Source organism: Enterobacter sp. Acro-832, assembly GCF_011752745.1.
Taxonomy (GTDB): Bacteria; Pseudomonadota; Gammaproteobacteria; order Enterobacterales; family Enterobacteriaceae; genus Enterobacter; species Enterobacter quasiroggenkampii.
Map to the genome: position 1 here is coordinate 1 of NZ_VWWX01000004.1, position 57,671 is coordinate 57,671.

51 protein-coding genes (1 of these 51 running past the window's edge) are annotated in these 57,671 nt (G+C 55.7%); 16 read left to right on the forward strand and 35 right to left on the reverse strand.

The features are described 5' to 3' along the window. Positions 1 to 347: 347 nt before the first annotated feature. Positions 348 to 914 (reverse strand): D-glycero-beta-D-manno-heptose 1,7-bisphosphate 7-phosphatase, encoded by a 567-nt coding sequence (gmhB, locus tag F3J31_RS14855; RefSeq protein ID WP_167213918.1) that lies wholly within the window; start codon positions 912 to 914, stop codon positions 348 to 350. Between the two features lie 188 nt (positions 915 to 1,102). Between gmhB and metN the strand changes: the two genes are divergently transcribed. The 6 genes from metN (at position 1,103) to proS (ending at position 6,682) form a co-directional block, all read left to right on the forward strand. Continuing rightward, positions 1,103 to 2,134, forward strand: coding sequence for a methionine ABC transporter ATP-binding protein MetN (metN, locus tag F3J31_RS14860; protein ID WP_023310475.1), 1,032 nt, complete (start codon positions 1,103 to 1,105; stop codon positions 2,132 to 2,134). After that, positions 2,127 to 2,780, forward strand: a complete 654-nt coding sequence (locus F3J31_RS14865) for a methionine ABC transporter permease MetI (RefSeq protein ID WP_003856130.1) — start codon at positions 2,127 to 2,129, stop codon at positions 2,778 to 2,780. The genes metN and F3J31_RS14865 overlap by 8 nt, the downstream gene beginning before the upstream one ends. A gap of 40 nt (positions 2,781 to 2,820) precedes the next feature. Further along, a complete protein-coding gene (gene metQ, locus F3J31_RS14870) occupies positions 2,821 to 3,636 on the forward strand; it encodes a methionine ABC transporter substrate-binding lipoprotein MetQ (RefSeq protein ID WP_014168729.1) in 816 nt (271 codons plus the stop codon). A gap of 106 nt (positions 3,637 to 3,742) precedes the next feature. Further along, the gene (gene rcsF / locus F3J31_RS14875) at positions 3,743 to 4,147 is read left to right on the forward strand and encodes an Rcs stress response system protein RcsF (protein ID WP_008501883.1); all 405 of its coding nucleotides are present in this window, start codon (positions 3,743 to 3,745) and stop codon (positions 4,145 to 4,147) included. After that, positions 4,144 to 4,851, forward strand: a complete 708-nt coding sequence (gene tsaA / locus F3J31_RS14880) for a tRNA (N6-threonylcarbamoyladenosine(37)-N6)-methyltransferase TrmO (protein WP_167213921.1) — start codon at positions 4,144 to 4,146, stop codon at positions 4,849 to 4,851. Before rcsF ends, tsaA begins: the two co-directional genes overlap by 4 nt. Positions 4,852 to 4,963: 112 nt before the next feature. Further along, the gene (gene proS, locus F3J31_RS14885; protein ID WP_048028425.1) at positions 4,964 to 6,682 is read left to right on the forward strand and encodes a proline--tRNA ligase; all 1,719 of its coding nucleotides are present in this window, start codon (positions 4,964 to 4,966) and stop codon (positions 6,680 to 6,682) included. 48 nt (positions 6,683 to 6,730) lie between these two features. On the opposite strand, the gene nlpE is transcribed toward proS, so the two are convergent. From nlpE to F3J31_RS14900, 3 genes are read right to left on the reverse strand one after another with little or no spacing between them, the layout of a single operon-like run. Next, positions 6,731 to 7,429 carry an envelope stress response activation lipoprotein NlpE gene (gene nlpE, locus F3J31_RS14890; RefSeq protein WP_048028427.1) on the reverse strand — a complete coding sequence of 233 codons (699 nt, stop codon included), beginning with the start codon at positions 7,427 to 7,429 and terminating at the stop codon, positions 6,731 to 6,733. Positions 7,430 to 7,463: 34 nt separating this feature from the next. Then, entirely contained in the window at positions 7,464 to 7,886 is a 423-nt protein-coding gene (gene arfB, locus F3J31_RS14895; RefSeq protein WP_028018285.1) for an alternative ribosome rescue aminoacyl-tRNA hydrolase ArfB, read from the reverse strand. After that, positions 7,883 to 8,428 carry a YaeQ family protein gene (locus F3J31_RS14900; protein ID WP_021240481.1) on the reverse strand — a complete coding sequence of 182 codons (546 nt, stop codon included), beginning with the start codon at positions 8,426 to 8,428 and terminating at the stop codon, positions 7,883 to 7,885. Before F3J31_RS14900 ends, arfB begins: the two co-directional genes overlap by 4 nt. 196 nt (positions 8,429 to 8,624) lie before the next feature. Here F3J31_RS14900 and F3J31_RS14905 point away from each other — a divergent pair, with 196 nt between their 5' ends. Both F3J31_RS14905 and rof read left to right on the forward strand, forming a co-directional pair. After that, entirely contained in the window at positions 8,625 to 8,825 is a 201-nt protein-coding gene (locus tag F3J31_RS14905; RefSeq protein ID WP_008501889.1) for a YaeP family protein, read from the forward strand. After that, entirely contained in the window at positions 8,812 to 9,072 is a 261-nt protein-coding gene (rof, locus tag F3J31_RS14910; RefSeq protein ID WP_024907532.1) for a Rho-binding antiterminator, read from the forward strand. The genes F3J31_RS14905 and rof overlap by 14 nt, the downstream gene beginning before the upstream one ends. A 28-nt stretch (positions 9,073 to 9,100) precedes the next feature. On the opposite strand, the gene tilS is transcribed toward rof, so the two are convergent. The 20 genes from tilS to rpsB form a co-directional block, all read right to left on the reverse strand. After that, the gene (tilS, locus tag F3J31_RS14915) at positions 9,101 to 10,390 is read right to left on the reverse strand and encodes a tRNA lysidine(34) synthetase TilS (protein WP_167213925.1); all 1,290 of its coding nucleotides are present in this window, start codon (positions 10,388 to 10,390) and stop codon (positions 9,101 to 9,103) included. 58 nt (positions 10,391 to 10,448) lie between these two features. Next, positions 10,449 to 10,838 carry a VOC family protein gene (locus F3J31_RS14920; RefSeq protein WP_023293230.1) on the reverse strand — a complete coding sequence of 130 codons (390 nt, stop codon included), beginning with the start codon at positions 10,836 to 10,838 and terminating at the stop codon, positions 10,449 to 10,451. A gap of 65 nt (positions 10,839 to 10,903) precedes the next feature. Next, a complete protein-coding gene (locus F3J31_RS14925; RefSeq protein ID WP_167213928.1) occupies positions 10,904 to 13,036 on the reverse strand; it encodes a lysine decarboxylase LdcC in 2,133 nt (710 codons plus the stop codon). Positions 13,037 to 13,136: 100 nt separating this feature from the next. After that, positions 13,137 to 14,096: an acetyl-CoA carboxylase carboxyl transferase subunit alpha gene (gene accA / locus F3J31_RS14930; protein WP_008501895.1), complete on the reverse strand. Its 960-nt coding sequence runs from the start codon at positions 14,094 to 14,096 to the stop codon at positions 13,137 to 13,139. A gap of 12 nt (positions 14,097 to 14,108) precedes the next feature. Continuing rightward, positions 14,109 to 17,591, reverse strand: coding sequence for a DNA polymerase III subunit alpha (dnaE, locus tag F3J31_RS14935; RefSeq protein WP_045355195.1), 3,483 nt, complete (start codon positions 17,589 to 17,591; stop codon positions 14,109 to 14,111). Positions 17,592 to 17,629: 38 nt separating this feature from the next. After that, positions 17,630 to 18,226, reverse strand: coding sequence for a ribonuclease HII (rnhB, locus tag F3J31_RS14940; protein WP_045907841.1), 597 nt, complete (start codon positions 18,224 to 18,226; stop codon positions 17,630 to 17,632). Continuing rightward, positions 18,223 to 19,371, reverse strand: a complete 1,149-nt coding sequence (gene lpxB, locus F3J31_RS14945; protein WP_045907840.1) for a lipid-A-disaccharide synthase — start codon at positions 19,369 to 19,371, stop codon at positions 18,223 to 18,225. Before lpxB ends, rnhB begins: the two co-directional genes overlap by 4 nt. Then, a complete protein-coding gene (gene lpxA, locus F3J31_RS14950; RefSeq protein ID WP_167213931.1) occupies positions 19,371 to 20,159 on the reverse strand; it encodes an acyl-ACP--UDP-N-acetylglucosamine O-acyltransferase in 789 nt (262 codons plus the stop codon). Before lpxA ends, lpxB begins: the two co-directional genes overlap by 1 nt. 3 nt (positions 20,160 to 20,162) lie before the next feature. Next, a complete protein-coding gene (gene fabZ / locus F3J31_RS14955; protein ID WP_010426706.1) occupies positions 20,163 to 20,618 on the reverse strand; it encodes a 3-hydroxyacyl-ACP dehydratase FabZ in 456 nt (151 codons plus the stop codon). Between the two features lie 102 nt (positions 20,619 to 20,720). Then, positions 20,721 to 21,746: a UDP-3-O-(3-hydroxymyristoyl)glucosamine N-acyltransferase gene (lpxD, locus tag F3J31_RS14960; RefSeq protein ID WP_023345460.1), complete on the reverse strand. Its 1,026-nt coding sequence runs from the start codon at positions 21,744 to 21,746 to the stop codon at positions 20,721 to 20,723. 3 nt (positions 21,747 to 21,749) lie between these two features. Then, a complete protein-coding gene (gene skp / locus F3J31_RS14965; RefSeq protein WP_045907838.1) occupies positions 21,750 to 22,244 on the reverse strand; it encodes a molecular chaperone Skp in 495 nt (164 codons plus the stop codon). A 122-nt stretch (positions 22,245 to 22,366) separates the two neighbouring features. Continuing rightward, positions 22,367 to 24,784, reverse strand: a complete 2,418-nt coding sequence (gene bamA, locus F3J31_RS14970; RefSeq protein WP_032644134.1) for an outer membrane protein assembly factor BamA — start codon at positions 24,782 to 24,784, stop codon at positions 22,367 to 22,369. A gap of 31 nt (positions 24,785 to 24,815) precedes the next feature. Continuing rightward, complete coding sequence (rseP, locus tag F3J31_RS14975) at positions 24,816 to 26,168, reverse strand: sigma E protease regulator RseP (protein ID WP_167213934.1); 1,353 nt, start codon at positions 26,166 to 26,168, stop codon at positions 24,816 to 24,818. 11 nt (positions 26,169 to 26,179) lie between these two features. After that, positions 26,180 to 27,037, reverse strand: coding sequence for a phosphatidate cytidylyltransferase (cdsA, locus tag F3J31_RS14980; protein ID WP_063620841.1), 858 nt, complete (start codon positions 27,035 to 27,037; stop codon positions 26,180 to 26,182). A gap of 12 nt (positions 27,038 to 27,049) precedes the next feature. After that, positions 27,050 to 27,808, reverse strand: coding sequence for a (2E,6E)-farnesyl-diphosphate-specific ditrans,polycis-undecaprenyl-diphosphate synthase (ispU, locus tag F3J31_RS14985; protein ID WP_045907835.1), 759 nt, complete (start codon positions 27,806 to 27,808; stop codon positions 27,050 to 27,052). Positions 27,809 to 27,994: 186 nt separating this feature from the next. After that, the gene (gene ispC, locus F3J31_RS14990; protein WP_167213938.1) at positions 27,995 to 29,194 is read right to left on the reverse strand and encodes a 1-deoxy-D-xylulose-5-phosphate reductoisomerase; all 1,200 of its coding nucleotides are present in this window, start codon (positions 29,192 to 29,194) and stop codon (positions 27,995 to 27,997) included. Positions 29,195 to 29,287: 93 nt separating this feature from the next. Continuing rightward, positions 29,288 to 29,845 (reverse strand): ribosome recycling factor, encoded by a 558-nt coding sequence (gene frr, locus F3J31_RS14995; protein ID WP_008501909.1) that lies wholly within the window; start codon positions 29,843 to 29,845, stop codon positions 29,288 to 29,290. 167 nt (positions 29,846 to 30,012) lie between these two features. After that, a complete protein-coding gene (gene pyrH, locus F3J31_RS15000; RefSeq protein WP_008501910.1) occupies positions 30,013 to 30,738 on the reverse strand; it encodes a UMP kinase in 726 nt (241 codons plus the stop codon). A 150-nt stretch (positions 30,739 to 30,888) separates the two neighbouring features. Beyond that, on the reverse strand, positions 30,889 to 31,740 hold the full coding sequence (gene tsf / locus F3J31_RS15005) for a translation elongation factor Ts (RefSeq protein ID WP_014830708.1): 852 nt from the start codon (positions 31,738 to 31,740) through the stop codon (positions 30,889 to 30,891). A 117-nt stretch (positions 31,741 to 31,857) separates the two neighbouring features. Further along, positions 31,858 to 32,583 (reverse strand): 30S ribosomal protein S2, encoded by a 726-nt coding sequence (rpsB, locus tag F3J31_RS15010; RefSeq protein WP_013095653.1) that lies wholly within the window; start codon positions 32,581 to 32,583, stop codon positions 31,858 to 31,860. A 321-nt stretch (positions 32,584 to 32,904) separates the two neighbouring features. Here rpsB and map point away from each other — a divergent pair, with 321 nt between their 5' ends. The 4 genes from map (at position 32,905) to F3J31_RS15030 (ending at position 37,793) form a co-directional block, all read left to right on the forward strand. After that, on the forward strand, positions 32,905 to 33,699 hold the full coding sequence (gene map / locus F3J31_RS15015; protein WP_045415354.1) for a type I methionyl aminopeptidase: 795 nt from the start codon (positions 32,905 to 32,907) through the stop codon (positions 33,697 to 33,699). Between the two features lie 63 nt (positions 33,700 to 33,762). Next, positions 33,763 to 36,438 (forward strand): bifunctional uridylyltransferase/uridylyl-removing protein GlnD, encoded by a 2,676-nt coding sequence (gene glnD / locus F3J31_RS15020; RefSeq protein WP_053077067.1) that lies wholly within the window; start codon positions 33,763 to 33,765, stop codon positions 36,436 to 36,438. Between the two features lie 32 nt (positions 36,439 to 36,470). Beyond that, on the forward strand, positions 36,471 to 37,295 hold the full coding sequence (gene dapD, locus F3J31_RS15025) for a 2,3,4,5-tetrahydropyridine-2,6-dicarboxylate N-succinyltransferase (RefSeq protein ID WP_008501915.1): 825 nt from the start codon (positions 36,471 to 36,473) through the stop codon (positions 37,293 to 37,295). Between the two features lie 111 nt (positions 37,296 to 37,406). Then, entirely contained in the window at positions 37,407 to 37,793 is a 387-nt protein-coding gene (locus F3J31_RS15030) for a DUF3461 family protein (protein WP_014168696.1), read from the forward strand. 92 nt (positions 37,794 to 37,885) lie between these two features. On the opposite strand, the gene cdaR is transcribed toward F3J31_RS15030, so the two are convergent. The 3 genes from cdaR to dgt form a co-directional block, all read right to left on the reverse strand. After that, positions 37,886 to 39,043, reverse strand: coding sequence for a DNA-binding transcriptional regulator CdaR (cdaR, locus tag F3J31_RS15035; protein ID WP_045907831.1), 1,158 nt, complete (start codon positions 39,041 to 39,043; stop codon positions 37,886 to 37,888). A 146-nt stretch (positions 39,044 to 39,189) separates the two neighbouring features. Beyond that, positions 39,190 to 40,626 carry a serine endoprotease DegP gene (gene degP, locus F3J31_RS15040; protein ID WP_025756813.1) on the reverse strand — a complete coding sequence of 479 codons (1,437 nt, stop codon included), beginning with the start codon at positions 40,624 to 40,626 and terminating at the stop codon, positions 39,190 to 39,192. A gap of 131 nt (positions 40,627 to 40,757) precedes the next feature. Next, a complete protein-coding gene (gene dgt / locus F3J31_RS15045) occupies positions 40,758 to 42,272 on the reverse strand; it encodes a dGTPase (protein ID WP_167213941.1) in 1,515 nt (504 codons plus the stop codon). A gap of 82 nt (positions 42,273 to 42,354) precedes the next feature. Between dgt and mtnN the strand changes: the two genes are divergently transcribed. The 3 genes from mtnN to F3J31_RS15060 are packed head-to-tail and all read left to right on the forward strand — an operon-like array spanning position 42,355 to position 44,497. Next, entirely contained in the window at positions 42,355 to 43,053 is a 699-nt protein-coding gene (mtnN, locus tag F3J31_RS15050; RefSeq protein WP_008501920.1) for a 5'-methylthioadenosine/S-adenosylhomocysteine nucleosidase, read from the forward strand. Next, positions 43,046 to 43,846 (forward strand): vitamin B12 ABC transporter substrate-binding protein BtuF, encoded by an 801-nt coding sequence (gene btuF, locus F3J31_RS15055; RefSeq protein ID WP_167213944.1) that lies wholly within the window; start codon positions 43,046 to 43,048, stop codon positions 43,844 to 43,846. Before mtnN ends, btuF begins: the two co-directional genes overlap by 8 nt. Before the next feature lie 27 nt (positions 43,847 to 43,873). Further along, a complete protein-coding gene (locus tag F3J31_RS15060) occupies positions 43,874 to 44,497 on the forward strand; it encodes a TRIC cation channel family protein (protein ID WP_045907828.1) in 624 nt (207 codons plus the stop codon). A 58-nt stretch (positions 44,498 to 44,555) separates the two neighbouring features. Here F3J31_RS15060 and erpA read toward each other — a convergent pair whose 3' ends face one another. Further along, on the reverse strand, positions 44,556 to 44,900 hold the full coding sequence (gene erpA, locus F3J31_RS15065; protein ID WP_013095643.1) for an iron-sulfur cluster insertion protein ErpA: 345 nt from the start codon (positions 44,898 to 44,900) through the stop codon (positions 44,556 to 44,558). Between the two features lie 85 nt (positions 44,901 to 44,985). Beyond that, positions 44,986 to 46,386, reverse strand: coding sequence for a H(+)/Cl(-) exchange transporter ClcA (gene clcA, locus F3J31_RS15070; protein WP_045907827.1), 1,401 nt, complete (start codon positions 46,384 to 46,386; stop codon positions 44,986 to 44,988). 177 nt (positions 46,387 to 46,563) lie between these two features. On the opposite strand from clcA, the gene hemL reads away from it, so the two are divergent. Then, positions 46,564 to 47,844 (forward strand): glutamate-1-semialdehyde 2,1-aminomutase, encoded by a 1,281-nt coding sequence (gene hemL / locus F3J31_RS15075; protein ID WP_048225686.1) that lies wholly within the window; start codon positions 46,564 to 46,566, stop codon positions 47,842 to 47,844. An 84-nt stretch (positions 47,845 to 47,928) separates the two neighbouring features. On the opposite strand, the gene fhuB is transcribed toward hemL, so the two are convergent. From fhuB to hrpB, 6 genes are all read right to left on the reverse strand, one after another. Beyond that, positions 47,929 to 49,911 (reverse strand): Fe(3+)-hydroxamate ABC transporter permease FhuB, encoded by a 1,983-nt coding sequence (fhuB, locus tag F3J31_RS15080; RefSeq protein ID WP_167213947.1) that lies wholly within the window; start codon positions 49,909 to 49,911, stop codon positions 47,929 to 47,931. Beyond that, on the reverse strand, positions 49,908 to 50,798 hold the full coding sequence (fhuD, locus tag F3J31_RS15085; protein WP_167213950.1) for a Fe(3+)-hydroxamate ABC transporter substrate-binding protein FhuD: 891 nt from the start codon (positions 50,796 to 50,798) through the stop codon (positions 49,908 to 49,910). The genes fhuB and fhuD overlap by 4 nt, the downstream gene beginning before the upstream one ends. Next, on the reverse strand, positions 50,798 to 51,595 hold the full coding sequence (fhuC, locus tag F3J31_RS15090) for a Fe3+-hydroxamate ABC transporter ATP-binding protein FhuC (RefSeq protein ID WP_047346397.1): 798 nt from the start codon (positions 51,593 to 51,595) through the stop codon (positions 50,798 to 50,800). Before fhuC ends, fhuD begins: the two co-directional genes overlap by 1 nt. Positions 51,596 to 51,645: 50 nt before the next feature. Continuing rightward, positions 51,646 to 53,856, reverse strand: a complete 2,211-nt coding sequence (gene fhuA, locus F3J31_RS15095) for a ferrichrome porin FhuA (protein WP_167213953.1) — start codon at positions 53,854 to 53,856, stop codon at positions 51,646 to 51,648. A 234-nt stretch (positions 53,857 to 54,090) separates the two neighbouring features. Beyond that, positions 54,091 to 56,616, reverse strand: coding sequence for a bifunctional glycosyl transferase/transpeptidase (gene mrcB, locus F3J31_RS15100; RefSeq protein WP_045907821.1), 2,526 nt, complete (start codon positions 56,614 to 56,616; stop codon positions 54,091 to 54,093). A 142-nt stretch (positions 56,617 to 56,758) separates the two neighbouring features. Continuing rightward, positions 56,759 to 57,671, reverse strand: partial view of an ATP-dependent helicase HrpB gene (gene hrpB, locus F3J31_RS15105; protein WP_167213955.1) — the final stretch only. Its footprint extends 1,517 nt past the window's final position; the window shows 913 of its 2,430 coding nt (coding positions 1,518–2,430); its start codon lies off the right edge, out of view; it ends in the stop codon at positions 56,759 to 56,761.

A 57,671-nucleotide genomic window follows, 5' to 3' on the forward strand; every position in this document is an offset into this window, starting at 1 on the left:
AACTTCGTAATGAATTACGCATGTTCACTCAGAGACTTGGTATTCATTTATTGTCCGAAGACATTAAGAATCCATGTCACTTTGAGTGCCCACACAGATTGTCTGATAAATTGTTAAAGAGCAGTGCAACGCGGCTTTCGCTCACCGTTGCGAGGTGGCGTATATTACGCTTTCCTCTTTCAGAGTCAACCCGTTATTTCAGGATTTTTTCTCTTCAACCGACCGCGTTATCTGTGAAGTGATTCACATCCGCCGTGTCGATGGAGGCGCATTATAGGGGGCCGCCGAGGAATGACAAGCGGAAAAATGCATTTTTATTTCAACCGCTCATCTTTTCACCAGAAAGGCTATTTTTGGTGCTTTTTAATCTCTTTTGGCAGCTCGGCCAGACTATTAATTACCCAATCCGCCGCATTCTCAGCTTCTGCCGTCACAGGCTTCCCGGTGCGCACTAATATTTTGGTCCCTACACCTGCTGCTGCAGCTGCCTGCATATCTTCCAGTTTATCGCCCACCATATAAGAAGCCGCCATATCAATGTGCAGGAACTCCTGCGCAGAGATGAACATTCCCGGATGCGGCTTACGGCAATCACAGGTCTGACGATATTCTTCTACGGTTCCCTGTGGGTGATGCGGACAATAGTAGATGCCATCGAGATCCACACCGCGATCGGCCAGTGACCAGTCCATCCATTCCGTCAGCGTCTCAAACTGCGCTTCGGTAAATTTACCGCGTGCAATACCGGACTGGTTCGTCACCACCACCAGCGCATAGCCCATCTCTTTCAGCTGGCGCATGGCATCTATTACGCCCTCGATAAACTCGAACTCATCAATCTCATGGACATAACCGTGATCCACATTAATAGTGCCGTCACGATCGAGGAAAATTGCGGGTACTGATTTTGCCACCGGTTTGCTCCTGAAAAAGGCATGTTCGACTAGTATCTCATGAATCGCAGCGCAATAAAGTGCTCATCGTACAGAGTTGGATTGATTTAGACGTCTGGATGCCTTAACATCCGTTTTGTTTACGGTCATCACCCGTATCTGGCAGAAGAAAATGCCACGGCTAACTTACATACGATAAAAATAATCTAATGATTAAACTTTCCAATATCACCAAAGTGTTCCAGCAGGGGAACCGAACCATTCAGGCGCTGAACAACGTCAGCCTGCATGTTCCTGCTGGTCAAATTTATGGCGTCATTGGCGCATCGGGTGCAGGTAAAAGCACGCTGATCCGTTGTGTTAACCTGCTTGAGCGCCCAACCCAGGGCAGCGTAGAAGTTGGCGGCCAGGAACTTACCGCCCTTTCAGAGAAAGAACTCACCAAAGCGCGTCGTCAGATTGGCATGATTTTCCAGCACTTTAACCTGCTGGCCTCCCGCACCGTGTTCGGCAACGTTGCCTTACCGCTTGAGCTGGATAACACGCCGAAAGAAGAAGTGAAGCGTCGCGTCACCGAGCTGCTCGACCTCGTGGGTCTGGGCGATAAACATGATAGCTACCCGGCAAATCTGTCCGGTGGGCAAAAACAACGTGTGGCCATTGCCCGCGCGCTGGCAAGCAATCCTAAGGTACTGCTGTGCGATGAAGCCACCAGCGCACTGGATCCGGCAACCACGCGTTCTATTCTGGAACTGCTGAAGGACATTAATCGTCGCCTGGGCCTGACGATCCTTCTTATTACGCACGAGATGGACGTGGTGAAACGCATCTGTGACTGCGTGGCGGTCATCAGCAACGGTGAACTGATCGAGCAGGACACGGTAAGTGAAGTATTCTCGCATCCGAAAACCCCGCTGGCGCAGCAGTTCATCCAGTCCACGCTGCATCTGGATATTCCGGAAGACTATCTGGAGCGTTTGAAAACCGAACCCGCTGCTGACAGCGTCCCGATGCTGCGCATGGAGTTCACCGGTCAGTCCGTTGATGCCCCCCTGCTTTCCGAAACCGCACGTCGCTTTAACGTGAACAACAACATCATCAGCGCGCAGATGGATTACGCCGGTGGCGTTAAGTTCGGCATCATGCTGACAGAAATGCACGGCACACAAGAAGAAACCCAGGCAGCCATTGCCTGGCTGCAAGAACATCACGTAAAAGTAGAGGTACTGGGTTATGTCTGAGCCGATGATGTGGCTGCTGGTTCGCGGCGTTTGGGAAACGCTGGCAATGACCTTTGTCTCTGGCTTCTTTGGTTTTGTGATTGGCCTGCCGGTCGGCGTGTTGCTGTACGTAACGCGTCCGGGTCAAATCATTGAGAACGCGAAGCTGTACCGTACGCTCTCTGCGCTGGTGAACATCTTCCGTTCTATCCCCTTCATTATTCTGCTGGTGTGGATGATTCCGTTTACCCGCGTGATCGTCGGAACGTCTATCGGTCTGCAGGCAGCGATCGTTCCGCTGACCGTTGGCGCTGCGCCGTTTATCGCCCGTATGGTGGAAAACGCCCTGCTGGAAATCCCAACCGGTTTGATCGAAGCTTCCCGTGCGATGGGTGCCACACCGATGCAGATCGTCCGCAAGGTTCTGCTGCCGGAGGCACTGCCAGGGCTGGTGAATGCGGCAACCATTACGCTTATCACCCTGGTCGGTTATTCGGCGATGGGCGGTGCCGTAGGCGCGGGCGGTTTAGGTCAGATTGGTTACCAGTACGGCTATATTGGATATAACGCGACCGTGATGAATACCGTTCTGGTATTGCTGGTTGTTCTGGTTTACTTAATCCAGTTCTCTGGCGATCGCATCGTCCGGGCTGTTACGCATAAATAACGTTACACACAACACAAACTCTACGAGTTAAGGATAAAACATGGCGTTTAAATTAAAGACCTTCGCAGCAGTAGGCGCGCTGATCGGCTCTCTGGCACTGGTGGGTTGCGGTCAGGACGAAAAGGATCCAAACCACATTAAAGTGGGCGTTATCGTAGGTGCAGAACAGCAGGTTGCGGAAGTTGCTCAGAAAGTGGCAAAAGAGAAGTATGGCCTGGACGTGGAGCTGGTGACCTTCAACGATTACGTTCTGCCGAACGAAGCGCTGAGCAAAGGCGATATCGACGCGAACGCCTTCCAGCATAAGCCATACCTGGACCAGCAGATCAAAGATCGTGGTTATAAACTGGTGGGTGTCGGTAACACCTTCGTTTATCCGATTGCCGGTTACTCTAAGAAAATTAAATCACTGGACGAACTGCAGCCGGGCTCTCAGGTTGCCGTGCCTAACGACCCAACTAACCTTGGTCGTTCCCTGCTGCTGCTGCAGAAAGTGGGCCTGATCAAACTGAAAGACGGTGTTGGCCTGCTGCCAACCGTTCTGGACGTCACCGAGAACCCGAAAAATCTGAAAATCGTTGAACTGGAAGCACCGCAGCTGCCACGTTCTCTGGACGATGCGCAGATTGCTCTGGCCGTTATCAACACCACGTACGCAAGCCAGATTGGCCTGACGCCAGCCAAAGACGGTATCTTCGTTGAAGATAAAGACTCCCCGTACGTTAACCTGATCGTGACTCGCGAAGACAACAAGGACGCGGAAAACGTGAAGAAATTCGTTCAGGCCTATCAGTCAGACGAAGTTTACCAGGAAGCCAACAAAGTGTTTAACGGCGGCGCTGTTAAAGGCTGGTAATCTCACCTCAGTGTAATATCATCAGGACGGGCTTATGCCCGTCTTGTCATTTGTGCAGTCAACTGATTCAATATCTGACGTTTTGATTATCCATTGAGGAAATATTATGCGTGCTTTACCGATCTGTCTTTTAGCACTCATGCTGAGCGGCTGTTCTATGCTAAGCAGATCTCCCGTTGAACCTGTTCAAAGCACGGCAACCCCGCCAAAGACCGAGCCTGCGAAACCGAAAGTGGTTCGCCCTGCGCCGGTTCGCATTATCACGAAAGCGGACGAACTCGTCGGTAAACCGTTCCGTGAACTGGGCGAAGTGAGCGGCGAATCCTGTCAAGCGACCAATCAGGACTCACCACCGAATATTCCGACTGCGCGTAAACGCATGCAGATTAATGCCGCAAAAATGAAAGCTAACGCGGTCCTGCTGCACAGCTGTGAAGTCACCAGCGGCACGCCGGGCTGCTACCGTCAGGCGGTGTGCATCGGTTCTGCGCTGAACATCACGGCGAAATGAGTGCATTTCAGTTCGAGCAGATAGGCGTTATCCACTCTCCTTATAAAGAGAAGTTCGCCGTCCCCCGCCAGCCCGGTCTTGTCACCAGCGGACGCGGTGAGCTTCACCTGATTGCGCCTTACAATCAGGCCGATGCGGTACGCGGGCTCGAGGCGTTCAGCCATCTGTGGGTGGTGTTCGTGTTTCACCAGACGATGGAAGGCGGCTGGCGTCCTACCGTGCGTCCTCCTCGTCTTGGCGGCAATGCGAGAATGGGGGTGTTTGCGACGCGCTCGACCTTTCGTCCAAACCCGGTTGGCATGTCGCTGGTTGAACTGAAAGGCATACGCTGCCAGAAAGATCGGGTGATACTCGAGTTAGGTAGCCTGGACCTGGTCGACGGCACGCCGGTGATCGACATCAAACCCTATTTGCCCTTCGCCGAAGCCCTTCCGGACGCGCGTGCAAGCTATGCCCAGGACGCACCACAGGCGGATATGCCGGTGTATTTTACCCCTGAGCTCGCCTCGCTGCTCGGTCAACTGGAGAAACGCTATCCTCGCTTACGGGATTTCATCACCGAAGTGCTGGCACAGGACCCGCGTCCGGCCTACCGTAAAGAAGAGGAAGCGGGAAAAACGTACGCCGTCTGGCTGCTGGATTTTAACGTTCGCTGGCGCGTCACCGGGGCAGGTTTTGAAGTGTTTGCCCTGGAACCCAGGTAATTTTGTTCTCCTCTCTTTTGGCATCTTTGCCACACTGGTAAACTAAACCACTTTTTTTGTGTCAGGCTGGTGTTTCAGCCTGTTCCAATCGTCGAAATGGAACCGTAACAACATGCGTACTAGCCAATATCTGCTCTCCACTCTGAAGGAGACGCCTGCCGACGCCGAAGTGATCAGCCATCAGCTGATGCTGCGCGCCGGGATGATCCGCAAGCTGGCCTCCGGGTTATACACCTGGCTGCCGACCGGCGTGCGCGTCCTGAAAAAAGTCGAAAACATCGTGCGTGAAGAGATGAACAACGCCGGTGCTATCGAGGTGTCCATGCCTGTGGTTCAGCCCGCTGACCTGTGGCAGGAGAGTGGCCGTTGGGAACAATATGGCCCTGAACTGCTGCGCTTCGTCGATCGCGGCGAGCGTCCGTTCGTTCTCGGCCCAACGCATGAAGAAGTCATTACCGACCTGATTCGTAATGAGCTGAGCTCTTACAAACAGCTGCCGCTGAACTTCTTCCAGATCCAGACCAAGTTCCGTGACGAAGTTCGCCCACGTTTCGGCGTCATGCGCTCTCGCGAATTCCTGATGAAAGATGCCTACTCTTTCCATACCTCTCAGGAATCCCTGCAAGAGACGTACGACGCAATGTACGCGGCATACAGCAAAATCTTCTCCCGCATGGGTCTGGATTTCCGCGCGGTGCAGGCTGATACCGGCTCCATCGGCGGTAGCGCATCCCATGAGTTCCAGGTTCTGGCGCAGAGCGGTGAAGACGATGTGATCTTCTCTGACTCCTCTGATTACGCCGCGAACATCGAATTTGCAGAAGCGCTGGCACCAAAAGAACCGCGTGCTGCGGCAACGCAAGAGATGACGCTGGTTGATACGCCAAACGCGAAAACCATTGCCGAGCTGGTTGAGCAGTTCAATCTGCCGATCGAAAAAACCGTTAAGACCCTGCTGGTGAAATCCACCGAAGGGAGCGCTTACCCGCTGGTTGCCCTGCTGGTGCGTGGCGATCACGAGCTGAACGAAGTGAAAGCCGAGAAGCTGCCGCAGGTCGCCAGCCCGCTGACGTTCGCCACGGAAGCGGAAATCCGCGCCGTGGTCAATGCTGGGCCAGGTTCACTGGGTCCGGTGAATATGCCGGTGCCTGTTGTTATTGACCGCACGGTAGCCGCGATGAGCGACTTCTCCGCTGGTGCGAACATCGACGGTAAACACTACTTCGGCATCAACTGGGATCGCGACGTGGCGACGCCGGAAGTGGCTGACATCCGTAACGTGGTCGCAGGCGACCCAAGCCCGGACGGTCAGGGTACCCTGATGATCAAGCGCGGTATCGAAGTGGGTCACATCTTCCAGCTGGGCGATAAATACTCGCGCGCGCTGAACGCCGCCGTTCAGGGTGAAGATGGTCGTAACCAGATCCTGACCATGGGTTGCTACGGTATCGGGGTGACGCGCGTGGTAGCTGCGGCGATTGAGCAGAACTACGACGAGCGCGGCATCGTCTGGCCGGACAACATCGCACCGTTCCAGGTCGCTATTCTGCCAATGAACATGCACAAGTCTTACCGCGTGCAGGAGCTGGCCGAGAAGCTGTACGCCGAGCTGCGTGCGCAGGGTATCGAAGTGCTGATGGATGACCGTAAAGAACGTCCGGGCGTGATGTTTGCCGATATGGAACTGATCGGTATCCCACACACCGTCGTGATCGGCGACCGTAACCTCGATAGCGACGAGATTGAATACAAATACCGTCGTAGTGGCGAAAAACAGATGATCAAGACCGGCGACATTCTTGATTACCTGGTGAAAGCCATCAAAGGCTAAACAAAAAAACCCCGCTCAGGCGGGGTTTTTTAATGGCGCTACGTCAGCTTATTTGCTGTTACAGTCTTTGCCCGCAATAAATTTCGCGTCTTTATCCGCCACCAGCGTTTTCACCATCTCTCCGCTATCCGGGTTTGGCTCCAGCGTAAAGTGACCGTCCACCGTCAGCAATATCGGCTTGCTGTCATTGCCGCGCGCCACAGCGTAATCACGCTCAAGCTGGGCATTGTTTGCCACGCTGACCTTCTTGCCAGTTGCGCAGTCGGTAAAGATCGCCGCATCTGCCATATAGAAGTACATCCCGCGCATTGCCATCGGCGTCGCGGGCAGAGCCGCTTTCACCGGCGCCAGCGTGTAGTTGAACTGGGATTCAATAGGATTACCTTCGCGGTCGAGCATCTCCATGCTGTCACCTTTAGGGCGGAACCAGGTTTTCTCGCCGGAGGTATCGGTGAGGACAAGCTTCTCCGCCGTACGCGCCCATGTTCCATAAGTCGCAAAAGAAGAAGGCTCTTTCCCGCCCTGATAGCGCTGGTTCATCACCCAGGTGCCGTCTTTTTGCAGGAACAGGGACGTTTCAATGCCTTCACAGTCCGCGCAAGGCAATACGCCGCGCCAGCTCTGCTGCATTGGTTTTAATTCTTCCGTTTGCGTGGGTTGCAAAACCTGCGTTTCTGAACGGTTGTTACACCCGAAAAGCGCAAACAGCGTACTCACTGCCAGCGCTGACCATAATGCTTTTTTCACAATGAATTCCTTATGAAATTTGTGTTCCCTTTCGTCACTCTGTCGGGCGACGAACTTTACCGCGTAATGCTTTCACTGTGGATTTTTGGGCCTTCGAGGACAGCCGACGCTCTTTCGATGCGCGGGTTGGCCGCGTTGCCCGGCGGCTTTTTTGTACTGCCGTTAATTCTTTGATGACCGCCACCAGCCTGGCGATGGCCGCTTCCCGGTTGAGCTCCTGGCTGCGGTATTCCTGAGCTTTGATCACCATCACGCCATCGCTGGTGATGAGGTGATGGCTGGCAGCAAGCAGACTTTCTTTATAATACTCTGGCAGGCTTGAGGCCCGAATGTCAAAACGCAAATGGATAGCCGTTGAGGCCTTGTTGACGTGCTGTCCACCGGCCCCCTGAGCACGGATGGCGGTGATCTCCAGCTCGTTGTCCGGAATGCTGACGTTTCGGGACAAGACGATCATGAGGCCGGTTGCCACGCCGTTAAATGAATTTCCAGATTATTCTGAGAATCAGAAAGCCAGATTGCACCGTCCTGAATCGTCGCCTGCAACACCATGGTCCGGCTGGCAAAGTCGCTCAGCTGCGCCAGTTGCTCATCATCCAGATACCAGACGGTGAGATTTTTAAACTGTCCGCACTTGCTCTTGTTTTGCTGCCACCAAATCTCTGCAGCACGCTGATTATACGCGAATAAGGCCACTTCAGCGGACTGGGTGCAGGCCTTCTTAATTCTGCGCTCGTCCGGCAGTCCGAGTTCGATCCACAAATCGATACCCAGATGATCGTTGCGCAGCCAGGCTTCAGGCTCGTCTTCTGCGCTTAACCCACGGGTAAACTGCAGACGCTCGTCAGCGTATTTAATCCACGCCAGCAGGCGCAGCATCATGCGCTCCTGGGTTTCGGAGGGGTGGCGTGCCAGCGTCAGCGAGGCGTCCAGGAACTGGTTGCGATCAAGATCGGCCACATTGACCACTGCTTTATAGATTGTCGCTTTCAGCGCCATGAGAGAACTCCATTCGAATCAGGCGCACATTGTAGCGAAAACCGCGGCAAAAGGCTGTCACGGGGTAATAAATACACCGCTATCAAGGCGCTGATATTGCTTAAATGAGTATGGTATAGTCACCTTGCTAAACCGAGTTTATCTTCGTAGGCTTAATGATATCTCACAGTAAGTCAGTGCGCTGACGGGAGGGGATGTGAATAATTATTGTGAGTTAATTCGCAAACGGTATGCGGAAATCGCCAGCGGAGATCTGGGGTATGTCCCGGACGCGTTGGGCTGTGTATTGAAAGTGCTTAATGAAGTGGCCTCTGATGAGAGCCTTTCAGAGTCGGTCAGGGAAAAAGCAGCGTATGCTGCGGCGAATTTACTGGTGAGCGATTATGTCGATGAATGATACTTATCAACCCATCAATTGTGATGACTATGACAACCTCGAACTCGCCTGCCAGCATCATTTATTACTGACGCTGGAGCTAAAAGATGGCGAAGTGTTGAAGGCGAAAGCCAACGATCTGGTTTCACGTAAGAACGTGGAATACCTGATAGTGGAAGATGCCGGTGCGACGCGTGAGCTGCGTCTGGATAAAATAGCCAGCTTCAGCCACCCGCAAATCGGCACCGTCGTGGTGAGCGAATCCTGATGACACTAACGGGCAGCCAGGCTGCCCGTTACGCTTTCTGCCACTCAAACCTGACACCCTCTTCCGCCCATCCCGCTTCCGTGATGAAAACCCCTGCCGCAGCAATCAACGTTTCACCATAGAACAGCAGCGGCGTGGTGTCGCGCAGCCACGGCGGCACATTGCACTCCTGCCAGATTTTCTTCAGCTTGCGGCCCCCGTTGCGCCCGACAATATGCAGCATGCCGCCAGCCTTAAAGCGTACCGTTACCGGTTCACCGGGCTTCGGCGGCCGCACATGACCAGACGGTATGAGGGAGATACGTCCAGCCTCAGCGGGCAATATCAGCGGAAGCTCAGGAGAAAGCCAGTCGAGCACCACATCCGTCAGGCAGGGCGTTGATTTTACCCACCAGAGTTCCCCTTTATAGCGTCTTACGTCAAAACCGTTCAGATGGACGCGCGGGGAAGCATCATCCCGCGCCAGGGCAACCTCGTCCCAGATACGGCTCAGCATCGCCCGCGACGGCATCGCAGCGTGATGAGAGGCCAGCCAGCGTCGTAGCAGCGCGGCGCGACGTACCGGGCTCATCGCTGTCAGCGGTGCAATCGCCAGCGCACCGTCTTTAGAAATCAGTTCAGCCAGCTCGTCACTCAACAGCTCATCCAGCAGCGTTTCCTGTTCGGCGCACAGCATAGCGCTTCTTGCCGTCGCGTCGGCAAAATGCGGCCAGCGCTCGCTCAATAGCGGGAGTACGCGCAGACGCAGAAAGTTACGATCATACCCTTCATCCTGGTTACTCTCATCTTCAATCCAGCTCAGCTGATGTTCTCGCGCCCAGGCTTCAAGCGAGGCGCGCGTCTCGCCAAGCAGCGGACGCAATAACGTTGTGCCGGCAAATGCCGAACGCGCTGGCATGGCAGAAAGCCCCGCCGGTCCGCTTCCCCGCTTAAGCGCCAGCAGAAAGGTTTCACACTGATCGTCCAGATGCTGGGCCGTGACCAGCGCTTCTCCAGCATGTAATGCCCCGGCAAACGCGGCATAGCGGGCTTTACGCGCCTGCGCCTCGATGCCCAGCCCTTCCTCTACCAGCGTGACGCGCTCGACGAGGAGCGGGATCGCCCATGCCGCACACAAGGCTTCGCAGTGCGCCACCCACTCCTCTGCGTGAGGACTTAATCCGTGATGAATATGTATCGCCCGCAGCTGGACGTCAGGCTCCCGATCGCGCCAGCACTTAAGACGATGAAGCAGAACGGTGGAATCCAGGCCACCGCTAAACCCCACCAGCAGCTGGCGGTACGGTGAAACGGCGTGTGCGATAGCGGGTAAGGTCATAGGGAATTACACATAAAAAATGCCCGAACTGAGCGGGCATTATCACACAGGACGAAGATTACTGCTGATAAAGCTCCAGCGGCAGGCCGTCCGGGTCGTTGAAAAAGGTAAAGCGCTTGTCGGTGAACGGATCGACGCGGATCGCTTCACACGTCACGCCGTGCGCTTCCAGATGTTTTACTGCGCTATCCAGGTCATCGACGCTGAAGGCGAGATGGCGCAGGCCGCAGGCTTCCGGACGGGACGGACGCGCAGGCGGAAAAGGAAAAGAGAACAGTTCAATCACATACTGCCCGTTTAACGCCAGATCGCCCTTCCAGGAGTCGCGCTCCTCGCGGTACGCCTCGCTCAACAGCGTAAAGCCGAGAATGTCGCAGTAGAAGGCCTTACTCTTCGCGTAATCGGTCGCAATGATCGCAATATGATGAACCTGTTTTAAACCCAGCATAGCTTCTCCTTTTTATGATGCCTGAACGTTACAACCGAAAACCCGCACCTTGCAAGCGGTCACCTTTATTTTAGGACTCGCACCCAGTACACGCCCTGCTCATCGCGCTTCGCACCGTGGATATCGGTCTCAAAGCCCGGATAATGGCGTCCGACAGAGCAGAGCATCAACAAGAAATCGAGCACCGCCCGACTCTCTTCGGTAATCATCTCTCCTGGCATCAGGAGCGGTACGCCCGGCGGGTAAGGCAGGATCATGTTGGCCGATACGCGTCCAACCAGATTTTCCAGCTCGACGGTTTCGACCTCCCCCCTAACCTGGCGCTGCCACGCCTTGTGCGGGGTAAACTTCATCTCCGGCAACACATCAAACGCCTGAAGCATCAGACGCGGCAGATCGTGCTGACGGATCAGCCTGTGGATCCCCTGGGCCAGATCCTGAATGCGCATATTACGGTAGAAGTCGGGATCCTCCGCATAGAGATCCGGCAGCATGTTCTTTACCCGCAGGTTGAGATCGTAGGCGCGCTTGAACTCCATCAGACCGCGCAACAGCCCCATCGCCCGGGTTTTATCGATCCCGATACTGAACAGGAACAGCAGGTTATAGGGCCCGGTCTTCTCCACCACCACGCCACGTTCATCAAGGAATTTCGCGACCAGCGCGGCCGGAATACCTTCCTCGCTCATCTTTCCCTGCTCATCCATGCCTGGCGTCAGGATCGTCACTTTTACCGGGTCGAGGAACATATGGTCGCTATCGGCATCCCGGAAGCCATGCCAGTCTTCGCCGGGCGAGACGGGCCAGCACTCCGCCTCATCAATCTCTTCCGGCTGCCAGATATCAAAGAACCAGCCGTCGGCTTCCTCTTTCAGCCGCTGAACCTCTTTGCGGAAATGCAGCGCGCGCTCCACCGAACGGTTGATGAGACGTTTGCCCGGATTGCCACGCAGCATCGCCGCGGCCGTTTCGATAGACGCCACCAGCGGATAGCTCGGTGAGGTGGTGGTATGCATCATAAAGGCTTCGTTAAAGGTCTCTTCGTCGTACTCGCCTTTGATATGAATCAGCGAAGCCTGGGAAAACGCCGCCAGCATTTTGTGCGTCGACTGCGTTTCGAAGAACACTTTACCCGGCACGCGCTCACCGCTCATGCCGCTCTTACCCGCGTAAATCGGGTGGAAATTGGTGTACGGTACCCATGCGGAATCGAAGTGGATCGACGGCACGTCCAGCGTCTTTTTGATCCAGTTCGTGTTGTACAGCAGACCGTCATAGGTCGAGTTGGTGATCACCGCATGGACAGGCCAGCTTGCACCGGGCACTGCCGCGACCTTGCTTTCAATGGCTTCATGCATGAACTCCCGGCGCGGAATACCACCAAGAATACCGAGCGCGTTACGCGTGGGTGACAGCCAGAGCGGTACGACGTCGCTCATCATCAGCAGGTGCGCCAGCGATTTATGGCAGTTACGGTCAATCAGCAGGGTGCTGCCCGCAGGCGCGGCGTACATCCCGACGATTTTGTTCGAGGTCGAGGTGCCGTTGGTCACCATATAGCTCTGCTCGGCCCCAAAGGTGCGGGCGATATACTCTTCAGCTTCCAGATGCGGGCCGGTATGATCCAGCAGCGAGCCTAATTCGGTGACTGAAATGGACACGTCCGCTTTCAGCGTGTTGCCACCAAAGAAATCATAGAACAGGCAGCCGACCGGGCTTTTTTGGTAGGCCGTCCCCGCCATATGGCCCGGCGTACAGAAGGTATATTTCCCCTCTTTCACGTAGGTAAAGAGCGCCCGGGTAAACGGTGGCGTAATGTTATCGAGATATTCATTCGTGTATTGCTGAATTCGGGTCGCAATGTCTTCCGCCACGCCGAGTGAATATTCAAAGAACCACAGCGCCATACGCATATCATTGGCGCTGACGTCCATGGTTGAGTGGGTATTGATAAAGGCGTACAGCGGGAGATATTCGTTCAGCTTGTTGATATCGCTGCACAGTTCGAGGTCATATTCATCCCAGTCGAAGATCACGCCGCAGATACGCGGGTTATGCTCGATGAACTTCAGCAGATCGGCGCTGTTGTGCGGCCAGATTAGCTGATACCCGCGCGACTGCAGGGCTTGCTCCAGCTCCTTAATCGGCTCATCTTTATAAAAGACGCCGTGTGGCCCCATAACGGCAATGATATTCATGGGCTTCCTCCTTAAAAAACATTAGCTAAGCATAGTCCGGCTAAACCGCAGGTATAAAAAAAGCCGCAACATTGTGCGGCTTTTCAGATAATTGTGAAGCTTACGCGTAGCCGTAAGTCATCAGACGCTGGTAACGGCGGTTGAGCAGATCTTCTTTGCTCAGCACGTCCAGGTCTGCCAGATCGGCCAGCAGCTGCGCTTTCAGGGACGCGGCCATCACTTCCGGCTTACGATGTGCACCACCCAGCGGTTCCGGGATGATGGAATCGATCAGCTTAAGCTCTTTCAGACGTGGCGCAATGATGCCCATCGCTTCGGCAGCCAGAGGTGCTTTGTCGGCACTTTTCCACAGAATGGACGCACAGCCTTCCGGGGAGATAACGGAATAGGTGCTGTACTGCAGCATATTCACTTTATCGCCCACGCCAATCGCCAGCGCGCCACCGGAACCCCCTTCACCGATAACGGTACAGATGACCGGCACCTTCAGACGAGACATCTCGCGCAGGTTGCGCGCGATGGCTTCAGACTGGCCGCGCTCTTCCGCGCCCACGCCAGGGTAGGCACCCGGGGTGTCGATGAAGGTGATGATAGGCATATTAAAACGCTCAGCCATCTCCATCAGACGCAGGGCTTTACGGTAGCCTTCTGGGGCTGGCATACCGAAGTTACGACGGATTTTCTCTTTGGTTTCACGACCTTTCTGATGACCAATGATCATCACCGGGCGTCCGTCCAGACGCGCGATGCCGCCAACGATAGCTTTGTCGTCAGCGTATGCGCGATCGCCTGCCAGTTCGTCAAATTCGTCAAACGCCAGGCGGACATAATCCAGGGTGTACGGACGCTGTGGATGGCGAGCCAGCTGGGCCACCTGCCATGCGCCGAGATCGGCAAAGATTTTGCGCGTCAGCTCTACGCTTTTCTCGCGCAGACGATGCACTTCTTCGTCGATGTTAATATCCAGTTTTTCATCCTGACGGCTTACCGCTGTCAGAGAATCGATTTTCGCTTCCAGCTCAGCAATCGGCTGTTCGAAATCAAGGAAATTCAGACTCATAGTATTCCTGTATTAGTCAAACTCCAGTTCCACCTGCTCCGAACCAATGAGGCCACGGAGATCGTTCAGTAAACGATCGCTCGGAGAGACACGCCACGTTGCACCAAAGCGCAACCGCGCACGTGCATCCGCCCTCTGATAGTAGAGATGTACTGGAATTGTCCCCGAGCGGTGGGGTTCCAGAGACTGACGGAGTCGGTTTAAAAGCTGGTCATCAATTTGCCTGTCCGTCAGCGAGATAGCAAGCCCGCGAGCATATTTTTCCCGGGCTTCGTCAATGTCCATCACTTCGCGGGCGGTCATTTTAAGCCCCCCACTGAAGTCATCAAAGCTGACCTGTCCGCTGACGATAAGTATGCGGTCTTTTTCCAGCAATTGCTGGTATTTATCCAGCGCGTCGGTGAACAGCATCACCTCCAGACGCCCGGAACGGTCATCCAACGTACAGATGCCGATACGATTGCCGCGCTTGGTGACCATAACCCTTGCAGCAATCACGAGCCCCGCAGCCGTGGTGATTTTACCACGTTCTGTCGGATGCATGTCTTTTAGCCTGTGGCCGCCGACATAGCGCTCAATTTCTTTAATGTACTGGTTGATCGGGTGACCCGTCAGGTACAAGCCTAACGTTTCACGCTCGCCGTCCAGCACCACCTGTTCTGGCCACGGCTGGCAGTTGGAATACGACTGTTCAATCTGCTCCGGCTCTTCCGCCAGCACCCCGAACATATCCGCCTGGCCAATGGCTTCCGCTTTCGCGTGCTGATCCGCCGCTTTCAGGGCGTCGCCCAGCGAGTTCATTAGCGCGGCGCGGTGCGGCCCCAGCCTGTCGAACGCGCCGGACATGATCAGTTTTTCCAGCACGCGGCGGTTCAGTTTTTTGGTATCGGTACGGGCGCAAAGATCGAACAGTTCGCGGAAATAGCCGCCGTTGTTGCGCGCTTCGATGATCGCCTCGATCGGCCCCTCACCTACGCCCTTGATCGCGCCAATCCCGTAAACGATCTCCCCGTCGTCATTAACGTGGAAATGGTAAAGACCCGAGTTGATATCCGGCGGCAGGATCTTCAGCCCCATGCGCCAGCACTCATCCACCAGCCCCACCACCTTCTCGGTGTTGTCCATATCCGCGGTCATTACCGCAGCCATAAACTCAGCAGGATAGTGCGCCTTCAGCCACAGCGTTTGATACGACACCAAAGCATAGGCGGCGGAGTGGGATTTGTTAAATCCGTACCCGGCGAATTTCTCCACCAGGTCGAAAATTTTCATCGCCAGTTCGCCGTCAACGCCGTTTTTCTTCGCACCGTCTTCAAAGATGGAGCGCTGCTTGGCCATCTCTTCCGGCTTTTTCTTACCCATCGCACGACGCAGCATGTCCGCGCCGCCGAGGGTATAGCCGGAAAGCACCTGGGCGATCTGCATCACCTGTTCCTGGTACAGGATGATGCCGTAGGTGGGCTCCAGCACCGGCTTCAGGCTTTCGTGCTGCCACTGAACGTCCGGGTAGGAAATCTCTTCGCGCCCGTGCTTACGGTCGATAAAGTTATCTACCATCCCTGACTGCAGCGGGCCCGGACGGAACAGGGCAACCAGTGCGATCATATCTTCGAAGCAGTCGGGCTGCAGACGCTTAATCAGATCTTTCATGCCGCGGGATTCAAGCTGGAAGACGGCGGTAGTCTCCGAGCGCTGCAGCATATCGAAACTTTTCTTGTCATCCAGCGGGATGGCCGCGATATCCAATGGCGGCTCGCCATTCTTCTCGCGACGGGCGTTGATCATCTCCAGCGCCCAGTTAATGATGGTCAACGTACGCAGACCAAGGAAGTCGAACTTCACCAGCCCGGCGTATTCTACGTCGTTCTTGTCAAACTGGGTAACCGGGTGTTGGCCCGCTTCATCGCAGTAAAGTGGTGCAAAATCCGTAATTTTAGTCGGGGCGATAACCACGCCCCCTGCATGCTTACCGGCGTTACGCGTGACGCCTTCCAGCTTGCGCGCCATGTCGATCAGCGCTTTGACTTCTTCGTCCGCTTCGTAGATTTCCGGCAGCTGCGGTTCAGCCTCAAAAGCTTTTGCCAGCGTCATGCCCGGATCGGGCGGCACCAGTTTAGAGATGCGATCGACAAACCCGTACGGGTGGCCCAGCACGCGGCCCACGTCACGGATAACCGCTTTCGCCGCCATCGTACCGAAGGTAATGATCTGCGATACCGCGTCACGGCCGTACATATCGGCCACGTGCTCGATCACCTGATCGCGTTTCTCCATGCAGAAGTCGACGTCGAAGTCGGGCATCGAGACACGTTCCGGGTTGAGGAAACGTTCGAACAGCAGGTCGAATTCCAGCGGATCGAGGTCGGTGATTTTCAGCGCATACGCCACCAGCGAACCTGCACCGGAGCCACGCCCCGGCCCGACTGGAACACCGTTATCCTTCGACCACTGGATAAACTCCATAACGATCAGGAAGTAGCCCGGGAAGCCCATCTGGTTGATCACCTGGAGTTCAATATCCAGGCGTTCGTCATACTCAGGGCGACGCTTTTTGCGCTCTTCTTCATCCGGGAACAAGAATTCCAGACGCTCTTCCAGACCTTCTTTTGATTTCGCGACCAGGAAATCTTCCGTGGTCATGTCTCCCGTCGGGAACTGCGGCAGGAAGTATTCGCCGAGGCGGACGGTGACGTTGCAGCGCTTGGCAATCTCTACGCTGTTTTCCAGCGCTTCGGGGATATCAGAGAAGAGTTCACACATCTCCTCCTCGCTGCGCATGTACTGTTGTGCAGAGTAATTACGCGGTCGCTTCGGATCGTCGAGGGTGAAACCATCATGGATCGCCACGCGAATCTCATGCGCGTCGAAATCACCCGCCTCAAGGAACCGCACGTCGTTGGTGGCCACCACGGGCAACCCGCGCTCTTCTGCGAGCGCCACCGCGGCATGAAGATAGCTCTCTTCATCCTGACGGCCGGTACGGATCAACTCCAGGTAATAACGATTCGGGAAATATTCTTCATAGAACGAGACGCATTGATCCACCAGCGCACTATTGCCGCGCAGCAGACATTTGCCGACGTCACCCATACGGCCACCCGAGATCAGCAGTAGCCCTTCGTTCAGCTCGGCCAGCCAGTCACGGTCGATCCACGGCCCCAGCGCACCATAGCCGCGCTGATAGGCTTTTGAGATAAGCAGAGTGAGGTTTTGATAACCCGTGTTGTTCATCGCCAGCACGGAAATTTGCGTCATTTCATCGCCGATGAGATCGCTCTGCACATGAAAATCTGCACCGACGATGGGCTTCATCCCCGCGCCGTGCGCCGTTCCGTAGAACTTCACCAGGCCACACAGGTTGGTAAAATCGGTGATCGCCAGCGCGGGCATGCCAAGGGAGGCCGCCTTTTTAACCAGCGGCCCGGTCTTCGCCAGCCCATCGATCATGGAGTAGTCGCTATGCACCCGCAGGTGTACGAAACGTGGTTCAGCCATCTTCAGATTCCGCGTTACTTAATTGCTTGCGTAATGATTCAGGACACCCGTCCCAGGGCGCGTTTCACCGGGCCAAAACTGCGCCGATGGTGTTCGGTTGCGCCATGTTCAGCCAGCCTCTCCAGGTGGAAAGGTGTGGGATATCCCTTATGCTGGGCGAAACCATACTGAGGGTAAGTGAGGTCCAGCGCGGCCATTTCGGCGTCGCGTGTCACTTTGGCAATAATAGAAGCTGCGCTAATTTCTGCGACCCGGCTATCGCCTTTGACCACTGCCATTGAAGGCATGGGCAATGCCGGACAGCGGTTGCCGTCAATCAGGACATATTCAGGGGCGATTTTCAGCCCCGCTACCGCACGCTGCATCGCCAGCATCGTGGCGTGCAAAATATTCAGCTCGTCTATCTCATGCGGCTCAGCGCGCCCGAGGCTCCAGGCCAGCGCTTTCTCCTGAATCTCACTAAACAGCGCCAGCCGGCGCTTTTCAGACAATTTTTTAGAGTCGTTCAGCCCGACGATCGGCCGAGCCGGATCGAGGATCACCGCAGCGGTCACCACGGCTCCGACTAACGGACCACGACCCACTTCATCCACGCCCGCCACAAGGTGGGTGTGAGGATAAACAAATTCCATCATTTTGCTAACTCCAGCACCGCATCGGCCGCTTGCTCATCAGCATGACAGCGGATCAGTTGATGCAGTTCGCGGAAGGTATCGTGCATCTGGTGGCTGGTTTTACCGTTGGCCAGCAGCGGCAGCAGCGCCTCCGCAAGCGCCTGCGGCTGGCACTCATCCTGCAGCAGCTCTTTCACCAGCTCGCGCCCGGCAAGCAGGTTTGGCAGGGAGACATAATCCGTTTTCACCAGACGTTTTGCCAGCCAGAAGGTAAACGGCTTCATGCGATAACCGACCACCATTGGGCATTTCGCCAGCATACATTCCAGCGCCGCCGTGCCGGAGGCCAGCAGTGCGGCATCGCTCGCATACATTGCTTCCCGCCCCTGCCCGTCCAGAAGACGGACGTGAAGATCCGGGGCGACGTCTGCTTTGATGCGCTCAAACTGCTCGCGGCGTTTGGCATTCACCAGCGGCACGACCACTTCGAGATCGGGGTACGTCTGGCGGAGAATTTGCGCTGTCTTGAGGAAATCAGCGCTCAGCATCTCCACTTCTGCGCCACGGCTGCCCGGCAGCAAGGCCAGACAGTGCACATCATGGGGAATGCCCAGCACGTCGCGCGCCGCGTTTTTATCCGGATCCAGTGGCATTGCATCCGCCATGGTATGACCGATAAAACGGCACGGAACATTAAATCTGTCGTAAAACGCTTTTTCGAAAGGCAGGAAAGCCAGCACCAGATGGGTGGACCGTCCGATTTTGAAAACGCGTTTCTGTCGCCACGCCCAGACGGACGGACTAACGTAGTGAATGGTTTTAATACCCTGCTTTTTCAGGTTCCCTTCGAGGGTAATATTGAAATCAGGTGCATCGATACCGACAAACACATCGGGTTTGAGTTCGGTAAAGCGGCGGGTGAGATCGGCACGAATGTGCAGCAAACGGCGCAGCCGTCCCAGCACCTCAACGATACCCATCACGGCCAGCTCTTCCATTTCGTACCAGGCTTCACAGCCTTCGGCCTGCATCAGCGGGCCAGCAACGCCGACAAAGCGAGCATTGGGTACACGCGCCTTAAGCGCACGGATGAGACCTGCACCAAGAATATCGCCGGAGGTTTCTCCGGCGACCAGGGCTATCGTAAGCGGACGACTGTCGACCATTAACGAATCAGACCCCTTGTTGAACGGTCAAAGAACTCCATGAACGCGTCCACTTCCGGGTGCTTTTTCGCCAGTTCGGCAATTTCCGGCTTCGCCTCTTCCAGCGTTTTACCGCTGCGGTACAGCAATTTGTACGCGTTGCGGATGGCAGTAATCGCTTCGCGACTAAAGCCACGACGCTTGAGGCCTTCGATGTTCACACCAAACGGCGTGGCATGGTTGCCCTGCGCAATCACATACGGTGGGACGTCCTGCGCCACACCGGAGCATCCACCGACCATCACGTGCGCACCAATGATGCAGAACTGATGGACTGCGGTCATGCCGCCAATGATGGCGAAGTCATCAACCGATACGTGTCCTGCCAGCGTGGCGTTGTTGGCAAGAATACAGCGGTCACCCACGGTACAGTCGTGCGCGATATGCGCATTCACCATAAACAGGTTATCGCTGCCCACCTTCGTCAACCCACCACCCTGTACTGTTCCACGATGAATGGTGACGCTTTCGCGAATACGGTTACGATCGCCAATTTCCAGACGGGTCGACTCACCAGCATATTTCAGATCCTGGTTAACTTCGCCGATGGAGGCGAACTGATAGATCTCATTATTGCTGCCAATGGTCGTGTGACCATTCACGACAACGTGAGATTTCAGTACTGTACCCTCACCAATTTCGACATGGGGTCCAACAATACAAAACGGGCCAATGTGGACGTTAGCACCAATGATGGCACCGGTTTCCACAATCGCGGTAGGATGAATAAAGGCGGATTTATCAATCACGTATCAGGACTCCCGGCTACGAGCACACATCATCGTCGCTTCGCAAACAACTTTGCCGTCAACCAGCGCTACGCCTTTGAAGCGAGTCAGGCCACGACGCGTTTTTTCAAAAGTGACTTCCATGATCATCTGATCACCAGGCACGACAGGGCGCTTAAAGCGCGCTTCATCAATACCCGCGAAGTAATACAGCTCACCTGGCTCCAGTTTACCGACGCTTTTGAACGCCAGAATACCGGTAGCCTGAGCCATCGCTTCCAGAATCAACACACCCGGGAAGATAGGCTTACCAGGGAAGTGCCCCTGGAAGAACGGCTCGTTCACGGAAACATTTTTCACTGCGCGCAGAAAACGACCTTCTTCAAAATCCAGCACACGGTCTACCAACAGAAACGGGTAGCGGTGCGGCAGAAGTTCTAAAATCTCTTCAATATGCAGAGTATGAGTGTCAGTAGTCAAAATACTCTTCCTGTCAAAATGTACTGATAACAATAATAACACGGCCTGCCGGTTTATTAGAAAGCCGACAGGCCGGGAAAAATAGCGTTCAACGGATGACGCTTAGTCTTGTTGATCGATCTTACGCTCAAGGGACTTGAGGCGCTTGCTCATATCATCAATGTTCATCACCAGAGCTGCTGTTTTACGCCATACCTTGTTGGGCTGAAGCGGAATGCCGGAGGAATAGACGCCAGGTTCAGTGATAGGACGCATTACCATGCCCATTCCCGTCACGGTCACCTTGTCGCAAATTTCCATATGGCCATTAATCACGCTCGCACCGCCAATCATGCAATAACGGCCAATTTTCAGGCTGCCTGCCATGATGACGCCACCTGCAACCGCGGTATTGTCGCCAATCACAACGTTATGCGCAATCTGGCACTGGTTATCGATGATAACACCATTGCCAATGATCGTGTCGTCAAGCGCGCCACGGTCAATGGTGGTACAGGCGCCGATCTCCACGCGATCGCCAATAATGACGCGACCAAGCTGCGGGATCTTCACCCAGTTACCGCGATCGTTAGCGTAACCAAAGCCATCAGAACCAATCACGGTGCTGGACTGGACGAGGCAGTTTTCGCCAATTTCCACGTCATGATAAACGGACACATTGGCCCACAAACGGGTCCCCGCGCCGATTTTCGTATTTTTCCCAACGAAGCAGCCTGGGCCAATGACGACGTTATCGCCCAGCACAACGCCGGATTCGATAACCGCATTCGCCCCAACGGCGACGTTGTTACCCAGCCTGGCCGTCTCATCAATCGCTGCGCTGGCAGCAATGTTCTGGGCCGGTTGCGGCGTGGTATCAAGAATTTGAGCCATGCGTGCATACGTCAGGTAGGGGTTTTTCACTACCAGCGCGCTTACAGTGGCAAATGGAAGATCGTCCTGCGTCAGAACAACAGCTGACGCCTGGCATTGAGCCAGTTGCTCACGGTACTTAGGGCTTACCATGAAGGTAATCGTGCCAGCTTTAGCAGATTGCATGGACGCAACAGCGGTGATGACGATATCGCCATCACCGTGTAATTCTGCATCCAACTGCTGAGCTAAATCAGCCAGTCGAATTGAAGGCATTACTTATTTAACCTGTTTCAGAACATCAGCAGTGATGTCTTTAACATCTTTGCTGTTGAAAGCAACGGCGTTCGCATCAACAACCAGATCGATGCTCTGATCGGCAGCCACTGCTTTAACAGCGGTCTGAATGCGAGTCACCAGCTTGCCGCGTTCTTCGTTAGAACGACGCTGACGATCCTGCTCGAAAGCCTGCGCTTTCTGGGAGAACGTCTGGCGCTGAGCCATTACGTCTTTTTCCAGCTTGCTGCGGTCGCTTGCTTTCATGGTAGAACCATCACGCTGCAGACGCTGCATTTTGGACTGAAGATCGTTTTCCATACCCTGCAGTTCGCTTGCACGGCCTTTGAATTCGTTTTCCAGAGTCGCAGAAACACCTGTTTTCTGTGCAACCTGCTGGAACAAATTACCCATGTTGACGATTGCAATTTTGTCTGCTGCCTGAGCAGAAGTTGCCATCGCTAAACCGAGACCTGCAGCTAATAACCACTTTTTCACAATTAACTCCTTACCATCCCATTGGCACCAGAAGGTACCGTTCTTTGCGTGGCAAGGCGACCGTGTTACCGATCGCCAGTTGTCAGCGCTACACTGCCAACGCATTCCTTTGCTGCGGATTATTACCAGGTTTTACCAATGTTAAACTGGAATTGCTCCGACTTATCTCCATCATATTTCTTAAACGGCTGGGCGTAAGAGAAGACCAACGGCCCCAGCGGTGACATCCATTGTAATGCGATACCGGCAGACATGCGAATATTGCTCGGATCGCTGTAGTCAGGAATGCCTTCTGCGCGCATCTGGGCCGTATTCTGCCAGTTAGTATCCCACACCGTACCGGCATCCCAGAAGAAGGACGTACGGACGGAGTTCGCGTATTTATCGCTGATAAACGGCGTTGGGGTAATGAACTCCAGGCTCGCAACGGCCATGGCGTTACCGCCCACCGCGTCATTGGAGCTACAAACCTCAGAAGACGAGGATTTATTACAGTTATCCTTATCGTTACCGCCGTAATAGACTGCTTTCGGACCAATGTTGTTGGACTGGAAGCCACGAACGGTACTGGAACCACCGGCATAGAAGTTTTCATAGAACGGCAGTTCTTTGCCGCCTAAACCATCACCATAGCCCCAGCGGGTACGACCCAGAACCACCCACTTATGATCGTCGTCGATCGGGAAGTAGGACGCAGTATCCAGCGTCACCTTATAGAACTCGTTATCGGAGCCCGGGACGGTGACTTTACCGTTCAGGTTGACGCGAGAACCTTCCGTTGGGAAGTAGCCACGGTCGAGACGGTTATAGGTCCAGCCGTAGTTGAAGGTGAAGTCATCCGCCGCGAAGCCATTATCATGGCCATCTTTGCTGGTTGACTGACCAATCGAGTCCAGATAACGCCACATCGCCACCTGCGGTTGCATATTGGACAGGTCGTTATGCACGTAACCTAAGCCCGCACGCAGGGTGTTGTATTCGTTAATCGGGAAGCCAAGCGTACCGTCCACACCGTAACTCTTGTTGGTGTACGAGGACAGATCCGCATCGTCTGCTTTAAAGTCGTTATAGAAGATACGACCGCCCAGGCTCACACCGTCAACGGTGAAGTATGGGTTCGTTACAGAGAACTCAGAGTAGGTCTGGTAGTCGTTTTTGGTACCGTTAATTCCGACAGAGTAACCCGTACCCAGCCAGTTATCCTGCTGCACGCCGACCTGGAAGCTGACGCCGCTTTCGGTACCGTAGCCCACACCGAAGTTGAAGCTACCGGTGTTACGCTCTTTCACTTTATAAACGACATCAACCTGATCCGGGCTGCCCGGTACGCGCTGGGTGTCGGTGTCCACCGTTTCAAAATAGCCCAGACGGTTCAGACGCTCTTTACCCTGATCAACGAGATCGCTACCTAACCATGCGCCTTCCATCTGACGCATTTCGCGACGCAGAACGGAGTCTTTGGAGGTGTCGTTACCGACGAAGCGGATCTTACGCACGTAGAAACGGTTACCCGCGTCAACATTCACGTGCAGCTTAACGGTTTTATCCGCGTCATTGATTTCCGGCTGAGTCTGTACGCGCGGATAGGCATAACCATAACGGCCGAGCAGCTTCTTAATGCTGTCTTCCATTTTGGTGACCTTGGAACCGCTATAGAGATCGCCTGGCTGAATTTTGGTCAGCGATTCGATTTCAGCAGAATGCCCCGCCAGGTTACCACTCACCTCAACACCCGAAAGCTTGTACTGATCGCCTTCCGTGATGTTGATCGTAATGTAGATGCCTTTCTTGTCCGGCGTCAGACTCACCTGAGTCGAGTCGATATTGAAACGCGCGTAACCACGATCCAGATAGTAGCTGCGCAGGGTTTCAAGGTCGCCCGCCAGTTTCTGTTTCTGGTATTTACGATCGCCTACCACGTTCCACCATGGCACTTCATCGCGCAGCTGGAAGGTGGAGATCAGTTCGTCGGTGCTGAACGCGTGGTTGCCGACAATGTTGATCTGCTGGATCTTCGCAGAAACACCTTCCTGGAAGACCAGCTTCAGATCAACACGGTTACGTGGCAGCGGAGTAACAACCGCTTTCACGCTGGCGCTGTATTTACCGACGCTGTAGTAGAAGTCTTCCAGACCTTTTTCAATGTCTGAAAGGGTTGTGCGGTCCAGAGACTCCCCCACACGAACACCGGATGCTTCAAGGTTTTGCTTGAGCATGTCATCTTTCACCGACTTGTTGCCGGAGAAAGTGATACTGGCGATCGTTGGACGTTCTTTTACCTGTACCAGCAGCGTATCACCATCGCGCAGGACGCGGACATCCTCGAAGTTGCCGGTGGCAAACAGAGCACGGATGGTGTTACTGATATCATCATCATTAACCGTATCGCCGGGGCGCACAGGCATACTGAGGAGGGCCGCACCAACGGCGACACGCTGAAGGCCTTCGAAATGAATGTCTTTCACTACGAACCCGTCAGCACCGTATACGGTGGCGCTGCTAAACAGCAGCGACGCTATGAGCAACTTTTTCATCGCCATCGTTATTATGCGTTCTTCCTAACTAACTCTCTTACAACCGAGAGAAATCATTGAAAAGTGCAAGCCCCATTAACAGCACCAGCAAAATCGAGCCAATGCGATAACTAAAGTCTTGAACTCGCTCGGATACCGGTCCGCCTTTTAGCTTTTCAATCGCTAAAAACAGCAGATGACCCCCGTCTAAAACGGGAAGCGGGAACAGGTTGATTATCCCAAGGTTCACGCTAATGAGCGCGAGGAACATGAGATAGTAAATCACCCCGAATTCCGCTGACATCCCAGCCCCCTGAGCAATCGAAATTGGCCCACTGAGGTTGTTCAGTTTCACATCACCGGTTATCAATTTCCCCAACATGTTGACCGTCAGCTTCATCAGTTGCCATGTTTTATCCGTGGCTTCAAGGATGGCGCTGAACGGCCCATACTGGCGTATTGTCTTGTACTCATCTGGCAGCGGGATCACTTTTGGCACAACGCCTGCAAACCCTTCTGCCTTCTTGCCGACCGACTTCGTATCCGGGATCAGCGTCAGCGAAAGCGGACTGCCCTGCCTTTCAACTTCCAGCGCGAGAGACGTACCCGGATTATCGCGCACCAGAGTAACAAAGGTCATCCACTCTGTTAATGGTTGACCATCGACTTTAACGATCCTGTCGCCTGCTTGCAAACCCGCTTTGCTCGCCGCCGAGTTGGCCTGGACTTCGGCTAATACCGGCTCGATCTGTGCGCCGCGTGGACGAATGCCCAGCGCAGCGACGGGATCCTCTTTGTCCGGCTCGAAACGCCAGTGGCGTAAATCGAGCACTTTGTCCTGACGGGCGTCTGACCCAAACGGCGATACGCTGATGGTGGTCTGCGGATCGCCAATTTTAGCAACCAGCTGCAGTCGCACGGCATCCCAATCAGGGGTTTCGATACCATCAATCGCTTTAAGTTCCATCCCGGATGTAATTTGCGCACTCGCCGCGATGGAGTTGGGGGCAATTTCACCGACCACCGGACGTACGCCAGGGACGCCGATGATAAACACCAGCCAGTAAGCTAAAATCGCAAAGATGAAGTTGGCTACCGGTCCGGCAGCGATGATGGCGGCGCGTTGTCCAACGGTTTTATTGTTGAATGCGCTGTGTCGCAGCTCAGGCGCGACAGGCTCGACGCGTTCGTCGAGCATTTTGACGTAGCCGCCCAGCGGGATAAGGGCGATGACAAATTCTGTGCCGTGGCGATCGGTGCGCGTCCAGAGTGATTTGCCAAAACCGATGGAAAAGCGCTCTACGCGCACACCACAGCGGCGAGCAACCCAGAAATGGCCAAATTCATGCACGGTAATCAGTACACCCAGTGCAACTATGAACGCCGCCAGATTCCAGAGAATGCTCAGCATAAAACCTTCCGTTAAATCGTCCCGAATACCAGTAAAAGCAAACACGCAAACACGGGAACAGCCGCTGTCAGGCTATCAATGCGATCCAGTATACCGCCATGCCCTGGAATCAGGTGTCCACTGTCCTTAATCCCTGCTTCACGCTTGAACATACTTTCGGTTAAATCACCGAGCACGGAGGCAAGCGCAGCAAAAATCGAGCACACCAGCAGTATTGACGGTGCCACTTCAAGATTCGCCCAGACGCCGTAGCCCCAGGAGATGATCGCGGCCGTAAACAAACCGCCGATGAATCCTTGCCAGGTTTTGCCCGGAGAAACCTTCGGCGCCAGCTTATGTTTGCCAAACAGTTTACCAAACATATAGGCCCCGGAGTCAGCCCCCCAGACGAGAATCATCACATAAAGCAGCCAGATCGCACCGCTGTAGTGGTTTTCGTCGTAGTGCCAGGCGCGCAGCGCAACCATACCCCAGAAAAAAGGAATAATGGTGAGCAAACCAAAAATCAGTCGCAGCACTTTTGAATGACGCCATAACGCCGCGGAGCCGGGATAAAACAGCACCAGCAACAGCGCGGCCACCCACCAGGCCAACGATATCCACAAGGAACCGGCCACCAGGGGCTGATGAATATCATGATGATATTCAGGCAACATAAACAGCATTATGGCCAGGATAAAGCCACACAGTACCGCAAGCCATACTCGCTGCGTGCGCGAGGTAAAGCCGCTAAACTGTCCCCATTCCCACGCGGCGAGCATGCACACCACCAGCGTAACAATAGCGAATCCCACCGGGGGCAGTAAAAACAGCGCCGCAATGACAATGGGTATTAATACAAAAGCGGAAATCAGGCGATACTTCAGCAAAAGCTACCCCCATCAGGCGTTATCGCCACCAGGCTCGGTGCCGCCGAAACGACGCTCTCGATTGGCAAAGGCATGCAGCGCACCTTCAAAGTCTTGTTCATCAAAATCGGGCCAAAGAACATCCGTAAAGTAAAGTTCAGCATAGGCAATTTGCCATATCAAAAAGTTACTTATGCGATGTTCCCCCCCTGTCCTAATTACCAAATCCACGGGTGCCTGTTCATTCATGCAGATTTGCTTGCTCAGCGCCTCTTCATCAATTTGGTCGGGTCTCAACAGCCCTTCCTGAACCTGTTCGGCCAGACGCCGAACGCCCTGGATAATATCCCAGCGTCCGCCGTAATTCGCCGCAATATTCAGCGTCAGTCCGGTATTATTTTCCGTCAGCGCTTCTGCTTTGCGAATCCGTTCCTGCAAACGTGAGTTAAAACGACTGGTATCGCCAATGATACGCAGGCGGACGTTGTGGCGGTGCAGGCTTTTTACTTCGCTGTCTAGCGCCCACACAAACAATTCCATCAACGCAGTCACTTCCTGCAGTGGTCGATTCCAGTTTTCACTGCTAAAAGCATAGAGCGTTAACGCATCAATGCCGTTATTGGCGGCAAAAGAAACGGCGCGGCGAACAGATTTCGCCCCAGCTTTATGCCCAAAGGCTCGTATTTTCCCTTGTCTTTTCGCCCAGCGGCCATTGCCATCCATAATGATTGCTACATGACGGCAGCCATGCGCTGGCAAGTTTTCGCTTATTGGTTGATTCGCAGACAACATAACGCGTTTTTTGTCCCTGAAAAGGATTTAACGGTACTCAGGAATACTGAAGCCGATACATAAAAAAGCCGTGTCAAACCACGGCTCACCTGACCACGTAAAGTCAAATACCTGCGATCAGGTGGCGCAGACTATATCACTGAAGCCCAACGCTAACAAATAGCACGACGACTAGTGGTTGCTTTATCACCAGCTTGCGAGACGTGTCACCTGTTGGCGCGCAATATTACGCGCAGCTGCATCCACCGCCAGCACCTCTTCCACGCTCTGTGGTTCGCGCAAATCCATCATCTCCAGTACCGCTAAATTCAACGCCGCGATATCGGTAAAACGAATTTGCTGATTCAGAAATGCTTCAACGGTAATTTCATTGGCTGCATTCAGTGCCGTTGTCGCCGCCTGCCCCTGGTCAAAGGCCGTCATCGCAAGCTTCAGACAAGGGTAACGGTCGTAGTCTGGCTCACTGAACGTCAGGGAACTTAGCTTGCAGAAATCAAGCGGCTTCACGCCGGACTTCACTCGATTCGGCCACGCCATGGAATGGGCAATTGGCGTACGCATATCTGGTTCGCCCAACTGCGCCAGCACGCTGCCATCCTGATAACGCACCATCGAATGAATCACCGATTGTGGGTGAATCAGTACTTCCATCTGTTTCGCTGACGCATTGAACAGCCAGCGCGCTTCAATGTATTCCAGACCTTTGTTCATCATGGTGGCAGAGTCAACGGAGATTTTACGCCCCATCGACCAGTTCGGATGACGGCACGCCTGATCCGGCGTCATGGCACGCAGTTCAGACAGTGGCGTTTCACGGAACGGGCCACCAGACCCGGTAAGCAGAATAGACACGACGCCATTCTGCTCCAGGTCAGCGTACCCCAGGTTCTGTTGAAAAGGTTGCGGTAAACTCTGAAAAATCGCGTTGTGCTCGCTGTCGACGGGCAAAAGACGCGCCCCGTGCTGCTTCACCGCCTCCATAAACAAGCGTCCGCATGTCACCAGCGACTCTTTATTGGCCAGCAGAACGTCCTTACCGGCATCAATCGCGGCAAGCGTCGGCAATAATCCTGCCGCCCCGACGATGGCCGCCATCACCTGATCCACCTCATCCAGCGCCGCCATCTCGCAAGCCGCCTGTTGACCACTCAGCACCTCGGTTCGGCTGCCCTTCTCAAGCAGCTGTGCTTTCAGCAGGCGAGCGCTCTCTTCGTCATCCATCACCGCATAGCGGGGCGCAAACTCCAGGCACTGCTCAACCATTCGCTGCACATTCTTACCGGCCACCAGCGCTGTCACGGTGTAAAGTTCAGGATTATGGCGAACGACGTCGAGAGTACTGCAACCGATAGAGCCGGTTGAGCCGAGGAGTGTTAAATGCTTCATGAGATGCCCGAAAAGTTAGACCAGATAAAAGCAAAACGCCGCCAGCAAGACCCTAAGTCTCTCTGAACGGCGTTTATCAGTGTACGACAGAAATCAGAACTGCATCAGTTCCGCTTCTTTATCTGCCAGCGCCGCATCAATTTTCTTGATGGCAGCGTCAGTCATTTTCTGAATGTCGTCCTGGGAACGACGATCGTCATCTTCACTGATCTCTTTTTCTTTCAGCAGCGCTTTGACTTTATCGTTCGCGTCGCGGCGAACGTTACGCACGGAGACACGACCCTGCTCAGCTTCGCCACGCACCACTTTGATCAGGTCTTTACGACGCTCTTCGGTCAGCGGTGGCAGTGGAACGCGGATGTCAGCACCCGCAGAGCTTGGGTTCAGACCGAGGTCAGACGCCATGATCGCTTTCTCAACCGCCGGGCCCATAGAACGATCGAATACGTTGATTTTCAGCGTACGGGTATCTTCTACCGTCACGCTCGCCAGCTGACGCAGAGGGGTTGGCGTACCGTAGTACTCGACGATGATGCCATCCAGCAGGCTTGGGGAAGCACGGCCAGTACGGATTTTGCTGATTTGGGTTTTGAACGCTTCTACGCATTTTTCCATGCGTACTTCAGCATCTTTTCTGATGTCGTTAATCACGTTACGAATCCTTGAAAACTTGTCTCAGGCAGACTATCCGCCAGCACAGCGCTACAGGTGTGCTAAGTATAGTCGCGTTTAATTCATGACAACGCCAAAGGCGCGCCCGGGTAAGATACCACTACAAAATAAAGCGGAATCTTACCTGTATTTATCGTCAACGGAAATTATTCCGTGATCAAAGTGCCTTCTTTTTCGCCCATGACCACGCGACGCAGTGCGCCAGGTTTGTTCATGTTGAAGACACGGATCGGCAGTTTGTGGTCACGAGCCAGCGTGAAGGCGGCAAGATCCATCACTTTCAGCTCTTTATCCAGCACTTCGCTGTAGCTCAGCTGATCGTACATGGTTGCAGACGGATCTTTTGCCGGGTCGGCAGTAAACACGCCATCGACTTTGGTCGCTTTCAGTACCACATCAGCTTCGATCTCGATACCGCGCAGGCAGGCAGCGGAATCGGTCGTAAAGAACGGGTTACCCGTACCGGCGGAGAGGATCACCACGCGGTTGTTGCGCAGCAGGCTGATAGCTTCTGCCCAGCTGTAATTATCGCATACGCCATTCAGGGGGATCGCGGACATCAGGCGGGCGTTCACATAGGCGCGATGGAGCGCATCACGCATCGCCAGGCCATTCATCACGGTTGCCAGCATACCCATGTGGTCGCCCACAACGCGGTTCATCCCCGCTTTCGCCAAACCAGCACCACGGAAAAGGTTGCCACCGCCAATGACCACGCCAACCTGGATGCCCAGTTCGACCAGTTCTTTGATTTCCTGTGCCATGCGATCAAGGATGCTTGCGTCAATACCGAAGCCTTCCGATCCCTGCAGCGCTTCGCCACTCAGCTTAAGCAGAATGCGTTTGTACACGGGTTTTGCATTGGTAGCCATGTTTCTTTCCTGAGACTGTCAACGATTAAGATGGGGGTTAATTCTGGCGACATGATATGCCGCAAATCAGTACAGCGATACTGGAGCCTGTCTGATTTCCTGTGACGGGTGACAAAAAGAAGCCGCCCTCAGGCGGCTCCTTTTCAATCATTAAGACTGCTTGGACATTGCAGCAACTTCTGCTGCGAAGTCAGTCTCAACTTTCTCGATGCCTTCGCCCACTTCGAAGCGGATGAAGCCAGTTACGTCAGCGTTGTGCTCTTTCAGCAGCTGAGCAACAGACTTGCTTGGATCCATAACGAATGGCTGGCCAGTCAGAGAAACTTCGCCGGTGAATTTCTTCATGCGGCCTTCAACCATTTTCTCTGCGATTTCTTTTGGTTTACCAGACTGCATCGCGATGTCCAGCTGAACCTGGTACTCTTTCTCTACCACTTCAGCAGACACGTCTTCTGGCTTAACGAATTCTGGCTTGCTTGCAGCGATGTGCATTGCCAGCTGTTTAACCAGCTCTTCGTCAGCGCCTTTAGCCGCAACCAGAACACCGATACGTGCACCGTGCTGGTAAGAGCCCAGAACGTCGCCTTCCAGAGAAGCAACGCGACGGATGTTGATGTTCTCACCGATTTTAGCAACCAGCGCAACACGTTCTTCTTCGAACTGTGCTTTCAGAACTTCAACGTCAGTGATTTTGCCAGCAACCGCTGCGTCCAGAACTTTGTTAGCAAATGCCTGGAAACCACCATCTTTAGCAACGAAGTCAGTCTGGCAGTTAACTTCCAGAATGATGCCGTAGGTGCCGTCGATTTTAGTGATGATCACGCCGTCAGCAGCAACGTTGCCTGCTTTTTTAGCTGCTTTGATCGCACCGGATTTACGCATGTTTTCGATTGCCAGCTCGATGTCGCCGTTCGCTTCAGTCAGCGCTTTTTTGCAATCCATCATGCCTGCGCCAGTACGCTCGCGCAGCTCTTTTACCAGGGATGCGGTAATTTCAGCCATTCTTAAATCCTCGGGAGATGTGAACTGCCCGGCCGGGGGCCAAACAGTGTAAATTGAAAAAAGGGGCCGGTAATGGGCCCCTATTCATACACGGTACTAATAAGGGGTAAAACCTTATTATTCAGCTTCTACGAAGCTTTCTTCCGCCTGAGAAGCCAGATCCTGGGAACGGCCTTCACGAACGGTAGCAGCTACAGCGCTCAGGTACAGGCTAACAGCACGGATTGCGTCGTCGTTACCCGGGATAACGAAGTCAACACCGTCCGGATCGGAGTTGGTATCAACGATAGCGAATACCGGGATACCCAGGTTGTTAGCTTCTTTGATTGCGATGTGCTCGTGGTCTGCATCGATTACGAACAGCGCGTCTGGCAGGCCGCCCATATCTTTGATACCGCCCAGGCTGTTTTCCAGCTTGTCCAGTTCACGAGTGCGCATCAGCGCTTCTTTCTTAGTCAGCTTGTCGAAAGTACCGTCCTGAGACTGGGTTTCCAGATCTTTCAGGCGCTTGATGGACTGACGAACAGTTTTCCAGTTGGTCAGCATGCCGCCCAACCAGCGATGGTTCACGAAGAACTGGTCGCAGCTGTTAGCAGCATCTTTCACAGCTTCGCTTGCAGCGCGCTTAGTACCAACGAACAGAATCTTACCTTTACGGGAAGCGATCTTGTTCAGCTCAGCCAGGGCTTCGTTGAACATTGGTACCGTTTTCTCAAGGTTGATGATGTGAACTTTGTTACGTGCGCCGAAGATGAAAGGCTTCATTTTCGGGTTCCAGTAACGGGTCTGGTGACCAAAGTGAACACCAGCCTTGAGCATGTCGCGCATGGAAACAGTTGCCATGTTTAAAACCTCTATATTGAAAGTTGGGGTTATGCCTCCACGTATCCCATATTACCGACCCCGAAGGGCACCCCGGAATATGTGCCGATACGTGTGTGTTGTTACACAAAGTGAGATTTGTCGCTCCCGTCCAGCCTGTGTATCTGAGATGGATCGGAAGTCCGGCGCGCTTTATACCACAAAACACGACCAGAAACCAACAGTTGTTGGCGGAGTGTGCTGTTAATGATTCTCAATTTGGCACGAAGCGTGCCTGACTGATACCATTGACGACACTTAGACTAGTATTGTCGAAAAAATCGACACCGATGGACAGATTACATGGCTATCTCTATTAAGACACCTGAAGAAATTGAAAAGATGCGCATCGCCGGTCGTCTGGCCGCGGAAGTGCTGGAAATGATCGAGCCGTTCGTGAAGCCGGGCGTCAGCACCGGTGAACTGGACCGCATCTGTAACGACTATATCGTGAACGAGCAGCACGCGGTTTCCGCCTGCCTCGGCTACCACGGTTTCCCGAAATCCGTCTGCATCTCTATTAATGAAGTGGTGTGTCACGGTATTCCGGACGATGAAAAACTGCTGAAAGACGGCGACATCGTTAACATCGACGTGACCGTCATTAAAGACGAGTACCACGGTGACACCTCAAAAATGTTCATCGTTGGCAAGCCGACCATTCTTGGCGAGCGTCTGTGCAAAGTTACCCAGGACAGCCTCTACCTGGCGCTGAAAATGGTGAAACCGGGTATTCGCCTGCGCACCATCGGCGCGGCAATCCAGAAATTTGTCGAAGCAGAAGGGTTCTCCGTGGTACGCGAGTACTGCGGTCACGGCATTGGTCGCGTCTTCCACGAAGAGCCGCAGGTTCTGCACTATGATGCCGATGACGGCGGCGTGGTGCTGCAAAAAGGCATGACCTTTACCATTGAGCCAATGGTCAACGCGGGTGATTACCGCATCCGGACCATGAAAGACGGCTGGACGGTGAAAACCAAAGACAGAAGCTTGTCTGCGCAGTACGAGCATACTATTGTGGTAACAGACAACGGCTGCGAAATTATGACGTTGCGCAAGGATGACACCATCCCGGCGATACTGACGCACGACGAATGATAAAAAAGCCGGCAAATGCCGGCTTTTTTAATGGCTATAGCTTTTTCTTATGGGTGGCGCACGATGAGTAATCTTTTACCCGAACAGTATGCTAACACAGCTCTTCCCACCCTCCCCGACCAGCCCGATAACCCAGGCGTCTGGCCGCAGCACGAGCTGACCTGTGCCGGCATCAAGGCGCACATGGATGTCTTTCACCGCTGGCTGGGCAGCGCATTTGATGCGGGCATATCGGCAGAACAGCTGATTGAGGCGCGCACCGAATTTATCGACCAACTGCTGCAGCGTCTGTGGATCGATTATGGGTTTGGACAAATCAGCGATGTTGCACTGGTTGCCGTCGGAGGCTATGGCCGCGGTGAGCTGCATCCGCTTTCCGATATCGATCTCCTGATCTTAAGCCGCAAAAAGCTGCCGGACGAACAGGCGCAAAAAATCGGCGAGCTGCTGACCCTGCTCTGGGACGTAAAACTGGAAGTCGGCCACAGCGTGCGTACCCTGGAAGAGTGTCTGCTGGAGGGGCTGTCGGACCTGACCGTCGCCACCAACCTGATTGAAACCCGCCTGCTGATTGGCGACGTCGCGCTGTTCCTGGAGCTGCAAAAACACATCTTCAGCGACGGCTTCTGGCCGTCAGAAAAGTTCTTCGCCGCGAAAGTCGAGGAGCAAAACCAGCGCCACCAGCGCTACCACGGCACCAGCTATAACCTTGAGCCCGATATTAAAAGCAGCCCCGGCGGCCTGCGCGACATCCACACGCTACAGTGGGTCGCCCGACGCCATTTTGGCGCCACCTCGCTGGACGAGATGGTTGGCTTCGGCTTTTTAACCGAGGCGGAGCGTAACGAGCTCAACGAGTGTCTGCACCTGCTCTGGCGCATCCGCTTTGCCCTGCATCTGGAAGTTACGCGCTACGATAACCGTCTGCTGTTTGACCGCCAGCTCAGCGTGGCGCAGCGCCTGAATTACCAGGGCGAGGGTAACGAGCCGGTTGAGCACATGATGAAGGATTTCTTCCGCGTCACCCGCCGGGTGACCGAGCTGAACCAGATGCTGTTGCAGCTGTTCGACGAGGCCATTCTGGCCCTGACGGCCGACGAAAAGCCGCGCCCGATTGATGACGAATTCCAGCTGCGCGGCACGCTTATCGATCTCCGCGACGAAACGCTGTTTATTCGCGAGCCGGAAGCGATTCTGCGGATGTTCTATACCATGGTGCGCAACAGCACCATCACCGGGATCTACTCCACCACCCTGCGCCATCTGCGCCACGCGCGCCGCCATTTGACGGAGCCGCTGTGCTATATCCCGGAAGCCCGTTCGCTGTTCCTGAGCATGCTCCGCCATCCGGGTGCCGTCAGCCGAGGCCTGCTGCCGATGCACCGTCACAGCGTGCTGTGGGCCTATATGCCGCAGTGGTCGCACATCGTCGGGCAGATGCAGTTCGATCTGTTCCACGCCTACACGGTGGATGAACACACGATCCGCGTGATGCTCAAGCTTGAAAGCTTTGCGAAAGAAGAGACGCGCTCCCGCCACCCGCTGTGCGTCGAGCTGTGGCCGCGCCTGACCCATCCGGAGCTGATCCTGATTGCCGCCCTGTTCCACGACATCGCCAAAGGTCGCGGCGGCGACCACTCGGTGCTCGGCGCGCAGGACGTGCTGAAATTTGCCGAGCTGCATGGCCTGAACTCACGTGAAACGCAGCTGGTGGCCTGGCTGGTGCGCCATCACCTGCTGATGTCGGTCACCGCCCAGCGCCGTGACATTCAGGACCCGGAAGTCATAAAACAGTTCGCCGAAGAGGTCCAGACGGAAAACCGCCTGCGCTATCTGGTCTGCCTGACGGTGGCCGATATCTGCGCCACCAACGAAACCCTGTGGAACAGCTGGAAGCAGAGCCTGCTGCGCGAGCTGTACTTCGCCACCGAAAAACAGCTGCGTCGCGGGATGCAGAACACGCCGGACATGCGCGAGCGCGTGCGTCACCACCAGCTGCAGGCGCTGGCGCTGCTGCGGATGGATAACATTGATGAAGAGGCGTTACATCAGATTTGGGCCCGCTGCCGCGCCAACTATTTTGTCCGCCATAGCCCAAACCAGCTTGCGTGGCACGCGCGGCATCTGCTCAAGCACGATCTGTCGCAGCCGATGATCCTGCTGAGCCCGCAGGCCACCCGCGGCGGGACGGAGATTTTCATCTGGAGCCCGGACCGCCCTTATCTGTTTGCTGCGGTCTGCGCCGAGCTGGACAGGCGTAACCTGAGCGTGCACGACGCGCAGATTTTCACCACCCGCGACGGCATGGCAATGGACACCTTTATCGTGCTGGAGCCGGACGGCAGCCCGCTGTCGTCAGACAGGCATGAAGGGATACGTTTTGGTCTGGAGCAGGCGATCACCCAGCGCAGCTGGCAACCCCCGCAGCCGCGTCGCCAGCCGGCGAAATTGCGCCACTTCACCGTGGATACCGAGGTCAATTTCCTGCCAACCCACACCGATCGTAAATCGTTCCTTGAGCTGATCGCGCTCGACCAGCCGGGGCTGCTCGCCCGCGTCGGCCAGGTTTTTGCCGATCTGGGAATTTCGCTTCATGGGGCCCGAATTACAACCATTGGCGAGCGAGTAGAAGATTTATTTATAATCGCCACCGCCGACCGACGTGCCCTTAATAATGACCTGCAGCTTGAAGTGCAACAACGGTTGACAGCAGCCCTCAATCCAAACGATAAAGGGTGATATGTTTTTTAGTGAAATGGAAAGAGTAAACAATGCAGCAGTTACAGAACGTTATTGAGTCCGCTTTTGAGCGTCGCGCCGAGATTACCCCGGCAAATGTGGATACCGTGACCCGTGAAGCGGTAAACCAGGTGATTTCCCTGCTGGATTCCGGCGCGCTGCGCGTGGCAGAAAAAATCGACGGTCAGTGGGTCACTCATCAATGGCTGAAGAAAGCCGTGCTGCTCTCTTTCCGCATCAACGATAACCAGGTTATCGACGGAGCAGAAAGCCGCTACTTCGATAAAGTGCCAATGAAGTTCGCTGACTACGACGAAGCGCGTTTCCAGAAAGAAGGTTTCCGCGTGGTACCGCCTGCGGCAGTGCGCCAGGGCGCCTTCATCGCACGTAATACCGTGCTGATGCCATCCTACGTGAACATCGGTGCCTACGTTGACGAAGGTACCATGGTCGACACCTGGGCAACTGTCGGTTCCTGTGCGCAGATCGGTAAAAACGTTCACCTGTCCGGCGGCGTGGGCATCGGTGGTGTTCTGGAGCCACTGCAGGCTAACCCGACCATCATCGAAGATAACTGCTTCATCGGCGCGCGCTCTGAAGTGGTTGAAGGCGTGATCGTGGAAGAAGGCTCCGTGATCTCCATGGGCGTTTACATCGGCCAGAGCACCCGTATTTACGATCGTGAAACCGGCGAAGTGCATTACGGTCGCGTTCCGGCGGGCTCCGTCGTGGTGTCCGGCAACTTGCCGTCAAAAGATGGCAAATACAGCCTGTACTGTGCGGTTATCGTGAAGAAAGTGGATGCGAAAACGCGCGGTAAAGTGGGCATCAACGAATTGCTGCGCACCATCGATTAATCGGGTATAACAAAAAGCGGGGGCAACCCCGCTTTTTTTATATCTGAGGGTGGCGAAAATAGATTTTTTCGTTAATTATTCAAAGGTTATGTTGAGATCAAGGGTACCGCTATGTACGATAATCTGAAAAGTCTGGGCATTACCAATCCTGATGAAATTGATCGTTACAGCCTCCGCCAGGAAGCCAACAACGATATTTTGAAAATCTATTTTCACAAGGACAAAGGAGAGTTTTTCGCCAAAAGCGTGAAGTTTAAATACCCACGCCAGCGTAAGACCGTTGTTGCTGACGGTGTAGGACAGGGATACAAAGAAGTACAGGAAATCAGCCCTAACCTACGCTATGTGATCGATGAACTCGATCAGATCTGCCAGCGCGACCGCACCGAAGTCGATCTCAAGCGTAAGATCCTTGACGACCTGCGTCACCTTGAAAGCGTTGTTACCAATAAGATCAGCGAGATTGAAGCGGATCTTGAGAAGTTAACCCGGAAATAAAAGCAAAACGGCAATCCTTGATTGCCGTTTTTAGTGTTTGCGCCCTCTCCCCGTGGGAGAGGGATGGGGTGAGGGCACCAGACCGCACTCAGTCATCTCTGCTCGTCCAGCTGCAGCGCCACATACAGCAGCAGCCTGTCGTCGAAATTCCCCAGATCCAGCCCCGTCAGCTCTGAAATTCGGTTTAACCGATACTCCAGGGTATTGCGGTGGATAAACAGCGCTTTTGACGTCGCCAGCGGCTGCACGTTATGACGGAACCACGCCTGCAGGGTCCGGCGCAGCAGGCCGTTATTGTCCATGGCTTTCAGGCGCGCCAATGGCCGCGCCAGCTCATTGGCCTGCCAGCCACCGCGCAGGCTGTCGAGCAGCACCGGCAGCATCAGGTCCTGATAAAAATAACTGCGGCTCTCCGGCATTCGCTGCTTGCCCACCATCATGGTGGTGCGTGCGGTACGCCAGGAGCGGGCGATACTGCCCGGCCCGGTAAAGTAGTTGCCCAACGCAACGCGAAAACGCAGCTGGCCATTCTCCTTCATTCGGGCGATCAGCAGCTCCACGCGACGACGATGATCGTCCGCATCCCAGCGGCCGAACGCATTAAGCGCTGGTTTGAGCACCACCATTTCCGTCAGAGAAACGATCGCCACCAGGTTATCGCGCTCCGGCGTCGCCAGCGCATTTTGCAGCTGCTGCAGTTCGGCCATCGCGCTGTCTACGCCCAGCTGACCACTATCGACTTCAATCACCGCTACCACGCGCGGCTGGTTCAGGTCGATCCCCAGACGCTGCGCCCATTCACTGAGCGCAGGCGTATGCTCTTCCGCCTGAATAAGATTCATCACCAGCTCCTCACGCAGGCGGCTGTCCTGAGCGAGCAGATGCATCAGGCGCGACTGCTCGAGCATCATCTCCGCCGTCATGCAGACCAGCTCACCGTATTTTCGCAGTGACTCGGGCTCGCCGGTGAGACCGATGACCCCCACAATCTCGCCTTCAAGGCGCAGCGGTAAATTGATGCCCTGACGGACGCCGTGCAGGTGTTTCGCTACCGCATCGTCGATATCGACCACGCGCCCCTGAGAGAGCACCAGCAGCGCGCCTTCGTGCAATTCCCCAATACGCTCGCGATCGCCGCTGCCAATAATGCGCCCGCGGGCATCCATTACGTTGATATTGGTATCAATGATGCGCATGGTGCGCGCCACGATATCCTGCGCCATTTTGGTATCAAGATGCCAGCCAGCCATAGAACCCTCCTGTGAGCAGAGCTCAAGCATAGGGATGTTCAGCGACGGCTGCATTGTGCGAATGCACAAAGAGAGAGGAAGAAGTATGGACTTGTGGGAAGGGTCACAGAAACGAGAAAGCCCCTGCGAACAGGGGCTTCAGAGGATTACTGCATCAGCAGGTAAATAGAGGTATCACCACGCTGGATATTCAGCGCCAGCACGGAAGGCTTGCTGTCGAGAATTTTACGCAGTTCAGCGATATTTTTCACCGGCTGCTGGTTAGCGCCCATGATCACATCGCCTTTCTTGAGGCCGATACGGGCTGCCGGTGAATTCGCCTTCACGTTGTTCACCACCACGCCTTTGTCTGCGCCTTTGTTGCTCATCTCGGCACCTTCAATCCCGCTGAAGATGGTGCTGGAGTCCACCTGATTCTGGCTGCTCTGCTGCAGCTCCAGGCTCACGTTAACCGCTTTACCGTCGCGCAGCAGACCAAGGGTCACTTTGCTGCCGATAGGCATAGAGCCGACTTCCGCACGCAGGGCGGCAAAGCTGCTGATCGGTTTACCGTTCAGGGAGGTGATCACATCCCCCGCTTTAATGCCCGCTTTAGCGGCAGAGGAGTTCGGCATCACCTGGCTGACGAATGCCCCGCGCTGGGCATCAACCTTCATCGCCTTCGCCAGTTCGGAGTTCAGTTCCGTACCCAGGATACCCAGCTCACCGCGTTTCACCTGGCCATACTGCACCATCTGCGCGGTCAGGTTTTTCACCATGTTACTTGGGATAGCAAAGCCGATACCGATGTTGCCGCCGTCCGGGGCAAGGATCGCGGTGTTGATACCGATCAGCTCGCCGTTCAGGTTGACCAGCGCACCGCCGGAGTTACCGCGGTTGATCGCCGCATCCGTCTGGATGAAGTTCTCATAGTTCTCGGCATTGAGGCCGCTACGGCCCAGCGCAGAGACGATACCCGAGGTCACGGTTTCACCCAGACCGAACGGGTTACCGATCGCCACGGTATAGTCGCCCACGCGCAGCGCGTCGGAGTCGGCAATTTTAATCGCCGTCAGGTTTTTCGGATCCTGAATCTGGATCAGCGCAATGTCAGAACGCGGGTCTTTGCCGACCACTTTGGCGTCAAACTTACGGCCATCGCTCAGCTGAACCTTAATGCTGTTCGCGTTATCGACAACGTGGTTGTTAGTGACGACGTAGCCTTTCGCTGCATCAATGATTACCCCCGAGCCAAGCGCCATGAATTTCTGCTGCTGGCCGCCGCCCTGGCTGTCATCCCCTGCGCCACCGCCCTGACAGAACGGAGAGCTCTGGAATGGCGAACCGTCCTGGCAGAACGGCGAGTTGTCGCCGAAGAACTGCTGGAAGTTACGCGGCATGCGCGGCGTATTGACGGTCGTGCTACCCTCAACGTTAATACTCACCACCGATGGCATCACTTTTTCGAGCATCGGTGCCAGGCTTGGCATCTGCTGCGCGGTTGCTGCCGACGACGCGGTCTCGGCTGCAGTAGCAGTCAGAGGAGACAGCGCTAAACCTAAACTCAGAGCCAGTGCACTCATTGCTAATGTGGTTTTTTTCATGTTTCTCAATCTCGATTTACAGGTAACGCAAAATTGCTGTGTAACTCAGATTCGTTTTATACCGCTTAGTTCCGGCGATAAGTTTATGGAAAAGGTAAAAATTTATTGGCCGTCTTTACAAAACTCCGGCGTTATTCCACCGCCATCAGCTTGCGATATTCATCCCAGGCATACAAATCCGTCATGCCGCTGATATAGTCCTGGATAAGACGGCAGCGATAATAATATTCCATCACCGGCCACTGGTGAGAATGACGATCCAGCTTGCCAATCGCTTCGACATACGCCAGACGGTGTCGGGTAGAGAGTTTCTGATAAAGTCGGGATTCGATGGGGATGCGGCGCACGCGCTCGTGTTCCACCAGCTCGCTGAATTCGTCGACGGACAGCTGGAGCAGCGGGGCATAAATTTCCAGTAACCCGCTGATCACCCGGTAGCCCTGCAGCTCTAACTGTTCGACATCCGGATGGCTGAAGACATGCCGCATCGCCACATGTTTATAAAGCTCGAGGAGCTGGCTGAAACTGCTGTCATCTTCCAGTAGCGCATGGTTGAATTCCCCGCTGAAAATCAGCGGCAAATTATCAATAAAGCGCGACGCCGCGTACGGCACCAGCTTATTTAATGTATTGACCCGTAAATACATAAAGAACTGATCTTCCGTACTGCGGCTTAATGTATTTGAGCGCGATTTATCCCAGGCATTTTCGACAACCTGCGCAAACAGCGAGCCTTTTTCATGGGTGCCCCAGGCCGTATAAAGATGCTGATAAAGCTCCTCGACGCTGAAGATTCTTTTCTCAACCGCGTCTTCCAGATCGGCCACGCAATAGGAAATATCATCGGCGGCTTCCATAATCCAGGTCAATGGAAAGCGGCCGTTTGGCGTCAATGAAAGTTCTTTACGTAGCCGTTCAATATAGGCCTCTTCGGAAAGATAATAGCCCGGTTTTTTCATTAAATAACTGTGGGACGCGGGCGTCTCCCCCATCCACCACGCGGGGCGCGTATATTTCAGAATGCAGCCGACCTGTGCCCAGGTCAGGTTCATACGCATCAGGGAGTGGACCAGCCGGATCCCCTGCGCGTTGCCCTCAAAATGACAGAGATCCTGGCGCACCTTGCGGCGCAAATCGTTCAGCCCCTCTTCGCCTTCTCGCAGGCGTAAATCGCGTACGATGCAGCGGTCGTCGCTCAGCGGCTGACTTACCGCATCCGAAGGGTAGAGCCGTTGTTTAAACCAGTCATTGATTGCCGCCTCACCAAAATGACCGAAAGGCGGGTTGCCGATGTCATGCATCAGGCAGGCCATCTCAACGATACTCTCGAAAGGCCCCGTCAGCTCGTCCAGACCATAGGTTTCCAGTAAGCGCTGCTCTTTGAGACGGCTCAAAATCTCTTTAGCTATATAGCGCCCGACCTGCTGCACCTCCATAGAGTGGGTTAAGCGCGTACGCACCGCGGCGTTACGCTCCAGCGGAAAGACCTGGGTTTTTTGCTGCAGACGGCGGATGGCGGGCGAGTTAATGATCCGCCCGCGATCGCTTTCGAAGATACGCAGGATCTCATGTTCGCTCTTGTCGCCCTGCGGCGAACGGAAACGTCGGTGCCAGTTAATTTTGGTGCGAAAATCGATTGGTGACATGTGCTCCCCCGCGTGAGAATGCGTTTCCCCTTAACCGCATGATAGACTATGCATCTTAACAAGGCACATCGCGAGTAAATCTATGAAAATCGGCATTATTGGTGCAATGGAAGAAGAAGTTACGCTCCTGCGTGACAAAATTGAGAACCGTCAGACCCTCTCTCTGGGGGGTTGTGAGATCTATACCGGTCAGCTAAACGGTGTTGACGTGGCTCTGCTGAAATCAGGCATCGGTAAAGTCGCTGCGGCGCTGGGTGCCACCCTGCTGCTTGAGCGCTGCAAGCCGGACGTGATCGTGAATACCGGCTCTGCGGGCGGCCTGGCGCCGACGCTGAAGGTGGGGGACATCGTTGTTTCCGACGAAGCGCGTTACCACGATGCTGACGTCACCGCGTTCGGTTACGAGTACGGCCAGCTTCCGGGCTGCCCGGCAGGGTTTAAAGCGGACGACAAACTGATTGCGGCGGCAGAGACCTGCATTGCGGAGCTCAACCTCAACGCGGTACGCGGTCTGATTGTCAGCGGTGACGCGTTCATCAATGGTTCCGTGGGTCTGGCGAAAATCCGTCATAACTTCCCTCAGGCGGTGGCCGTTGAGATGGAAGCGACTGCGATTGCGCACGTTTGCCATAACTTCAACGTACCGTTCGTGGTGGTTCGCGCCATCTCTGACGTGGCTGACCAGCAGTCCCACATCAGCTTCGACGAGTTCCTGACCGTTGCGGCAAAACAGTCCACCGTGATGGTGGAACGCCTGGTGCAGAATCTGGCACGTGGCTAAACATACCCTCAGGGCGCTTGCCGCCCTGCTTCTGCTCGCCCCGCTGTGGCTCTATGCTGTACCGCGCGTGATTACGCTCTCTCCCGCCAATACGGAGCTGGCGTTTGCCGCCGGCATTACGCCCGTCGGCGTGAGCAGCTTTTCCGATTATCCGCCGCAGGCCGCGGGGATTGAGCAAGTGGCTACCTGGCAAGGGATGAACCTTGAGCGCATCGTGGCGCTGAAACCGGATCTCGTGCTGGCCTGGCGTGGCGGCAACGCCGAGCGGCAGGTCAACCAGCTCACTTCCCTTGGCATAAAGGTCATGTGGATTGATGCCGTCAGCATTGAACAGGTCGCACAGGCGCTACGCGCCCTGGCACCCTATAGCCCTACGCCCCAAAAAGCCGAGGCTGAGGCGAAACAGATGCTGAGCGACTATGCCGCGCTGAAATCCCGATACGATACCCCTGTTAAAAAGCGCATCTTCCTGCAGTTTGGCAGCCAGCCGCTGTTCACCACCGGAAAAGGGTCGATTCAAAACCAGGTGCTGGAAGTTTGTGGCGGTGAAAACATCTTTGCAGCCAGCCGGGTGCCGTGGCCTCAGGTAAGCCGTGAGCAGGTTCTGGCGCGCCAGCCACAGGCCATCGTCGTGGTCGGAAATGCGAGCGAAATTCCCAAAATTGAGCAATTCTGGCAAAAGCAGCTAAAAATACCGGTAATACCCCTCAACAGCGACTGGTTTGAACGCGCCAGCCCGCGTATTATCCTCGCCGCAAAACAGCTCTGTGCCGCGCTGGCAGAGAGTCACTAACATAAGACCCTTTTCGAGGATTTAACGATGCTCGTTTATTGGCTGGATATTCTTGGCACAGCCGTTTTTGCTATCTCCGGCGTCCTGCTCGCCGGAAAACTACGCATGGATCCGTTTGGCGTGCTGGTGCTGGGCGTAGTAACCGCCGTGGGCGGCGGGACAATCCGCGATATGGCGCTGGCGAATGGCCCGGTGTTTTGGGTGAAAGATCCGACCGATCTGGTGGTCGCGATGGTCACCTGCCTGTTAACCATTGTGCTGGTTCGCCAGCCCCGCCGATTACCAAAATGGATATTGCCGGTACTGGATGCCGTCGGTCTGGCCGTGTTTGTCGGTATTGGCGTCAATAAGGCGTTTAATGCGGGCACCGGTCCGATGGTGGCGATCTGCATGGGCGTATTAACCGGCGTAGGCGGCGGGATCATTCGCGACATTCTGGCGCGTGAGGTACCGATGATCCTGCGTACTGAAATTTACGCAACGGCCTGTATTGCGGGCGGCATTGTCCACGCGACAGCGTACTACACGTTTGCACTTCCGCTGGAAAACGCCGCGATGCTGGGGATGGTCGTGACGCTGGTGATACGTTTAGCGGCGATACGCTGGCACCTGAAGCTGCCGACGTTTGCGCTGGATGAAAATTCAAGATAGGCGTCGTTTATAAGCCCGGTGGCGCTTCGCTTACCGGGCCTACAATCCGCATTCAGGCTTAAATGCTGAACGAAGAACCACACCCGCAGGTGCTTGTTGCGTTCGGGTTGGTGACCACAAAGCGCGAACCTTCCAGACCCTCGGTGTAATCCACCGAACCGCCCACCAGATATTGCAGGCTCATCGGGTCAACCACCAGCGCAACGCCCTGTTTCTCGATGGTCATATCGCCATCGTTAACCTGATCGTCAAAGGTAAAACCGTACTGGAAGCCGCTGCAGCCGCCGCCGGTAATATAGACACGCAGTTTCAGATCCGGATTGTCTTCGTCGGCAATCAGGGTTTTCACTTTGTTGGCTGCTGCTTCGGTAAACTCCAGCGGCAACGCTACATCATCACTCATCTTATGCTCCCATGAATACTGCTACTGCTATTGGGTAAAATTCACCCAATTCTTTGTGTCATTATCTAATACCCTGGTAATTCATTCAAGTATTCTGCGTTGCGGCCCGCTCCGCCTCTTGTTTTGCCAGAGTACGCGCAAGAATGGTGGAGTATAGCGGTTTTCCACCCAGGAACTGGGCTAATAGTGTCGCGCCGAGACAGGTAATGATCATTGGCAAAATGAGCTGGTAATTATCCGTCATCTCCAGCACCAGGACGATCCCGGTCAATGGCGCGCGCAGGGAGGCGGCAAGCAGCGCCCCCATTCCGGCCACCGCAAAGGTCCCGGCGTCAAGGTGATAGGCGGGAAAGCCCGCTTCCGCCGCCATACCAAACGCGGTGCCCAGCAAGGTTCCCAGCGCCAGCATCGGGGCGAATATCCCGCCGGGCGCGCCGGAGGAAAAACAGAGCACCGTCGTGATGACGCGGGAGATAAACATAAACAGCAGCAGACCCACGCTAAAGTTCCCCGCCGCCGCAATGGGGATCAGCCCGAACCCGCCGCCTGCGGCATTCGGCTCGATAAACCCGAGCACGCCGCAGATTCCGCCCAGCAGGCCGCCCATCAGCACCCATTTGGTCGTATTCCCACCGTGAATACGCTGGAACATATCCTGAGCGCGTAAGATAAAGGTATTAAACAGCGGCCCCACCACGCCAAAAATCATGCCGAGGATCAGGTAAAGCCACAGGGTGTTCACCGGCGCGTTGGTCAGTTTACCTACCTCAATGACCGCCCCTTCGCCATTAAAGAGGCGAAACACGATGCTCGACATAATGACGCCGGTAAACACCGCTTTAATGGAGATCAAGTTGTAGCGAAACTGCGCGCGCATCTCTTCGATGATAAACAAAATGCCCGCCAGCGGCGCGTTAAAGGCCGCCGACAGCCCCGCCGCTGCACCAGTTGCCAGCAGCGTATGGCGCGCTTCGGCGCTGCGCATCCGAAACAGATCGCCCACCATGCGGCCGACGTTCCCGCCCAACTGAACCGTAGGCCCTTCCCGGCCAAGAACCATCCCCGCGCCCAGCGTACCCATGCCGCCGATAAATTTCACCGGAATGACACGCCACCAGCGCACCGGACGCAGCTCCTCCAGCGCCCCTTCAATTTCCGGGATGCCGGACCCACCCGCCTCCGGCGCAAATTTACGCACCAGGAAATACCCCACCATGGCAAACAGCGCCGACAGCCCGAACGCCGCAACCCAGACCAGCCATCGGCTGTCGGCGAAACCGGCCACGGTTCCCACTCGCCAGTTGAGCACGGCATTAACCGCTTTTTCAAATGCCACGCCCACCAGACCGGCGAGTGTTCCCACCACGGCAGCGGCCAGCAGGATCGCCAGCGGCGTTTTATCGCGATTGAGCAGCCGCCGAATACTGATTCGATGCTGGGCGCGCGTAAACTGTTGTTCTTCAAAAGACGGAGAATCTGATTTCATGTCCTGTACTTATTCGTCATACAAAAAGCCGCGAGGATTTTACCAGAGACAGCCCCACCGTCTCCTGAAAATTACTTAACAAATCTTAAAGCATTACCCGGCTAAAAATTTCATAACCTTCCCCGAATCACTTAGAATAGTGGGCTTAATCATTTTATACGAACCAGGAACGACGCCATGAGCAAGTCTGAAAACCTCTACAGTGCAGCCCGCGAGCTTATTCCGGGTGGCGTGAACTCACCTGTGCGCGCCTTTACCGGCGTGGGCGGCACGCCGCTGTTTATCGAACGTGCTGACGGCGCGTATCTGTATGATGTCGATGGCAAAGCCTATATCGATTATGTCGGCTCCTGGGGCCCGATGGTGCTGGGGCACAACCACCCAGCCATTCGTAACGCCGTGATTGAAGCCGCCCAGCGCGGCCTGAGCTTCGGTGCGCCAACCGAAATGGAAGTGAAAATGGCGGAGCTGGTCACCGAGCTGGTCCCGACCATGGACATGGTGCGCATGGTGAACTCCGGTACCGAAGCGACCATGAGCGCCATCCGCCTGGCGCGCGGCTTTACCGGTCGCGACAAGATTATCAAGTTTGAGGGTTGCTACCACGGTCATGCGGACTGCCTGCTGGTGAAAGCGGGTTCCGGCGCGCTAACGCTCGGCCAGCCAAACTCACCTGGCGTACCGGCTGACTTCGCGAAGCATACCCTGACCTGCACCTACAACGATCTGGACACCGTTCGCGCGGCGTTCGAGCAGTATCCGCAGGAGATCGCCTGCATCATCGTTGAGCCGGTTGCGGGCAACATGAACTGCATTCCACCGCAGCCTGATTTCCTGCCGGGCCTGCGTGCCCTGTGCGATGAGTTCGGTGCGCTGCTGATCATCGATGAAGTGATGACCGGCTTCCGCGTGGCGCTGGCGGGCGCCCAGTCTTACTACGGCGTCGAGCCGGACCTGACCTGCCTGGGTAAAATCATCGGCGGCGGCATGCCGGTCGGCGCATTCGGTGGGCGTAAGGACGTCATGGAAGCGCTGGCACCCACCGGCCCGGTTTACCAGGCGGGCACGCTCTCCGGTAACCCTATCGCGATGGCGGCGGGCTTTGCCTGCCTGACCGAAGTGGCTCAGCCAGGCATCCACGAAACCCTGACCGACCGGACCACGCAACTGGCAAACGGCCTGCTGGAAGCGGCAGAGGAAGCCGGTATTCCGCTGGTGGTTAACCACGTGGGCGGCATGTTCGGGATCTTCTTCACCGAGGCGAAAACCGTGACCTGCTATCAGGACGTGGTGAAGTGCGACGTTGAACGCTTCAAGCGCTTCTTCCACCTGATGCTGGAAGAAGGCGTATACCTGGCACCGTCAGCGTTCGAAGCGGGCTTTATGTCCGTGGCGCACAGTGAAGAAGATATCAATAACACCATTGACGCGGCGCGTAAGGTGTTTGCGAAACTGTAAGGGCATTGCCGGGTGGCGCTAACGCTTACCCGGCCTACGGTGTTCTCCCTCTCCCCGTAGGAGAGGGCATCAGGCCGCACCTGACTACCGACTCTGCTTTCTCAACAGATAAATAAAATACGGCGCACCGATAAAGGTCGACAGCAGACCCGCCGGGATCTGATACGGGAACAGCACCATTCTTCCGCACCAGTCCGCAAACACCAGCATTACCCCGCCCGTCAGGGCCGACATCACGATATGCGGCATCGTCCGGCGGAACCCCATCATTCTGGCAATGTGCGGCGCCATTAGCCCCACAAAACTCAGCGGGCCAATCGTCATGGTCGCCGTCGCCGTCAGGCACGCAGCGAGCAGCAGCAACGCGATACGCGCTGGCGTCAGCGCCATTCCCACCGCGCGCGCGGTTTCCCCGCCGAGCGGAAGAATGGTCATCCAGCGACGGCACAGCGGCACCATCGCCAGCAGTACGATCATCACGATCCCGGACCCGATCGCCTGGCTGCCGGTCGCGCCGTACGTTGAGCCGGATATCCAGGTCAGGATCTTCGCCATACGCGGATCGCCGCTTGCCTGCAACATCATCAGCAGCATCGTGAATGCGGTACTGAGCGCCATCCCCGCCAGCAGCATACGGTGCGGTGAAAACCCGCCTCGACCAGCGGCAATCAGGATAATCATCAGCGTAACCGCCGCCCCGAGACTGCCGGCAGGCATCAGCCAGCCAAACGCATTGCCCGGCACGAAGAACAGCATCAGCACCACGCCAAAGGCAGCGCCAGAGCTGATCCCGAGCACTTCCGGGCTCGCCATCGGGTTGCCGGTCAGACGCTGAATAATGCAACCTGCCACCGCCAGCATCACGCCTGCGATCAGCGCAGCGAGGATACGCGGCCAGCGCCACTGCAGCAGGGCGTTGAGTAAATCACCCGTTGCCCAGTGCCAGCCCGCGGCATCGCGTCCGAATGAGAGCGCCGCGAACGAGGCGATAATCAGCACCACCAGCCCGACAAGGCCAAACCACAATACCGACTGACGCTCAGTATGGACTTTATCGCCCGCATCCATCGCCGGTGCGCTCATGCTGCGCAGGCGCGGAAGCAGCCACAGGAGCAGCGGCGCCCCGATCAGCGCGGTGACCGAGCCGGTGGAGACTTCACGCCAGACCTGCGCCAGCCAGAGAATAAGCTGATCGGAAAGCCAGAGGATCAGCGCCCCAATCAGCGGTGCCAGCATCAGACGCGCCAGCAAGCGACGCGCTCCGAGCATCTTCGCCAGCAGCGGGGCAAACAGGCCGATAAACCCGATGATGCCCACCGCGTTCACCAGCAGGGCGCTCAATACAATCGCCAGCGTCAGCGCCGCCAGGCGAGCCAGCGACAGCGCCAGCCCCAGGTTGCGCGCCACGCCATCATCCAGTCCCATCAGCGTCAGAGGACGCAGGAGCAGCAGCGTCAGCACAACACCGCCAGCCAGCTGCGGCCACAGGCGCTGCACCACGCTCCAGTCGGTCTGGGTCAGCGTCCCGGTACTCCACATGAACATGCTTTGCAGCTGATCGTGGTGGAACAGAACCAGCAACTGGTTGATCGCCCCACAGTACAGGCTGACCACCAGCCCGGCCAGAATCAGCGTCACCGGGGAAAGACGTTTACCCCAGGCCACGCCAAAGACCAGCGCGCCCACCGCACACGCTCCGGCAAGCGCCGCAAACTGCGAGGCTAACGCCCCCGGCAGCGTCCACAGCGTGGTGATGGTGATCCCTAGCTGGGCGCCGGTCGCGACGCCGAGCGTGGTGGGTTCCGCCAGCGGGTTACGTAAAACCTGCTGGAACAGTACGCCCACCAGCCCTAAACCGGCACCAACCAGCAGGGAGACTGCCAGACGCGGCAGCAGGCTGTAGTGGAACAGCATCTGCTGAATATTGTCGATATCCGGCGAGGCCAGCGCGGCACCCCACTGCGCGCGCGGTAATGCGGCCGAGAGGTTAAACCCGGTTAACGCCAGCGCGGCAAGGAAAATCAGCACCAGCAGAAGCGCCGGGAAGCGGGCAATCCGTGAACTCATGCTTTACCTCCCAGCGCGTTATCCAGCACGCGGGCAAAATGCATGGCCGAGAGCGTCGCGCCGTAGAACCAGACCGCCGGAGCGCGCTGGAAGCGTTGCTCACGGACAAACGGCATCGCCTGCCAGAGCGGCGTCGCCATCAGGGTTTGCATGGCGCGCTCGTTGCCGTGATCGAAGCACAGCACATCCACGTCGCGAAACGCCGCGAGACGATCGATACCCACAGCGGTACTGCCCCAGAACGTCATCTCCCCTTCCCAGGCATTACGAATACCAAAACTGTCGAGGACTTCCTGGAACAGGCAGTTTTTACCGAAAACCAGCATATGGCGGGCATCCAGCAGCGTCACCATCAGCAGCGGACGATCGCCCCGGTGAGCAAAACGCGGCTTCAGAGCGTCAATCAGGGCATCGAATTGGTCGAGATGTGTTTTAGCCTCCGCCTCACGGTTGAGGAAATGCGCCATCTCGTTAACCGACTTTTTCGCCATCGCCAGCGGTTTTTTACCGTCGCTGAAAGCGAATCCACGTCCGGGCGCAATGCGCGCCATGGTCTCTTCTGACGGACCGTAGCCCGCGGACCAGAACAGGAACGACGGTTTCATCTGGGTGAGCAGCTCGAGGTTTGGCTCCGTCCGCAGGCCGACGTCGATTACCGAGTCCGGCAGCTTCGGCTCGTTCACCCAGAGGTTATAGTTGGGAATGTCCGCCACGCCGTAGGGCGTGACGCCGAGCGCCATCATCAACTCGACCGGCAGCCACTCCAGCGCCACTATGCGGTGCGGATCGACGGCGGCGGCTCGCGCCGTATTCATTTTTAACAGCAGCGGTGAGAGGGCCATCGCCGTCAGCAGGCGACGGCGGCTAATGCGCATGTTGTCGAGCATCAGTAGACGAAGCTCACCGGTGCAGCCCCGGCCGGGTGAGGCAGAATACCCATCGGAATACCATAAATATGTTCCAGCGTTTCGCTGCGCATCAGCTCGGAGGGCGTTCCCTGCGCAATCATTTCGCCGCCGCGCAGCGCAACAAGGTAGTCGCAATAGCGCGCCGCCATGTTGATGTCATGCAGCACCGCAATCACCGTCAGACCACGCTGCTGGCTTAAGCGGTGCACCAGCGCCAGGACATCGACCTGATGGGCGATATCGAGCGCGGAGGTGGGTTCATCAAGGAGCAGGCAGCGGCTGTCCTGGGCCACCAGCATCGCAATCCACGCGCGCTGGCGTTCACCGCCGGACAGGCTATCCACCAGACGGTGCGCCAGCGGCTTTAGCCCAACCAGCGCAATCGCCTCTTCCACTTTCTCTCTGTCGGCCACGCCAAAGCGTCCAAGCGCGCCATGCCACGGATAACGCCCAATCGCCACCAGCTCTCGCACCGTCATCCCCTCCGCCTGCGGCAGCTGCTGCGGCAGATACGCCACTTTGCGGGCAAACGCTTTGCTGCTCCAGCTCTCGAGCGGTTGGTCATCCAGCAGGATGTCGCCTTCTGACGGCGGCTGATGGCGTCCCAGCATCTTAAGCAGCGTGGACTTACCGGAACCGTTGTGACCAATCAGGCCAGTGACTTTACCTGCGGGGAACGTCAAAGAGAGCGGATGCAGCAAGGTGCGCCCGGGTACGCGAAAGGAGAGATGGTTGAGCGTAAAGGTGGTGTCGGGTTGCGTTTGATTATCCTGCATTTCAGCCAACTTAAATAAAAAGGGCACGGCGAACCGTGCCCAGACAGAGATTAGAAGCGGAAGGTCGCGGTGGCAACAACCTGACGTCCTGCGCCCCAGTAGCATGCATATTCGCTGTAGCAGCTGGAGACGTATTCACGATCGAAGATGTTGTTCACGTTGACGCCGACGGATGAGCCCGGCAGTCCAAAGCGTGCCAGGTCGTATTTCACGGTCGCGTCAGCCAGTGCGTAGCCCGCGACGTTGAACGACTGGTAGGCTTTTGGCGACGAGGCAGAGTAGTAGGACACGGTGTTACCAATGTAACGGGTGCCTGCCCCTACCGTCAGACCGCTCAACGCCGTCTCGTGGAAGGTGTAATCTGCCCACAGAGACGCCATGTTACGCGGCACTTCCGCCGGACGACGGCCTTCATACCAGGTATCGTGCGTGTATTCCGCATCAGTAAAGCTATAGGAAGCCGTCACGTTCACGTTGGCAGATACTGCCGCTTTCGCTTCCAGTTCGAAACCGCGAGAGCGAATTTCACCGCCCTGTACGCTAAAGCCGCTGGTCGGGTTCGCCGGATCGGCCGTCAGGTTGTTGTTTTTGGTCAGCTGATACACAGCAGCGGTGACCACAACAGGCAGATCTTTCGGTACATACTTCACGCCCGCTTCATACTGCTTGCCGCGAGCCGGATCGAACGGTTTGCCGCCCTGGGTTGCGCCGGAAATAGGCTCGAAGGATTCGCTATAGCTGAAGTACGGCGTAATACCGTTATCAAACAGGTAGTTGATCCCGCCGCGCCAGGTGAATGCCCGATCGTTGATTTCTGCCGTCGTGTCGGAGGAACGCGTCAGCGTGGACGTTTTGGCAAAATCATAGCGTCCACCCAGGGTCAGTACCCACTTATCCCACTCAGCCTGATCCTGCGCGTACAGGCCCGTTTGCTCCTGACGATTGAGCACGGCATACGGGAAGTTCACGTTGATATTGGCATTGTTGTGCTGCGGATCCGTCATGCTGATAGGGTCAGCGCTGCCGTAATCTGCATCAATATCGTTACGCATGCGCAGGTAATCGACGCCCGTTAACAGAGTATGATCCACTGCACCGGTCGCAAATTTGGACTGCAGCTGGGTATCGACCGTGAACGAGTTGAGGTCCTCATCAGAGCGCACGTACGCGCGGCTGATCTGAGCCGGTGCAATATAGCCGTTACCGTAAACGGAACGGTAAAGCGTATTGATTTTGGTGTAGCGCAGGTTTTGACGCACGGTAAAGGTGTCATCAAACTGATGGGAGAAGCTGTAGCCCACCATTTTCTGGCGACGGGAGATCTTATTGTCTTCGTCACCTTCGTTGAAATCGGTCGGCAGCTTATGCGCGTTGCCGTTGGCGTCGTAGTAAGGCACAACGGTACCTTCCCGCGGCAGCCAGCCGTAATAGCCAGCATCCGGATCGCTCTGGAAGTTGCTCAGGAAAGTAAAATCGGTTTTATCGTCAGGACGCCAGCTGAAAGCAGGCGCAATGGCGTAGCGGGTGGACTTAACCATTTCCTGCTGCGCATTTTCGCTGCGCCCCAGACCCGTCAGACGGTATGACCACACGCCGTCATCATCAATCGCATCGCTGAAATCAAACCCGGTCTGCCACAGGTTATCGGTACCCATTTTGAACTGAATTTCTTTCAGTGGCTCGGTGGTTGGCCGCTTGCTGACCATGCTGACCACGCCGCCCGGGTGGCTTTTACCATACAGAACGGACGTAGGGCCGCGCAGTAACTCGACGCGCTCAAGGAAATACGGATCCATGGACGCTTCAGAATAGTTATCTCCCTGCAGCTTCATCCCGTCCAGATACTGGTTGGTATTCACGGTACTGGAGGTGGTGAACCCACGGATAGAAACAACATCATACGTTGTTGACGCGCCGCGCGTTGCGAACACGCTCGGCGTATAGGCCAGCGCCTGTTTAACCGTACCCGGCTGCTTCATGTCCATCTCTTCGCGGGTGACGACAGAAATAGACTGCGGGGTTTTCTCAATCGGGGTATCGGTCTTGGTCGCCGTGGCGGTGCGTTTGGCCGCAATCGTGGGTGCCGGTCCCCAGGCACTTTCCTGTGCCGCAGGTGCTGCGGTTACCGTAATGGTTTCTTCTTTTTTCGGGGTTTCTGCCGCATGAGCATACGCGGACACGCCGGCAACCGCTGTGGCTACAACGACCGCGAGTTTACGCAGCGACGTGTTCATTGGCTGAGCAGTATTGGAAAGCGCCATGATGTTTCTCTGATGGAAAAGTGAATGATAACGTAAACGAGAATTATTATTATGAGCGCCAGAATAATATGCGAAACGCGGGTTGCATAGCAAGCAGTAAGCGGCCCTACGAGAATTAAGGGTTTAAGAAATAGACAAGAGAAAACGAAGGGTTAATCAGAGTTAAAGTGAGGGTTAACGAAATGAGGTTTACGGGTAAAAAAAGCCCCCTTCCGGGGAAGAGGGCTTTAAAAGTTAGTTACCGCCAAACATGTCCTTAATCCAGCCGGCTACGCCATCGCTGTCTTTCTTCTCATTCTGCTGCTGCGGCTGTTGCTGCTGCGGCTGCTGTGGCTGAGAAGACTGATCGAACGGGTTGCCGGTCGGCTGTTCAGGCTGGCTCTGCTGGCACAGGGAATCCGGGTTGGTTGTCCAGACCGGCAGAGTACGCATTCCGCCGCCGCAGACGAAGTTACCGGAGCTGTCCACGCCCATATCGACGATATCTTCCGGCGCGACAAGGTTCAGTGGCACCGGTGACTGATTCGCCAGATAGCGCTGGTAAATAGACATCGCCCCGCTCGCCCCGTACAGCTTGGTCGGCTGGTTGTTGTCGCGTCCTACCCAGGTAATGACCACTTCACGGCCATCAATACCGGCAAACCAGGTATCGACGTTATTGTTGGTGGTCCCGGTCTTACCTGCCAGATGCAGGCCCGGATACTTCGCACCCAGTTGACGACCCGTACCACGCTGCACCACCTGCTGCATCGTCCACAACGTCATGTAGGCCGCCTGAGCAGGAACGGCACGCTCCGCCTGCGGGAAGCTCTGATACAGCACGGAGCCATCTTCGGCAATCACCGAACGCAGGGCGGACAGCGGCGCGCGGTTACCGCCGCTGGCGATGGTCTGGAACGCCTGCGCCACTTCAATCGGCGTCAGGTTAAGCGCCCCGAGGATCATCGCCGGCACCGGGTGCAGCTGATCTTTCGCCACGCCCAGCTTCTGCCAGGTATCGACAATGGCCGGCAGGCCCAGCGACATGCCCAGGTTCACCGTCGGCACGTTCATGGAGCGCGTCAACGCATCCACCAGCATCACCTGACCGCTGAACTGCTTATCGTCGTTCTGCGGTGACCACACCTGGCCGTTAGGCTGGCGCAGGGAGATCGGCGCATCCGCAATCCAGGTATTCAGACGATACTGGTTCGGCTGACTCAGGGCAGTCAGATAGGTCGCCGGTTTTGCCAGAGAACCGATCGAGCGACGCGCCTGCATGGCACGGTTGTAGCCTGCAAACTGCGGCTCGGCACCGCCCACCATCGCACGAACTTCGCCGGAGTTGCGGTCAACCACCACCATCGCGGTTTCAAGATCGGAGAGCTTACGCTGTTTCTTCAGCGCCGGAATACCTTCCACCGCCGCTTTTTCTGCCGCATCCTGCGCCACGGAGTCAAAGGTGGTGAAGATCTTCACGCCGGAGAGATCTTTGACCTTATCGCCAAGCTTGCTTTGCAGCTCCTGACGCACCAGCTGCATAAACGCAGGCTGAGGCGAGATCACCCCACCGCGCGGCTGAACGCCAAGCGGACGTGCGCTCAGCATGTCGTACAGCTCCTGGTCAATCACCTGCTGTTGTTGCAGCAGACGCAGCACCAGGTTACGACGCTCCAGCGCCAGTTTCGGGTTACGCCACGGGTTATAAATGGACGCCCCTTTCACCATGCCCACCAGCAGCGCCTGCTGATCCAGGCTCAGCTCTTCCACCGGACGACCAAAGTAGTACAGGCTCGCCAGCGGGAAGCCGCGGATTTCGTTATCGCCGCTCTGACCGAGGTACACCTCGTTCATATACAGCTCAAGGATACGATCCTTGCTGTAGCGCGCGTCCATCAGCACGGCCATGTAGGCTTCGTTCGCTTTACGCCAGTAAGAGCGTTCGCTGGAGAGGAAGAGGTTTTTCACCAGCTGCTGAGTCAGCGTACTCGCTCCCTGCACGGTACGACCGGCAGTCAGGTTCGCCAGCACCGCACGACCAATCGAGTAGAGGCTGATGCCGTCGTGCTCGTAGAAGTGACGGTCTTCGGTCGCCAGCAGCGTATCGACCAGCAGATCCGGGAAGCCGTTACGCGCCACGAACAGACGCTGCTCGCCGTTTGCCGACGAAAGCATGGTGATCAGACGCGGATCGAGACGGAAGAAACCGAACTGGCGGTTATTATCCATGTTCTCGATGGTATCCAGACGATCCCCGTCAAAGGTCAGACGCGCGCGCACCTGACCCTCTTTGCTGTCCGGGAAATCAAACGGACGACGGATCATCTCAATGCTGTTCGCCTGCACGGTAAATTCGCCAGGGCGCGTCATTTTTGACACCTGACGATACTGGGTGGCTTCCAGCAGTTTAACCATTTCGTTTTTCGTGATGGACATATCTGGCTCAAGGTTCACCATACGGCCATACACTGCCGCAGGTAACTGCCAGACTTTACCGTCGATACGGCTGCGGATCTTCTGATCCAGATACACGCCGTAAATTGCCATCAGCACAACAAAAACAATAAAGAGCTTCAGCAGCAGCCAGAACCAGCCGCGTTTGCCCCGAGGCTTGCGCCCTTTGCCTTTCCCTTTACGCGGCATCGGTTCTTCATCCTCATCATCGTCTTCATAGTCATCGTCATAGTCCTCATCTCTGAGGCGACGACGGCTTACTTTTTCTTTCGCCGGACGCGTTGGTTTTCCCTTACGTCCTATTGGCTCGCGGTCATTCCCCGCCATGCTTTTTCTCCGCAACTTTCAGGCGCAAAGGCCAGATTTTCTTTTCTTTCACAGGCCTGTGAAAGAAGAAATCTCTCAAAATTAGTTCTCCCTCTCCCTGTGGGAGAGGGCCGGGGTGAGGGCATCAGGCCACACATCCCGTTCAGGAATATTTCTTCGTCCGCTTCGTCGGCGCCGTATTCGCCGGATCGTCCGGCCAGACGTGTTTGGGATACCGCCCCTTCATCTCTTTCTGCACGTCACGGTAGCTCCCCGCCCAGAACGCCCCTAAATCTCGGGTGATCTGCAAGGGGCGATGCGCAGGCGACAGCAGTTCAAGCACCAACGGCACGCGTCCTTCAGCGATAGACGGCGTGGTTGCTTCACCAAACATCTCCTGCATCCGAACCGCCAGCGCCGGCGGATTATCCTCATGATAACGGATGGCAATCCGGCTTCCGGTCGGCACAGTGTAATGCCCTGGCAGTTCACTATCCAGACGTTGACGCAATGACCAGTCCAGTAAATTCTGTAACGCAGTCTTAACATCAAGCGCTTTAAGGGCGCGCAGAGAGTGCACGCCGCTCATCTGCGGCAGTAGCCAGCGTTCAAGCGTAGCCAGCAGCGTCTCGTCATCCACCGCTGGCCAGCCCTGTTCCGGTAGCCACTTTGCGGCGCAGTGCAGGCGAATGCGGTACTGTTCCGCCTCCGGCGTCCAGTTCAGCACGCTCAGCCCTTTTTCCCGAATGCCGTTCAGCATAGCCTGATGAAGCTCGTCTTCCGACGGCTTCGCCAGCGGCTTCGTCCCGAGCGTCAGTTTCCCAATCTGGCTACGACGAAACGCCTTCAGCGTGCCCTGCGCATCATCCCACTCGACGATGTCCGATTGCTTAAGCAACTGCGGACAGCTACGGGTCAGGGCGTCAATATCGACGGCAATCGCCTGCAGGATACGCGCGTCGGGGGAGTTGCTCCCCTGCAGCAGGAGCGGCGCAATCAGCCACTCATGACGCGTCAGGGCGTCATCGCTGTCCAGCATCGCCCCCATGCCGTTTGCCAGCTGATAGCGACCGTCC

What these genes read in the sequence shown, in the direction of transcription:
- rpsB (WP_013095653.1), bottom strand. Translation starts at nt 32,583, where the DNA reads ATGGCAACTGTTTCCATGCGCGACATGCTCAAGGCTGGTGTTCACTTT.
- degP (WP_025756813.1), bottom strand. Translation starts at nt 40,626, where the DNA reads ATGAAAAAAACCACATTAGCAATGAGTGCACTGGCTCTGAGTTTAGGT.
- rcsF (WP_008501883.1), top strand. Translation starts at nt 3,743, where the DNA reads ATGCGTGCTTTACCGATCTGTCTTTTAGCACTCATGCTGAGCGGCTGT.
- lpxD (WP_023345460.1), bottom strand. Translation starts at nt 21,746, where the DNA reads ATGCCTTCAATTCGACTGGCTGATTTAGCTCAGCAGTTGGATGCAGAA.
- bamA (WP_032644134.1), bottom strand. Translation starts at nt 24,784, where the DNA reads ATGGCGATGAAAAAGTTGCTCATAGCGTCGCTGCTGTTTAGCAGCGCC.
- rof (WP_024907532.1), top strand. Translation starts at nt 8,812, where the DNA reads ATGTCGATGAATGATACTTATCAACCCATCAATTGTGATGACTATGAC.
- tilS (WP_167213925.1), bottom strand. Translation starts at nt 10,390, where the DNA reads ATGACCTTACCCGCTATCGCACACGCCGTTTCACCGTACCGCCAGCTG.
- F3J31_RS14920 (WP_023293230.1), bottom strand. Translation starts at nt 10,838, where the DNA reads ATGCTGGGTTTAAAACAGGTTCATCATATTGCGATCATTGCGACCGAT.
- dapD (WP_008501915.1), top strand. Translation starts at nt 36,471, where the DNA reads ATGCAGCAGTTACAGAACGTTATTGAGTCCGCTTTTGAGCGTCGCGCC.
- metN (WP_023310475.1), top strand. Translation starts at nt 1,103, where the DNA reads ATGATTAAACTTTCCAATATCACCAAAGTGTTCCAGCAGGGGAACCGA.
- rnhB (WP_045907841.1), bottom strand. Translation starts at nt 18,226, where the DNA reads ATGATGGAATTTGTTTATCCTCACACCCACCTTGTGGCGGGCGTGGAT.
- accA (WP_008501895.1), bottom strand. Translation starts at nt 14,096, where the DNA reads ATGAGTCTGAATTTCCTTGATTTCGAACAGCCGATTGCTGAGCTGGAA.
- map (WP_045415354.1), top strand. Translation starts at nt 32,905, where the DNA reads ATGGCTATCTCTATTAAGACACCTGAAGAAATTGAAAAGATGCGCATC.
- proS (WP_048028425.1), top strand. Translation starts at nt 4,964, where the DNA reads ATGCGTACTAGCCAATATCTGCTCTCCACTCTGAAGGAGACGCCTGCC.
- erpA (WP_013095643.1), bottom strand. Translation starts at nt 44,900, where the DNA reads ATGAGTGATGATGTAGCGTTGCCGCTGGAGTTTACCGAAGCAGCAGCC.
- fhuC (WP_047346397.1), bottom strand. Translation starts at nt 51,595, where the DNA reads ATGCAGGATAATCAAACGCAACCCGACACCACCTTTACGCTCAACCAT.
- F3J31_RS14900 (WP_021240481.1), bottom strand. Translation starts at nt 8,428, where the DNA reads ATGGCGCTGAAAGCGACAATCTATAAAGCAGTGGTCAATGTGGCCGAT.
- F3J31_RS14925 (WP_167213928.1), bottom strand. Translation starts at nt 13,036, where the DNA reads ATGAATATCATTGCCGTTATGGGGCCACACGGCGTCTTTTATAAAGAT.
- dnaE (WP_045355195.1), bottom strand. Translation starts at nt 17,591, where the DNA reads ATGGCTGAACCACGTTTCGTACACCTGCGGGTGCATAGCGACTACTCC.
- metQ (WP_014168729.1), top strand. Translation starts at nt 2,821, where the DNA reads ATGGCGTTTAAATTAAAGACCTTCGCAGCAGTAGGCGCGCTGATCGGC.
- tsaA (WP_167213921.1), top strand. Translation starts at nt 4,144, where the DNA reads ATGAGTGCATTTCAGTTCGAGCAGATAGGCGTTATCCACTCTCCTTAT.
- rseP (WP_167213934.1), bottom strand. Translation starts at nt 26,168, where the DNA reads ATGCTGAGCATTCTCTGGAATCTGGCGGCGTTCATAGTTGCACTGGGT.
- F3J31_RS15030 (WP_014168696.1), top strand. Translation starts at nt 37,407, where the DNA reads ATGTACGATAATCTGAAAAGTCTGGGCATTACCAATCCTGATGAAATT.
- glnD (WP_053077067.1), top strand. Translation starts at nt 33,763, where the DNA reads ATGAGTAATCTTTTACCCGAACAGTATGCTAACACAGCTCTTCCCACC.
- hemL (WP_048225686.1), top strand. Translation starts at nt 46,564, where the DNA reads ATGAGCAAGTCTGAAAACCTCTACAGTGCAGCCCGCGAGCTTATTCCG.
- ispU (WP_045907835.1), bottom strand. Translation starts at nt 27,808, where the DNA reads ATGTTGTCTGCGAATCAACCAATAAGCGAAAACTTGCCAGCGCATGGC.
- arfB (WP_028018285.1), bottom strand. Translation starts at nt 7,886, where the DNA reads ATGATCGTCTTGTCCCGAAACGTCAGCATTCCGGACAACGAGCTGGAG.
- clcA (WP_045907827.1), bottom strand. Translation starts at nt 46,386, where the DNA reads ATGAAATCAGATTCTCCGTCTTTTGAAGAACAACAGTTTACGCGCGCC.
- cdaR (WP_045907831.1), bottom strand. Translation starts at nt 39,043, where the DNA reads ATGGCTGGCTGGCATCTTGATACCAAAATGGCGCAGGATATCGTGGCG.
- lpxB (WP_045907840.1), bottom strand. Translation starts at nt 19,371, where the DNA reads ATGGTCGACAGTCGTCCGCTTACGATAGCCCTGGTCGCCGGAGAAACC.
- mtnN (WP_008501920.1), top strand. Translation starts at nt 42,355, where the DNA reads ATGAAAATCGGCATTATTGGTGCAATGGAAGAAGAAGTTACGCTCCTG.
- fhuB (WP_167213947.1), bottom strand. Translation starts at nt 49,911, where the DNA reads ATGAGTTCACGGATTGCCCGCTTCCCGGCGCTTCTGCTGGTGCTGATT.
- tsf (WP_014830708.1), bottom strand. Translation starts at nt 31,740, where the DNA reads ATGGCTGAAATTACCGCATCCCTGGTAAAAGAGCTGCGCGAGCGTACT.
- ispC (WP_167213938.1), bottom strand. Translation starts at nt 29,194, where the DNA reads ATGAAGCATTTAACACTCCTCGGCTCAACCGGCTCTATCGGTTGCAGT.
- mrcB (WP_045907821.1), bottom strand. Translation starts at nt 56,616, where the DNA reads ATGGCGGGGAATGACCGCGAGCCAATAGGACGTAAGGGAAAACCAACG.
- fhuD (WP_167213950.1), bottom strand. Translation starts at nt 50,798, where the DNA reads ATGCTCGACAACATGCGCATTAGCCGCCGTCGCCTGCTGACGGCGATG.
- F3J31_RS14865 (WP_003856130.1), top strand. Translation starts at nt 2,127, where the DNA reads ATGTCTGAGCCGATGATGTGGCTGCTGGTTCGCGGCGTTTGGGAAACG.
- F3J31_RS15060 (WP_045907828.1), top strand. Translation starts at nt 43,874, where the DNA reads ATGCTCGTTTATTGGCTGGATATTCTTGGCACAGCCGTTTTTGCTATC.
- dgt (WP_167213941.1), bottom strand. Translation starts at nt 42,272, where the DNA reads ATGTCACCAATCGATTTTCGCACCAAAATTAACTGGCACCGACGTTTC.
- fhuA (WP_167213953.1), bottom strand. Translation starts at nt 53,856, where the DNA reads ATGGCGCTTTCCAATACTGCTCAGCCAATGAACACGTCGCTGCGTAAA.
- pyrH (WP_008501910.1), bottom strand. Translation starts at nt 30,738, where the DNA reads ATGGCTACCAATGCAAAACCCGTGTACAAACGCATTCTGCTTAAGCTG.